49 protein-coding genes, 1 tRNA gene and 1 pseudogene (1 of these 51 cut by a window edge) are annotated in these 57,025 nt (G+C 70.5%); 22 read left to right on the top strand and 29 right to left on the bottom strand.

Features of this window, described 5'->3' with window-relative positions; all coding sequences use genetic code 11:
- Nucleotides 1-355: the start of an alpha/beta hydrolase gene (locus EHO50_RS39890; RefSeq protein WP_128436750.1), read on the bottom strand. Its footprint begins 464 nt before the window's first position; the window shows 355 of its 819 coding nt (coding positions 1-355); it begins with the start codon at nucleotides 353-355; its stop codon lies off the left edge, out of view.
- 137 nt (nucleotides 356-492) lie between these two features.
- On the opposite strand from EHO50_RS39890, the gene EHO50_RS39885 reads away from it, so the two are divergent.
- A complete protein-coding gene (locus EHO50_RS39885) occupies nucleotides 493-1,680 on the top strand; it encodes a thiolase family protein (RefSeq protein WP_128436749.1) in 1,188 nt (395 codons plus the stop codon).
- Between the two features lie 66 nt (nucleotides 1,681-1,746).
- Nucleotides 1,747-2,520 (top strand): sulfite exporter TauE/SafE family protein, encoded by a 774-nt coding sequence (locus EHO50_RS39880; protein WP_128436748.1) that lies wholly within the window; start codon nucleotides 1,747-1,749, stop codon nucleotides 2,518-2,520.
- Nucleotides 2,521-2,657: 137 nt separating this feature from the next.
- On the opposite strand, the gene EHO50_RS39875 is transcribed toward EHO50_RS39880, so the two are convergent.
- Nucleotides 2,658-3,746 carry a beta-propeller fold lactonase family protein gene (locus EHO50_RS39875; protein WP_164905082.1) on the bottom strand — a complete coding sequence of 363 codons (1,089 nt, stop codon included), beginning with the start codon at nucleotides 3,744-3,746 and terminating at the stop codon, nucleotides 2,658-2,660.
- Between the two features lie 603 nt (nucleotides 3,747-4,349).
- Between EHO50_RS39875 and EHO50_RS39870 the strand changes: the two genes are divergently transcribed.
- Nucleotides 4,350-6,086: a purple acid phosphatase family protein gene (locus EHO50_RS39870; RefSeq protein WP_164905081.1), complete on the top strand. Its 1,737-nt coding sequence runs from the start codon at nucleotides 4,350-4,352 to the stop codon at nucleotides 6,084-6,086.
- Between the two features lie 92 nt (nucleotides 6,087-6,178).
- On the opposite strand, the gene EHO50_RS39865 is transcribed toward EHO50_RS39870, so the two are convergent.
- From EHO50_RS39865 to EHO50_RS39845, 5 genes are all read right to left on the bottom strand, one after another.
- Entirely contained in the window at nucleotides 6,179-7,069 is an 891-nt protein-coding gene (locus EHO50_RS39865; RefSeq protein ID WP_128436745.1) for a hypothetical protein, read from the bottom strand.
- A complete protein-coding gene (locus EHO50_RS39860) occupies nucleotides 7,066-9,066 on the bottom strand; it encodes a glycosyltransferase family 39 protein (protein ID WP_164905080.1) in 2,001 nt (666 codons plus the stop codon). The genes EHO50_RS39865 and EHO50_RS39860 overlap by 4 nt, the downstream gene beginning before the upstream one ends.
- 157 nt (nucleotides 9,067-9,223) lie before the next feature.
- Nucleotides 9,224-11,704 (bottom strand): glycosyltransferase, encoded by a 2,481-nt coding sequence (locus tag EHO50_RS39855; RefSeq protein ID WP_128436743.1) that lies wholly within the window; start codon nucleotides 11,702-11,704, stop codon nucleotides 9,224-9,226.
- 169 nt (nucleotides 11,705-11,873) lie between these two features.
- Nucleotides 11,874-12,683, bottom strand: coding sequence for an HAD-IIA family hydrolase (locus EHO50_RS39850; RefSeq protein ID WP_128436742.1), 810 nt, complete (start codon nucleotides 12,681-12,683; stop codon nucleotides 11,874-11,876).
- 53 nt (nucleotides 12,684-12,736) lie between these two features.
- Nucleotides 12,737-14,209, bottom strand: a complete 1,473-nt coding sequence (locus EHO50_RS39845; protein WP_128436741.1) for an alpha/beta hydrolase — start codon at nucleotides 14,207-14,209, stop codon at nucleotides 12,737-12,739.
- A gap of 234 nt (nucleotides 14,210-14,443) precedes the next feature.
- Here EHO50_RS39845 and EHO50_RS39840 point away from each other — a divergent pair, with 234 nt between their 5' ends.
- Nucleotides 14,444-15,190 (top strand): cobalt-precorrin-6A reductase, encoded by a 747-nt coding sequence (locus tag EHO50_RS39840; protein ID WP_128436740.1) that lies wholly within the window; start codon nucleotides 14,444-14,446, stop codon nucleotides 15,188-15,190.
- Nucleotides 15,191-15,396: 206 nt separating this feature from the next.
- On the opposite strand, the gene EHO50_RS39835 is transcribed toward EHO50_RS39840, so the two are convergent.
- The 3 genes from EHO50_RS39835 to EHO50_RS39825 all read right to left on the bottom strand — a co-directional run bounded on the left by EHO50_RS39835 (nucleotide 15,397) and on the right by EHO50_RS39825 (nucleotide 19,096).
- Nucleotides 15,397-17,478 (bottom strand): MDR family MFS transporter, encoded by a 2,082-nt coding sequence (locus tag EHO50_RS39835; protein WP_128436739.1) that lies wholly within the window; start codon nucleotides 17,476-17,478, stop codon nucleotides 15,397-15,399.
- Between the two features lie 157 nt (nucleotides 17,479-17,635).
- Nucleotides 17,636-18,451, bottom strand: a complete 816-nt coding sequence (gene cobF, locus EHO50_RS39830; RefSeq protein ID WP_128436738.1) for a precorrin-6A synthase (deacetylating) — start codon at nucleotides 18,449-18,451, stop codon at nucleotides 17,636-17,638.
- Nucleotides 18,452-18,574: 123 nt separating this feature from the next.
- Nucleotides 18,575-19,096, bottom strand: coding sequence for a DUF309 domain-containing protein (locus EHO50_RS39825; RefSeq protein WP_164905079.1), 522 nt, complete (start codon nucleotides 19,094-19,096; stop codon nucleotides 18,575-18,577).
- A gap of 115 nt (nucleotides 19,097-19,211) precedes the next feature.
- Between EHO50_RS39825 and EHO50_RS39820 the strand changes: the two genes are divergently transcribed.
- The 10 genes from EHO50_RS39820 (at nucleotide 19,212) to hypE (ending at nucleotide 28,431) form a co-directional block, all read left to right on the top strand.
- Nucleotides 19,212-19,285, top strand: a tRNA-Pro gene (locus EHO50_RS39820).
- 274 nt (nucleotides 19,286-19,559) lie between these two features.
- Nucleotides 19,560-19,838 (top strand): hypothetical protein, encoded by a 279-nt coding sequence (locus tag EHO50_RS39815; protein WP_128436736.1) that lies wholly within the window; start codon nucleotides 19,560-19,562, stop codon nucleotides 19,836-19,838.
- 142 nt (nucleotides 19,839-19,980) lie between these two features.
- The gene (locus tag EHO50_RS39810) at nucleotides 19,981-20,349 is read left to right on the top strand and encodes a low affinity iron permease family protein (RefSeq protein WP_128436735.1); all 369 of its coding nucleotides are present in this window, start codon (nucleotides 19,981-19,983) and stop codon (nucleotides 20,347-20,349) included.
- 66 nt (nucleotides 20,350-20,415) lie between these two features.
- Complete coding sequence (locus EHO50_RS39805; protein ID WP_128436734.1) at nucleotides 20,416-22,140, top strand: hydrogenase maturation protein; 1,725 nt, start codon at nucleotides 20,416-20,418, stop codon at nucleotides 22,138-22,140.
- Complete coding sequence (locus EHO50_RS39800) at nucleotides 22,137-22,733, top strand: hydrogenase maturation protease (RefSeq protein ID WP_128436733.1); 597 nt, start codon at nucleotides 22,137-22,139, stop codon at nucleotides 22,731-22,733. Before EHO50_RS39805 ends, EHO50_RS39800 begins: the two co-directional genes overlap by 4 nt.
- A 65-nt stretch (nucleotides 22,734-22,798) precedes the next feature.
- Nucleotides 22,799-23,569, top strand: a complete 771-nt coding sequence (gene hypB, locus EHO50_RS39795) for a hydrogenase nickel incorporation protein HypB (RefSeq protein WP_128436732.1) — start codon at nucleotides 22,799-22,801, stop codon at nucleotides 23,567-23,569.
- Nucleotides 23,566-25,896 (top strand): carbamoyltransferase HypF, encoded by a 2,331-nt coding sequence (gene hypF / locus EHO50_RS39790; RefSeq protein WP_128436731.1) that lies wholly within the window; start codon nucleotides 23,566-23,568, stop codon nucleotides 25,894-25,896. The genes hypB and hypF overlap by 4 nt, the downstream gene beginning before the upstream one ends.
- A gap of 3 nt (nucleotides 25,897-25,899) precedes the next feature.
- Nucleotides 25,900-26,217 carry a HypC/HybG/HupF family hydrogenase formation chaperone gene (locus EHO50_RS39785; protein ID WP_128436730.1) on the top strand — a complete coding sequence of 106 codons (318 nt, stop codon included), beginning with the start codon at nucleotides 25,900-25,902 and terminating at the stop codon, nucleotides 26,215-26,217.
- Nucleotides 26,214-27,356, top strand: a complete 1,143-nt coding sequence (gene hypD, locus EHO50_RS39780; RefSeq protein ID WP_128436729.1) for a hydrogenase formation protein HypD — start codon at nucleotides 26,214-26,216, stop codon at nucleotides 27,354-27,356. The genes EHO50_RS39785 and hypD overlap by 4 nt, the downstream gene beginning before the upstream one ends.
- Complete coding sequence (gene hypE / locus EHO50_RS39775; RefSeq protein ID WP_128436728.1) at nucleotides 27,349-28,431, top strand: hydrogenase expression/formation protein HypE; 1,083 nt, start codon at nucleotides 27,349-27,351, stop codon at nucleotides 28,429-28,431. The genes hypD and hypE overlap by 8 nt, the downstream gene beginning before the upstream one ends.
- A 48-nt stretch (nucleotides 28,432-28,479) precedes the next feature.
- On the opposite strand, the gene hypA is transcribed toward hypE, so the two are convergent.
- The 8 genes from hypA to EHO50_RS39735 form a co-directional block, all read right to left on the bottom strand.
- Entirely contained in the window at nucleotides 28,480-28,836 is a 357-nt protein-coding gene (gene hypA / locus EHO50_RS39770; protein WP_128436727.1) for a hydrogenase maturation nickel metallochaperone HypA, read from the bottom strand.
- A gap of 7 nt (nucleotides 28,837-28,843) precedes the next feature.
- The gene (locus tag EHO50_RS45725; RefSeq protein ID WP_281288305.1) at nucleotides 28,844-28,972 is read right to left on the bottom strand and encodes a hypothetical protein; all 129 of its coding nucleotides are present in this window, start codon (nucleotides 28,970-28,972) and stop codon (nucleotides 28,844-28,846) included.
- An 88-nt stretch (nucleotides 28,973-29,060) separates the two neighbouring features.
- Nucleotides 29,061-29,267, bottom strand: a complete 207-nt coding sequence (locus EHO50_RS39760; protein WP_128436725.1) for a hypothetical protein — start codon at nucleotides 29,265-29,267, stop codon at nucleotides 29,061-29,063.
- Nucleotides 29,268-29,315: 48 nt separating this feature from the next.
- Nucleotides 29,316-29,912: a DUF5947 family protein gene (locus tag EHO50_RS39755; protein WP_128436724.1), complete on the bottom strand. Its 597-nt coding sequence runs from the start codon at nucleotides 29,910-29,912 to the stop codon at nucleotides 29,316-29,318.
- On the bottom strand, nucleotides 29,909-30,472 hold the full coding sequence (locus EHO50_RS39750; RefSeq protein ID WP_128436723.1) for a NifU family protein: 564 nt from the start codon (nucleotides 30,470-30,472) through the stop codon (nucleotides 29,909-29,911). The genes EHO50_RS39755 and EHO50_RS39750 overlap by 4 nt, the downstream gene beginning before the upstream one ends.
- Entirely contained in the window at nucleotides 30,465-32,258 is a 1,794-nt protein-coding gene (locus EHO50_RS39745; protein ID WP_128436722.1) for a nickel-dependent hydrogenase large subunit, read from the bottom strand. Before EHO50_RS39745 ends, EHO50_RS39750 begins: the two co-directional genes overlap by 8 nt.
- Before the next feature lie 67 nt (nucleotides 32,259-32,325).
- Nucleotides 32,326-33,414, bottom strand: a complete 1,089-nt coding sequence (locus EHO50_RS39740; RefSeq protein WP_128436721.1) for an NADH-quinone oxidoreductase subunit B family protein — start codon at nucleotides 33,412-33,414, stop codon at nucleotides 32,326-32,328.
- Nucleotide 33,415: 1 nt separating this feature from the next.
- Nucleotides 33,416-35,020, bottom strand: a complete 1,605-nt coding sequence (locus EHO50_RS39735) for an ATP-binding protein (RefSeq protein WP_181449784.1) — start codon at nucleotides 35,018-35,020, stop codon at nucleotides 33,416-33,418.
- 252 nt (nucleotides 35,021-35,272) lie between these two features.
- On the opposite strand from EHO50_RS39735, the gene EHO50_RS39730 reads away from it, so the two are divergent.
- The 3 genes from EHO50_RS39730 (at nucleotide 35,273) to EHO50_RS39720 (ending at nucleotide 37,262) form a co-directional block, all read left to right on the top strand.
- Nucleotides 35,273-35,704, top strand: coding sequence for an HIT family protein (locus EHO50_RS39730; protein WP_128436720.1), 432 nt, complete (start codon nucleotides 35,273-35,275; stop codon nucleotides 35,702-35,704).
- A gap of 139 nt (nucleotides 35,705-35,843) precedes the next feature.
- The gene (locus tag EHO50_RS39725) at nucleotides 35,844-36,545 is read left to right on the top strand and encodes a hypothetical protein (protein ID WP_128436719.1); all 702 of its coding nucleotides are present in this window, start codon (nucleotides 35,844-35,846) and stop codon (nucleotides 36,543-36,545) included.
- 54 nt (nucleotides 36,546-36,599) lie between these two features.
- Nucleotides 36,600-37,262, top strand: coding sequence for an NUDIX domain-containing protein (locus EHO50_RS39720; RefSeq protein ID WP_128436718.1), 663 nt, complete (start codon nucleotides 36,600-36,602; stop codon nucleotides 37,260-37,262).
- Between the two features lie 7 nt (nucleotides 37,263-37,269).
- Here EHO50_RS39720 and EHO50_RS39715 read toward each other — a convergent pair whose 3' ends face one another.
- Complete coding sequence (locus EHO50_RS39715; RefSeq protein ID WP_128436717.1) at nucleotides 37,270-38,013, bottom strand: TetR/AcrR family transcriptional regulator; 744 nt, start codon at nucleotides 38,011-38,013, stop codon at nucleotides 37,270-37,272.
- A gap of 119 nt (nucleotides 38,014-38,132) precedes the next feature.
- On the opposite strand from EHO50_RS39715, the gene EHO50_RS39710 reads away from it, so the two are divergent.
- Nucleotides 38,133-39,953, top strand: a complete 1,821-nt coding sequence (locus EHO50_RS39710) for a glycoside hydrolase family 15 protein (protein WP_128436716.1) — start codon at nucleotides 38,133-38,135, stop codon at nucleotides 39,951-39,953.
- Here the strand turns inward: EHO50_RS39710 and EHO50_RS39705 are convergent.
- The 4 genes from EHO50_RS39705 to galE form a co-directional block, all read right to left on the bottom strand.
- Complete coding sequence (locus EHO50_RS39705) at nucleotides 39,862-40,638, bottom strand: class I SAM-dependent methyltransferase (RefSeq protein WP_246101820.1); 777 nt, start codon at nucleotides 40,636-40,638, stop codon at nucleotides 39,862-39,864. The genes EHO50_RS39710 and EHO50_RS39705 overlap by 92 nt on opposite strands.
- Before the next feature lie 7 nt (nucleotides 40,639-40,645).
- On the bottom strand, nucleotides 40,646-41,902 hold the full coding sequence (locus EHO50_RS45935; protein ID WP_342787053.1) for an aminotransferase class I/II-fold pyridoxal phosphate-dependent enzyme: 1,257 nt from the start codon (nucleotides 41,900-41,902) through the stop codon (nucleotides 40,646-40,648).
- 18 nt (nucleotides 41,903-41,920) lie between these two features.
- Nucleotides 41,921-45,073, bottom strand: a complete 3,153-nt coding sequence (locus EHO50_RS39700; RefSeq protein ID WP_342787052.1) for a putative bifunctional diguanylate cyclase/phosphodiesterase — start codon at nucleotides 45,071-45,073, stop codon at nucleotides 41,921-41,923.
- Nucleotides 45,074-45,278: 205 nt separating this feature from the next.
- Nucleotides 45,279-46,367 carry a UDP-glucose 4-epimerase GalE gene (galE, locus tag EHO50_RS39695; protein ID WP_128436715.1) on the bottom strand — a complete coding sequence of 363 codons (1,089 nt, stop codon included), beginning with the start codon at nucleotides 46,365-46,367 and terminating at the stop codon, nucleotides 45,279-45,281.
- A 177-nt stretch (nucleotides 46,368-46,544) separates the two neighbouring features.
- On the opposite strand from galE, the gene EHO50_RS39690 reads away from it, so the two are divergent.
- Nucleotides 46,545-47,528 carry an aldo/keto reductase gene (locus EHO50_RS39690; protein WP_128436714.1) on the top strand — a complete coding sequence of 328 codons (984 nt, stop codon included), beginning with the start codon at nucleotides 46,545-46,547 and terminating at the stop codon, nucleotides 47,526-47,528.
- Between the two features lie 62 nt (nucleotides 47,529-47,590).
- Complete coding sequence (locus tag EHO50_RS39685; protein WP_128436713.1) at nucleotides 47,591-48,394, top strand: DUF427 domain-containing protein; 804 nt, start codon at nucleotides 47,591-47,593, stop codon at nucleotides 48,392-48,394.
- Here the strand turns inward: EHO50_RS39685 and EHO50_RS39680 are convergent.
- From EHO50_RS39680 to iolC, 6 genes are read right to left on the bottom strand one after another with little or no spacing between them, the layout of a single operon-like run.
- Complete coding sequence (locus EHO50_RS39680) at nucleotides 48,384-49,169, bottom strand: GntR family transcriptional regulator (protein ID WP_128436712.1); 786 nt, start codon at nucleotides 49,167-49,169, stop codon at nucleotides 48,384-48,386. The genes EHO50_RS39685 and EHO50_RS39680 overlap by 11 nt on opposite strands.
- A 23-nt stretch (nucleotides 49,170-49,192) precedes the next feature.
- Nucleotides 49,193-50,686 (bottom strand): CoA-acylating methylmalonate-semialdehyde dehydrogenase, encoded by a 1,494-nt coding sequence (locus tag EHO50_RS39675; protein ID WP_128436711.1) that lies wholly within the window; start codon nucleotides 50,684-50,686, stop codon nucleotides 49,193-49,195.
- Between the two features lie 30 nt (nucleotides 50,687-50,716).
- Nucleotides 50,717-52,594, bottom strand: coding sequence for a 3D-(3,5/4)-trihydroxycyclohexane-1,2-dione acylhydrolase (decyclizing) (gene iolD, locus EHO50_RS39670; RefSeq protein ID WP_128436710.1), 1,878 nt, complete (start codon nucleotides 52,592-52,594; stop codon nucleotides 50,717-50,719).
- Nucleotides 52,595-52,602: 8 nt separating this feature from the next.
- Nucleotides 52,603-53,490: a 5-deoxy-glucuronate isomerase gene (iolB, locus tag EHO50_RS39665; RefSeq protein ID WP_128436709.1), complete on the bottom strand. Its 888-nt coding sequence runs from the start codon at nucleotides 53,488-53,490 to the stop codon at nucleotides 52,603-52,605.
- 25 nt (nucleotides 53,491-53,515) lie between these two features.
- Nucleotides 53,516-54,403: a Cgl0159 family (beta/alpha)8-fold protein gene (locus tag EHO50_RS39660; RefSeq protein ID WP_164905078.1), complete on the bottom strand. Its 888-nt coding sequence runs from the start codon at nucleotides 54,401-54,403 to the stop codon at nucleotides 53,516-53,518.
- 34 nt (nucleotides 54,404-54,437) lie between these two features.
- Nucleotides 54,438-55,397 carry a 5-dehydro-2-deoxygluconokinase gene (gene iolC / locus EHO50_RS39655; RefSeq protein ID WP_128436707.1) on the bottom strand — a complete coding sequence of 320 codons (960 nt, stop codon included), beginning with the start codon at nucleotides 55,395-55,397 and terminating at the stop codon, nucleotides 54,438-54,440.
- Nucleotides 55,398-55,696: 299 nt separating this feature from the next.
- Between iolC and EHO50_RS39650 the strand changes: the two genes are divergently transcribed.
- Together EHO50_RS39650 and EHO50_RS39645 are read left to right on the top strand one after the other, a co-directional pair.
- Nucleotides 55,697-56,713: a sugar ABC transporter substrate-binding protein gene (locus EHO50_RS39650; RefSeq protein WP_128436706.1), complete on the top strand. Its 1,017-nt coding sequence runs from the start codon at nucleotides 55,697-55,699 to the stop codon at nucleotides 56,711-56,713.
- A 5-nt stretch (nucleotides 56,714-56,718) separates the two neighbouring features.
- Nucleotides 56,719-57,025: pseudogene (locus tag EHO50_RS39645) on the top strand (ABC transporter permease); the annotation flags it as partial.

The raw sequence follows: 57,025 nt of genomic DNA, 5'->3' as shown, positions 1-57,025 counted from the left end.
GCTGCGCGTAGCGGGCGGCGATCAGGCCGCCCATGGAGTGCCCGATCAGGACGACGGGCAGGTCCGGATGCGCGGCCCGGGCCAGGTCGGCGACGGCGTGTACATCGGCGACCACGTCCTCGAAGTCCTCGATCACCACGCGCTCGCCCGCCGACCTCCCGTGACCGACGTGATCCGGTCCGAACACGGCCGCTCCGTGCTCGACGAGGACGTCCGCCACACCGGCGTAACGGCCGACATGCTCTCCGTAGCCGTGGATCACGAGCGCGAGACAGCGGGGCCGAGAGTTCGGCCATTCGCGTACGACGATCGGTCCCCGGCTTGCGGCAAGGACATGCTCGCGGGTGTCGGCCATGTCTCCTCGTCCCCTACGGCTGCGTCGGTGAAGGTGCCCGGGGATCTTCCCAGGGCGCGGCGGGTCGGTCTATAGTCCAAAACTAGCGGTGCTAATTAAATGGGTGTCGATTCATACTGCCCGGTCAGGAGACTGTCGTGCGTCCCGTCCACTTCGCGGCCGCCCGCCGCACCCCCATCGGCAAACTGCGTGGAGCGCTGTCGTCGGTACGCCCCGACGACCTCGCCGCGACCGTGATCCGGGGTCTCGTCGCGGAGGTGCCCGCACTCGACCCGGCGCGCATCGACGACGTCTACTGGGGCGCCGCCAACCAGGCCGGCGAGGACAACCGCAACGTCGCCCGGATGGCCGCGCTGCTGGCCGGCCTGCCGGAGACGGTGCCGGGCGCGACGGTCAACCGGCTGTGCGCCTCCGGCCTCGAAGCGGTCACCACGGCCGCCCGCACCATCGCGGCGGGCGAGGCCGACATCGTGCTGGCCGGCGGTTCCGAGTCCATGAGCCGCGCCCCCTTCGTTCTGCCCCGCCCCGACGAGGCGCTGCCCCACCGCATCGAGACCGCCGACACCCGCCTCGGCTGGCGCCTGGTCAACCCGGCGATGAAGGACCTGCACGGCCTGCTGTCGATGGGCGAGACCGCCGAGGAGGTCGCCGAGCGCTACGGCGTCCCCCGCGAGCGACAGGACGAGTTCGCACTGCGCAGCCACCAACGGGCCGCCGAGGCCCGCAAGAACGGCCACTTCGACGACGAACTCCTGCCGGTCGAGCGCCCGGACGGCGTGCTGATCGACAGTGACGAATGCATCCGCGAGGACACGTCGTACGAGAAGCTCTCCCGGCTGAAGCCGGTCTTCCGGCAGGGCGGCACGGTCACCGCGGGCAACGCCTCACCGATGAACGACGGCGCCGCCGCACTGCTCCTGGTCAGCGAGGAGGCCCTCGACGAACTGGGCCTGGAGTCCCTCGGCCGCTATGTCGCCGGCGCCTCGGCGGGCGTCCACCCCGACGTGATGGGCATCGGCCCCGTCCCCGCCACCCGCAAGGCCCTGGCCCGCGCCGACTGGACGATCGGCGACATCCAGGAGGCCGAGTTCAACGAGGCGTTCGCGGCGCAGGCACTCGCCTGTATGGACCAGCTCGGCATCGATCCCGAGCTGGTCAACCCCAGCGGGGGCGCGATCGCGCTGGGGCACCCGCTGGGCTGCTCGGGCGCACGCATCCTCACGACGCTGCTGCACCGGATGCGGCGGACGGGGGCGGAGCGGGGGCTGGCGACCATGTGTGTGGGCGTGGGGCAGGGGAGCGCGGTGCTGGTGGAGCGGCACTAGCAATCTCCCAACTGACGAGACACTCCTTACGGGCGTCGCTTAGGTGCGCATAGCATCGGTCTCCGCATGGACACGATGACTCTCTGGCACATCACCGGTTGGGAGTTCGCCGCGCTCGCCTTCGCGGCCCTGCTCGTCGGCTTCTCCAAGACGGCCGTGAGCGGAGCCAACACGGTCAGCCTCGCGATCTTCGCCGCCGTGCTGCCCGCCCGCGCCTCCACCGGCGTCCTGTTGCCGATCCTGATCGCCGGGGACGTGCTCGCCGTCCTCACCTATCGGCGCCATGCCCACTGGCCCACGCTGTGGCGGCTGTTCCCCGCGGTCGCGGCCGGCGTCGTCTTCGGCACGGTGTTCCTGATGTGGGCGGACGACGGGATCGTCCGTACGTCGATCGGCGCGATCCTGCTGCTGATGGCGGGCGTGACGGTGTGGCGCCGCCGTACGGCCGACAAGGAGGAGCAACCGGATTCGGTCACCACGCGGGCCGGCCGGGTCAAGGCCCGCTCCTACGGCGTCCTGGGCGGCTTCACCACCATGGTCGCCAACGCGGGCGGCCCGGTGATGTCGATGTACCTGCTGTCGGCCGGCTTCCGAAAGCTCGGCTTCCTCGGGACGTCCGCCTTCTTCTTCCTGATCGTCAACGTCTCCAAGGTGCCCTTCAGCGCCGGACTCGGCCTGATCGACGGTCCCTCGCTGCTGCTCGACGCGGCGCTCGTGGTGTTCGTCGTGCCGGGTGCGTTCATCGGCAAGTGGGCTGTGAACCGGATCAACCAGCGGCTGTTCGAGCAACTCGTGATCGCGGCGACAGTCGTGGGCGGGGTACAGCTACTGCTGCGCTGACCCCCGTAGCTTCCGCAGGCAAAGCCGGTGTCCCCTCTTCCATTGCTTCTGTACGTGGGCGAAGTGGGGGACGGGGGACGGGACGGGAGCGCGGTGAAGGCGCTCCCGATGACTGCTTTCGCGGAGGAGGCCTCGCATCACCCGCGGCGAACGGCCACGGCCACGTTGTAAGGACCGGCGCCGACCGGGATGGTGGCGACGACGCGTCCGGTGCCGGTGTTGACCACCTTGGTCACGCGGGCGTCGGCGCCCGAGGTCACGTAGGCGCGACTCCCGTCGGCACCGAGCGCGATGCCCTCCGCGCCCGCGCCGATGTCCAGGTAGCGGCTCACGGTGCCGGTGTCGGCGTCGATGACCGACACCCCGTCGTGGCCGAAGCCGGAGGTGACGTAGACGCGGCGGCTGTCCGGGGTGACGGCGAGTTGTTCCGCGCCCTCGGGCAGCGTCACGGCGACGGCGTCTTCGGACTCGGGTTCCCTGGGGTCGATCACCGCGACGGCGTCGGTGCCGGGGCCCAGGGTCACGTAGACCCGGCGGCCGTCGGGCGCGATCGCCACGTCGAAGGGGGCGGCGGCCGGGGAGGTGAAGCGGATGGTGTCGACCACTTCCTCCCTGGCCGTGGAGATCACCGACACAGTGCCGGAGCGCAGGTTCGTCACGTAGGCGTGGGAGCCGTCCGGAGTGACGGCGACGTTCTGCGGCCAGCGGCCGACGTCGATGGTCTTCCTGACCCGGTTGGTGGCGGTGTCAATGACCGACACCGTGTTACTGCGGGCGTTCGTCACGTAGACCCGCCTGTTGTTCGGGGACACGGCGACGCCTTCGGGGCGCTGCCCGACGTGGATGGTCCGGATCGCCGCCCTGCGGGTGGTGTCGATCACCGAGACGGTGTCGGTGCCGGCCCCGCCCGTCACGTACACGTGCTCGTCACTGGGGCTGACGGCGACGTCCGACACGCCCGCGGGAACGGAGACGGTCCGAACGACGGAGTTCTCGGCTGTGTCGATGACCGAGACCGTGCGGGAGCCGGAGTTCGCGACATAGGCATGGCGGCCGCAGTGCCGGCTCTGGTCTGCCGCGGCGGTCTGAGGTGCCGTCAGTGTCATGGTGAGCAGGGCGGCCATGGCGCCGCCGCCCGCCGCTCTCCCCAGGGCCCGCGACCGCCGTCCCTGCTCGTGCCGCGCGGAACTGCTCTGGGACTGCTGATTCGGGCGTACGCCGTGCACGGGACCTCCATGGCCAATCACCGGATCCGGAAGGAACCGATCCAGAATCGGGTGCCGTGGCACCCCGCCGTGGCAGGTGATCGTTACGCCGCGTGGAGCGTCACGCGTTTGCCGACCTACAGGCCACCGATCGGGTGAAGGATGGTCGGGCATCCCTGTGGTCCCGCCCCTTCTTCGCGATGGCGGTAACGACTCATCAGATGCGCCCACGCGCTGAAGACCCGCCATACCCGATCACTGCGACCCCAGGCGGAGCCCACCTCACTACTGGGTCGTGCGTGCCGCGAGAGGGGAACAGGCGTTTCTATCCTTGCCGCGCCGCGGAAGCTTCGGTGCACGAGGCGAACAGCATCACCCGGTCGCCGGACTGCCTTCGCCCGACAGAGTGAAGACGGTGTGAGGCTTCCTGTGATCCGCTCGCGCCCCATCCGATTCGGGCGAAAAGCCCGCATACGTTGACCGCGGCGCCTCCGCCCCGCCTCGGCGACCGTGCCGCCATGGTGCGCGGGGGCCGAAAGGACATCCGTCATGCCTGTGTTCGCCCTTCGTCGCGGAGCTCCAATGCGCCCATGTGATACCAGGACCAGACGCCGCTACCGTCTCGTGCGCCGAAGCCTCGCCGCCGCCGTTGCCGCGCTGAGTGCGGCATTCGCACTGACCGGCACCGCGTTCGCGGACCTGCCGGGCGCCAGCCCCCTGCTCACCCGGGCGCCATACCTCTCGGACGCGACCTCGACCTCGATGCGTGTGAACTGGGGGACCAGCACCCAGACCAGGGGCACCGTCAGGTGGGGGCCGCTGGGTAACTGCACGGCCAACACCGCCACCGCGCTCGGGCTGGGGACGCCTATCAGCGTCAACGGGACGACCCAGTACCAGAACAGGGTGCTCGTCTCCGGACTGTCCCCCGGAACGCAGTACTGCTACCGGGTCTTCACCGGCGACGCCACGCCCGTGGACCTCCTCGGTACCAATCCTTCCCCCACGTTCACCACGCTGGAGCCGGCCGGCGGGGCCACGCCGTTCAGCTTCGCCGTCATGGGCGACTGGGGTGACACGACCAACAGCGGAGTCAACGACGGCTCGCTCAACGTCAACCAGGCCAACCTGTGGTCGCAGCTCGGCAACAGCGGGGTCCGGTTCGCCCTGTCCGCCGGCGACGTCGCCTACCCCGCCGGCAGTCAGACCAGCTACGGCGACCTCAACCAGACCGGCGTCAACATCAGCGCGGTCTTCCGTCGCGAGTACTGGGCCTATCCCGGGCAGCACCTCCCGATGTTCATCACCAACGGCAACCACGGCCGGAACATGACGGCGCTGACGAACTGGCCCGAGACCACCACCGCCACCGCCTCCGGCGGAAGGTACGCGATGGAAAACTACCCGTCGTTCTTCGGTACCACTCCGGCCAGCTACCCGAGCACCTATTACGCGTTCGACAGCGGCCCTGTGCGCTTCTACGTGCTCGACGCCTCGTGGAGCGACAGCAATCTGGGCTCCGCGACCGGCGGCACCTGCGGGAGCGGCAGCAGCTGCAAGATGTACCAGATCGACGCAGCCGCCCACTGGTCGACGACGTCCGCCCAATACCAGTGGCTGCAGAACGACCTGACCGCGCACCCGGGCGGTCTCAAGGTCGCCGTGTTCCACTTCCCGCTGCGGTCCGACAACTCCGCCCAAAAGGGAGACACGTTCCTCCAGAACACCCCGGGCAACCCCAACAGCCTGGAGCAGTTGCTGCATGACAACGGCGTGAACCTGGTGTTCAACGGCCACGGCCACCACTACCAGCGCAATGTGGCACCGCCCGGCGGTGTCCCCAGCTATGTGACCGGCGCCGGCGGCGCCAAACTGCACTCGGTCAGCACCTGCTCCGCGACCGACGCGTACGCCATCAGCTGGACCTACACCTCGAACCGGGGCAAGGTCTGCGGCGGCGCGCCGGTGCCGACCGCTGACTCCCAGGTGTTCCACTTCCTGAAGGTTTCGGTGAACGGCACCACGCTGACCGTCACACCGACCAACTCCCTGGGCAACACCTTCGACGAGCAGGTCTACAACTTCGCGAGCGACAGCTCCGCGCCCACGCCGGTCGGTGGCCTCACCGTCGGCCGTTCGGGCTCCACCACCAGCGTGGTGAGCTGGACAGCGGCGAGTGACAACATCGGCGTGGCCGCGTACGACGTGTACCGCAACGGCACCTACCTCGCCACGGTAGCGCCCAACAAGCTGACGTTCAGCGACAAGACAGCCGCCTGCCCGGCAACCTACAGCTATGAAGTGCGGGCTCGCGACCTGGCGGACAACACCAGCGCGGCAACCGCGTCCGTGACCTGCTGAAGGCACCGGGTCACCCATGGCGCCATCGGGCCGCCGGTCATCGGGCTCTCCCATGACCGGCGGCCCCCGACATCAGCGCGGTCTTCGGGCCGTCACCTCCGCGTGACGGTGAGCGGTTTGGCGACGACGACCGATTGCCCGTCCTTGCTGGCGTAGAAATGGACCACGAACGTACCCGGCGCGTGCAGAGCTATGAAGTCCATGCTGGCGGTGCCGAGCGTGTTTGTCGTGGCAGCCTTCCAGCGGACACCTTTGCCCGCAGCATTCGTGATTTCGGCAAACACGCGCACCTCGCTCGCGGCTGTCTTCGCCGCCGCCGACCTTTGTGCTCGCACGACGACCCGGAACTGTTCCCCGATCGCGACGGCTGTCGGCATGTCCACAGCGACGGAAAGCTTGCCGGAGCCTGTCGTCGGCGTCGGCGTCGCCTGTGCGACGGGGATTCCATCGGGCACGATCCGCCAGGCCGGATGCAGTTCGGCGGCACGTCGTTCGTTGCGGTCGAGGACCCACGCGCCGAAGAACGTCGCATGCTTGCCCACCGACGGGATGATCACGTACCGCGCGTCGGGCGGGATCACCTCGACGTTGAGAAGGCCCTGGTTTGCCGAGCGCAGATAGCGCTGAAACTTCTCGTCCACCGCAACCGTCAGGTGCACATTGCCATCATTGGGTCGGTATTGCACCTTCCGTACGACCCCGCTGACGGTCGCGCAGTTGGCGACGACGGTCAGCCGCGTGGGGTTGTGGACGTGCGTGAGTGGTTCGCTCCGGCAAGGAACTCCTTCGCCGCTCCAACTCGGCGCGGTCGGGGTGCCAGTCCGCTGCGGGACGAGCAGAGCGACGAGAACCGCAACGACGGTCGCGAAGACAACGGCAGCGGCGACGGCCAACCGGCGGCGGCTCAACCGGTGGACGGGCGCTTCGACCTTGAGGTCTCCCGCCGGACGGCGGAGTATCGTCGGCGCCTCGTGCTGCCTCATGGCCGTGCCTCCAACCGTGTCACCGTGGAGCAGCTGCCGGCGGTGTCCTGCACCACCAGTGGCCAGGTCGGGTGATCAGGAGCGGGCGGCGGGAAGGCGGGCGAGATCGTGCCTTTGGCGTCGGTGAATCCGTCGCCGCACACACTCACTTGCCCGGCTGTGGCGGTCGTCCGCAGGACCGGCTTCGGTGGGGTCCGCTCGGCATAGTTACCCGTCCGGTCCGACATCGTCGGCTTGGGGAACACCAGAGACGCATACCGGCCCGCTGAGTCCGTCATGACGAGCAGAGATCGTGGACGGGTCCGCTGCGGCGTGGCCAGCGTGACGGACGCCGAGCCATCCTGGTCGGAACGGCCGCGCGCGACAACCTTTCCGTTGTACGTCACCGTAAGCGGCGAGTTCACCATGAAACCACTACCGGTCACGGATACCGTCGGTCCGTTGACCTTGAGGTCAATAACAGGCCGGGGGCGGTGGGTCGTCAGTCGGTAGATCCATGTCCGCGCCTCATGGTGGCGGTATTCGACGTGGACCAACTGGCCGTGATAGCGCTCGACATACATCTGCAGGCGGCGCTGTGAAGCCGTGCGGATCACCTGGTCTTCCGTTGGCGGGTCGTCTCCCCATGGCGTGTAGTAAACGAGGTACGACACCGTCCCGTCCGCAATCAACCGGTTCGGCCAATCCGTCACCCAGTCCCGCGGTGTATGCGCGCCCCCCGTTGGAGCGGATGCTGGGACGATCTCTCCACCCGGCAGGATCGTTGCGAGGTTGAAGCGCCCGAACGGATAGGAATCGCGGTGCGCGTAGTAGGCGAAGACATATTGTGCCGAGCCGTGGGACAGGACCATCACACCTGCGTCCCTCGGAGATTCCGCCGCGATCCACTTGGCCGCCTCGCGCAGACCAGGGTAGGGCCTGTCGTCGAACGACTTTGTGATGTTCGGGACGGCCGCCACGATCACCGCGACCGCGAGAACGGCCGGGGTCCACCGAAGAAGTTGCGGCCGTCGCAGCGCGTAGGAGGCCGAACCGAGCGCACGGCCGGCGAGGATCGACACCGCCGGAATCACCGGGACGATGTAGTTGAACGCTTTCAGCGAGTAGAGCGAATAGAAGCAAGCCATTGCGAAGATCCACAGAAGCAACAGCTTGTCGCCACGAGTCCGGCGGCGGACAGCAAAGGCGATCCCCAGCACCCACAACGCCACCACTATCGCGCCCTCGTAGGAGAGCAACAGCCTTTCGTAGTAGTACCACGGAACGGCGCTGTTCCGCCGCAAGCTCGATCCAAGGAACCCTCTGAAGGTATCCCAGTGCTGAACGATCTGTATGATCGCCGGCACGCAGGCCACCACCGCCGCGAGCGCGGCGAGAGACAGGTGACGGGGAGTCGCGAGCTTGCGTACGTTTCTGGCGAAGGCGACATAGACGATTGCCACCGCCAACGCGAGCCCGCCGGTGACCTTGGCCTGGATGGTCAGGGTGCCCGCGGCGGCCATTGCGTACAGCCACCAGGGGCGCTCGGTGTGCACGAACCTGACCGCGCACAGAATGGTCAAGGTGCCGAAAAATGCGAGCGTGGAGTCCAGCAGAGCAAGTCGGCCCAGCGAGATCGAGTAGCCACTGATCGCGAACATGAGTGCTGCGAACAGCGCGCTGCGCCGGCCGTAGAACGTCAGAGCTATCCAGTAGATCACCGGCACCGTCAGTGTGCTGAATACAGCGGAGACGACACGCCCTGACACGTCCCCGACCCCGAATATCCGGAATACGACCGACAGTATTTCCTGATACAGCAGGAAGTTGGAGTTCCCGCGGCTGATCAGTATGAAGTAGCGGTCGAGCTCGTGGGCGCCGGCCAGCACGCCGGCCTGGCCGACATAGACGGCCTCGTCACCGCGCAGGCCGATTCGCTGCAGTTGTACCAGTCGCAGGACCGCAGCCAGGATGACGATGCCGAGAAGTGGCAGGTTGACTCTGCCGACGAGGCGCAACAACAATTCCCGACGGGGCGGCAGCGCCTGCCGTGGCTCCGATCCAGTCGCAGTTGTGCCCATTACTTCCCCTGAGGTTGTCTCCGGGACAGAAATATGGATCTGAGTACGGACGACACCACGGCGGTGGTGGTGCACGGCGCGCGGGCCTGCCGCATCATGACGGTCCTCCGGCGTGCATCGAGCGAAGGGCGCCCGGCATGGCGAGCGGAGTGTCGAACTGCCAACCCCAGTGCGGCCATTCCGCGCTGTCGACGTGGGTGGCGGCACCCGTCGGCACCCCTTCCCGGGCCAGCAGGCGGGGGATCTCGTCGGCCCAGCCGAAGGAGTCGGAGGCCAGTGCCCTGACCCGGACTCCGGACAGGAATCCGGCGAGGATCTCCCGTTCACGGACGCGCAGTTGGGCGTGGTCGAGGCCGTCGACAGTGAGGGCCGGCGCGAAGTAGCGGAAGGGCGGGAAGCCGTACGCGTCCTCGGTGTTTCCCAGCAGCCGCCGGAGCGCCTCGTCGTAGGGCACGTCGGCCAGTCGGGGGGCGCCCCGCTCGATGACGAACAGGTCCCGTACGGCGGTGGCGGTGCCGATGGCGCAGGGAACGAGCCGGTCGACGGCGTACTTGGGCGGTGGCACGACGATCTGAGTGAGGGCATTGATGGCCATGATGGGCAGGTTGAGGCGGGCGAGGGTGAGAGCGAACGAGCGGCCTTCCTTGGAATGCAGCCGGCTCTGCACCATCAGCTTCATCCATTCCGTTCTGGTCAGGTCTTCGGCGTGGACCGCGCGCAGGGTGTGGGCGCTGATGGTGAGCGGTTTGGGGAAGCACAGCGCGTGTCCGCCGGCGTCGATCAAGGTCATGTCGTCGGAGAGGAAACGTCCGCCGTGCTCGCGCAGGAGTCTGAGGACGGTGGCGGTCTTGCCGGTGTCGGTCAGGGCGGAGAGCATCACGCCCGTTCCGCCCAGCTCGAGGCACGCGGAGTGCAGCAGCATCCAGCCGCGGGGCACGAGGACGAAGCGCAGCAGCGCCTCGATCACATTGGTGTAGACGACGTGCGGTGAATGCGCCAGCAGTGGGCTGACCTCCACGGAGATCGGGTGGCCCAGATCGACCCGGAAGTTGGCGCCCATGCGCCCGAGTTGCTCCTCGTACCGCAGGCTTGCGGGGCAGCCGTCGACCTCGCGGGCGAGTTCGGTCAGGGCGACGCGGTGATGCGGCGTGCGGCGCCCGATGTCGCTGACCCGGACGACGATGTCGCAGCCGGCCGGGGACAGCCATTGGGCGCGGAAGAACTCCAGCTCGGGCAGGGGTACTTGGGATCCGATGGTGACCTGGCCGGCGATGTCGTAGCGGTGGGACAGGTACCGCGTCCGCTTGTGCGCGCCGTGCGCCGTGGACGGAGTGGCGGCCGAAGCCGCGGGATCGACCAGCATGCGCGCCGGGTCACGCTTCCCCGTGGGACGGTCGCCGGCCCCGTAGATGATCCGGTCGCTGAACAGGAAGCGCAGCAGGAACAGCAGCACGAGTGTGATGACGTTGGACGTGAGAACTCCGACCCCGATGCTCACCAGCCAGGCCAGGACCGGCAGGCGGCCGAGCAGCAGCAGGTTGTTCAGCGCGAAGAAGCGGACGCCGCGGCCAGGGCGGGTGCCACGGCCGGTGCCCCGGTAGACCAGGGCTTCGATGAGGGCGAAGTTCCAGGCCGTGGACACCTGGGTCGCCAGGGCCGCGCCCAGCAGGGCCGGCATGTGCAGGAAGCTGTAGAAGAACCACAGTCCGGCCGTGTTCACCCCGATCCCGCTCACTCCGACGAGGCCGAAGCCGAGGAGCCGGCCGAGTTCGGCTGCGCGGCCGCCGCGCTGCCGGCGTCCCGCGCGCAGCCGCGCGAGATGGCGCAGGTAGGTGATTCCCTCGCGGAGCGAGGCCTTGGATCGGCCCGCGGCCCGCGGCGCGAAGGTGTAGGCCACCTCGGCGATCCGCGCCGACGGGTTGCGGACGAGGATCTCAAGGAGGATCTTGAACCCGAGCGGATTGAGCCGGTCCAGGTCGACGGCGTCCTTGCGGAAGGCGAACAGCCCGCTCATCGGGTCGGAGACCGTGGCCAGGCAGCGTGGGAAGAACGCTTTCGCGAGAAGGCCGCTGCCGTTGGAGGCGACAGACCGCCCGGCGCCGCCCAGGCCTGCGCTGGAGCCCGATCCGGCGTGGCGGGTCCCGATCACGATCTCGGCCTCGTGCCCCAGGGCAGTTCGGGCGATTGCCGCCGCCGCTTCCGGAGGATGCTGCAGGTCGGCGTCCATCACCAGTACCCACGCGCCGCGCGCCTCCCGTGCTCCGGCGAGTACCGCGCCGGCCAGCCCCGCCGACCGCGCCCCGGGGGCGCGATGCAGCATCCGAACGCGTTTTGGACACAGTGCGGCGTGAGCCGCGGCGGTGGCGGGGGTGTCGTCGTCGCTGTCATCGACGAACAGGACCTCGACGGGCAGGCGCATGAAGGCGTCACCCAGGGACTGCAGCAGCAGAGGGATCACCTCCTGCTCGTTCCGGGTCGGCACGACGACGGTGAGCCGCGGCGTACTGGCTCCCGGTGGTCCGTTGAGGTCCACGCACGGTGAGGTGGCGAGGGGGCGGGTGTCGGTGCCGGTCATCAGCACGGCCTCCTGACCTGGGAAGATGCCACAATTTCACGTATACGTACGCTGTGCTTTCTCCAGTACGTTTACGTTGTAAATGTACGACCATTCTGCGAGTCGGTATCTGTCAGGTCAAGGGCAAACAAACTAAAAGTGAACAAATGGGTAGCCGGTGGTGTACGGGCTACTGCTCCGCCGGCTCCCGCAGTTCCGCCAGCAGCGCGGGCAGATCGGCGAAGGAGTCGATCACATGGTCGGGCGTGCCGCTCGCGGCCCGATGGGTCTCCGGCAGGTACTTACCGGTCCTGACCAGCACCCCGGTGACACCGGCCCGCTGCGCCGCCAGCACATCGGACTCGATGTCGTCCCCCACCATCACCGCAGCCCCCGCGCCGACCCCCACATGCGCCAGCGCCGCCTCGAAGAACGCGGCCGACGGCTTGCCCGTGATCTCCGCCTCGACCCGCGCGGCCTTCTCCAGACCGACCAGGAACGCGCCGGTGTCGAGCTGCAACCCCTCGTCCGTGCGCCAGTACAGATTCCGGTGCATCGCCACCAGCCGCGCCCCGCGCTGCAGATGCCCGAAGGCCCGGTTGAGCGCCGTGTAGTCGAACTCGGGCCCGGCACCCCCGACGACCACGACCTCCGGAGCGGCGTCGCCCTCGTCTCCGTCGACGACGGTGACGCCGCCCAGGTCCTCCGCGATGTCCCCGCTGTTCAGCAGCGCACACCGGGCACCCGGACAGTGCTCCGTGAGATACGCCGCGGTCACGGCGGGCGCGGTCAGGATGTCCTCCGCGGACACCGGGAACCCCGCCTCCGCCAGCACCTGGGCGATCGACGCCCGCGTCCGCGAGGTCGTGTTCGTGACCAGCACCACGCCAAGCCCGGCCTCACGGATCTCCCGCAGCGCCTCGACCGCGCCGGGCAGCGGCTGCCACGAGACGGTGAGGACGCCGTCGATGTCGATGAGGACGGCACGTACGGATCCCATGCGAGGACGATAGCCATCGAGAGGGCGATGGCCATCGATCGGCGCGGCACCGCTCAATAAGCGATGCCGACCCCCTCGATCCTGCTCCAGGCCCGCTCCTGAGCAGCCGTCATGGCGGGCCACCGCAGCCCGCCCGGCCGCGGCTCGACACGCGAGGCGTACGGCGACGGGACGAACGCCGGGTCGTAGAAGCATCCGGCACCGTAGGTGCGGTCGAACACACCGCAGGACGCCGCGATGGAACCCGGTGTGGGCCGCTCGCCCGTCCGCACCCACCTGTCCAGGGCCGCCATGGAGGTGGCGTACTCGGCGTCGCTCAGCTCACTGTGCTCGTTCTCCCGCGTGAACGTCTGCACCAGTTGCCCGTCCCGACCGGCCCCGCGCAGTGTGTCCCGATACGCCGCCTCGTGCTCCACGAACGCCGTCGGGTCGCCGATCGCACGCAGCGTCAGCACCGGCAGCGCGACCTCGCCCGTGAGATCGCTGTCGTAGGACAGATCCCGTACGGCCGCCGGGTTCGCGGCGAACCGCTCGACACCGGCGTTGAGCGCCTCGTCGTCATGCGACCCGGAGTAGCGAATGCCCTGGTTGCCGAAGGGATTGCGGCCCCCGAGACGGTTGTGCACGATGTCCCGGAACGTGAAGGTCGCGAACCGCAGATGCGACTCCAGCGTGCGCTCCGGGATCCTCGTGACGGCCAGGATGTCGTCGAGATTGCGCTGCTGCAGCGCGGTCCGCTTCTCGGGCGCCGACGCGTAACCGGTGCACTCCTGCAGTCGGGCGCGCAGCCCGTCGGTCGTCATGGCCGAGCCGGCGCGCAGGCCCTGCCACAGCGGGTACTGCGGCTCGGTCGGGCGGGGGTGGTTGCCGCAGTAGTACTGGTAGACGACGCGCAGGTCCACGCGGTAGTCGTAGCCACGCGAGCCACCGGCGAGGACGCCGTTGGTGAGCAGCGCCCCGTCGTACGCGCCCTGGCTCTGGCCGTAGGTCTCCACGACCTTCGCGGCGACGTTGCCGCCCCACGACTGGCCGTGCACATACGTCCGCCGCGGCTTGCCGAACTCCTCGACGAACAGCCTGCGCACGCTCTCGGTGTCGGCTGCGGCCATGCGCGTCCCGTAGCCACCCCGGCGGTACGACGAACCGGCCCAGGCGTAGCCCTCTTTCACCATCACCGACCACCGGCGCAGGTCGTCGCGGCTGCGGTTCGGGTCGGAGTCCGGGGCGAGGTCGGGGCCGCCGTGGGCGTGCACGACGAGCGAGCCGTTCCAGTCGTCGGGCACGGCCATCGTGTAGTACGCGCCGTTGAGGTCGCGGCCGCTGTAGCAGTCGGCCTTGCCGACCAGATCGGCGGGACACTCGGCGGACGCGGGTCCCGCCGCTTCTCCCCGGGCGTTGGAGGCGCCGACGAGGATGCCGACCGTGAGGGACCCGGCCAGCAGGGCGGCCAGCGCCGTACGCCGCCGTGGGGCGAGGGGAACAGGAACAGACCTGCGGATCAGTGCGTGCGCTCTCGTCCAGTCCAAGACGCTGCTCCTCGTCCTCGTCGGCGCGTCGTCGAGCCGTGCGCCGCGATGCTAGGGAGGGACGCGGCGAGGGACCACGATCTGATCGTTGTGTTCATAGTGTTCGCGGAGCCGGTCCGGACCGGCCATCGGAACTCGCCCTTTCGGGCACCGCAGGTCGCGCTTCGGCACGTACCCGCCGCCCGTACGGACCCTCCGCCGCGCTCCCCGCGCAGCACCTCGTACGCTCGCCCCATGTCCCCCCGCCACGTCCTGATCCTCGGCGGCACCACCGAGGCCCGCGAACTCGCCGCAGCGCTCACGACGTACCCCGGCGTCCGCGTCACCACCTCGCTCGCGGGGCGGGTGTCGCGGCCGGGCGCGGTCGAAGGGGAGGTACGCGTCGGGGGCTTCGGCGGAGCGGAGGGCCTGGCCGACTGGCTGCGCGCCGAGCAGGTCGACACCGTCGTCGACGCCACTCATCCCTTCGCGGAGTCGATCACGGCGAACGCGGCCCGCGCCGTGACGGCGACGGGGGTGCCGGCGGTGGTCCTGCGCCGGCCTGGGTGGCGACCTGGCCCCGAGGACCGTTGGCACGAGGTCGCTTCGCTCGACGAGGCCGCGGCCCTGCTGCCGAGCCTGGCCCGCCGCGTCTTCCTGACCACCGGCCGCCTGGGCCTGGCGGCCTTCGCCCACCTGACGGACCTGTACTTCGTCGTACGCTCCGTCGACCCGCCCGAGCCGCCGATGCCCCCACACACCGAAGTCCTGCTGGCCCGCGGCCCGTTCACGACGGCCGACGAGTGCGCTCTGCTGCGGGAGCACCGCATCGACGTCCTGGTGACGAAGGACAGCGGCGGAGCGGCGACCTCGGCCAAACTCACGGCCGCCCGCGAACTCGCTCTCCCGGTCGTGGTCGTACGACGCCCCCCGCTCCCGGACGGCGTGGACGCGGTGCCCGATGTGGCGGGGGTGCTGGAGCGGCTGGGCCTCAGCCCGTGACTGCCCCCGAGCCCCCGAACCCCGGAGCCACGGGCCCCCGAGCCCCCCGAGCCGGTGAGCCCGGCGAGCGGCGGGCCGCAGTTCAGAACCTGTGAACAGACCCCCGTCGTCCGCCCGAAGGGCGTGCACTGCGGCGGCAGGGCCCCCGCGCGAGGCTGTTCGAGCGTCGGGTATCGCAGCGCAGGCGGGGGTTTGTCCCCGGGCTCTCAGCGCGACTTGCTCAGCGCCGGCTCCTTCGCCCGGCCGGGCAACCCGGAGCTCAGGTCCTCCACCAGCAGCCGCTTGGCGATCGTGTGAACCGCGTTGCGCAGGTCCGTGCCCGGTGGGCGGCCGATGTCCTCGTGCACCCGGGCCTCCAGCCATGTGCCCCAGGCCTCGCCGATGACTTGGGCCTCACGGGCGCCAGCCTCGGTGTGGGAGAGGAGGGAGCCGTCGCGGGTGAGGTAGCCCTCGTCGACCATGCGGTCGAAGACCGGCAGCAGCACTTCGGGAGGCATGTGCCGGCGGGCCGCGATCAGGCCGAGGCCGGCGTGGCCCACCAGGCGTGTCAGCAGCTCGACCTGGATCACCGCCCAGGCGCCGGCCACGTCGAGGCGGGTGTCGGAGTCCGCGATGATCCGGCGTGCGGTGTCCGGCCCCAGGCCGCCGATGATCTTCCCGACGGATGCCTCCAGCACCCGCTGGGCGTTGGCGTCGTGCGGTGACGCGAACCCGTCGCCCATGTCGGTGGACCCCATGCGCGCACTGTCGCGCAGCGGCACCTGCTTGAGGAACAGGGCGACCACGAAGCCGACCGCCGCGACCGGCACCGTCCACAGGAAGACGGTCTGGAGCGTGTCGGCGTAGGCGTCGACGATCGGCGCGGCTGCGGCAGACGGCAGCCCGTGCAGGCCCTCGGGGCTGGTCGCGGCCTGGGTGAGAGCGGCTGGATCGATGCCGGTGCCCGTCCGCGCAGCGGCCTCGACGCCCTCCGTGAGGTTGGAGGTGAGCGTGTTCGTGTAGATCGTGCCGAAGACGGCCGTGCCGAACGAACTGCCCAGCGTACGGAAGAAGGTGACGCCCGAGGTCGCGGTGCCGAGGTCGGTGTACCCGACGGTGTTCTGCACGGCGATCGTCAGGACCTGCATGCACAGGCCGATGCCGGTGCCCAGCACGAACATGTACAGCGACTCCAGCCAGGCACCGGACGACGGCCCCATGAGGGACATCAGGAACAGCCCGACCCCCATCACCAAGGAGCCGACGATCGGGAAGATCCGGTACTTCCCCGTCTTGCTGACCACGTTGCCGCTGAACACCGACGCGATGAGCAGCCCGACCACCATCGGCAGCGTCCGTACACCCGAGATCGTGGCCGAGTCGCCGTCGACGTACTGGAGATAGGTCGGCAGATACGTCATCGCGCCGAGCATCGCGAAGCCCACGATGAAGCTGAGGACGGAGCAGACCGTGAAGACCGGGTTGGCGAACAGCCGCATGGGCAGCATCGGTTCCGCTGCCCGGGTCTCCGCCCAGCAGAACAGGCCCAGCGCGACCACGCCACCGACGAACAGGCCGATGATGACGCCGGAGCCCCACGCGTACTCGTTGCCGCCCCAACTCGTCGCCAGAATCAGTGCGCTGGCGCCGACCGCCACGAGCGTGATGCCCAGGTAGTCGATGACGGGCCGCGTCGCCGACTTCACCACCGGGATGGTCCGGGCGGCCGCTACGACGACGAGGATCGCGATCGGCACATTGACGTAGAACGCCCAGCGCCAGGTGAGGTGATCGGTGAACAGGCCGCCGAGCAGCGGTCCGATCACGGTCGCCACACCGAACACGGCACCGATCGCGCCCTGGTACTTGCCGCGCTCCCTCAACGGGATGACATCCGCGATCAACGCCATCGCCGTCACCATCAGACCGCCGGCCCCGACGCCCTGCATCGCCCGCCAGACGATCAGCAGGGTCATGTTGGAGGCCAGCCCGCACAGGAACGAGCCCGTGATGAACACGATCGCGGAGACCTGAAAGACCACCTTGCGCCCGAACTGGTCGCCGAACTTGCCGACCAGCACTGTCGCGACGGTCTCCGCGAGCAGGTACGACGTCACCACCCACGACATGTGCTCGGCGCCGCCCAGATCCGACACGATCGTCGGCAGCGCCGTGCCCACGATCGTCTGGTCGAGGGCCGCGAGCAGCATCCCCAGCATGATCGTCACGAAGACGACATTGCGGCGCCGCGCGTCCAGTACGGGCGGCTGTGAGGCGGCGGGCGGGGCGGTTTCCTCGGCGAGCGTCACGGAGCCACGATCACAGCGGCGGCCCGAGGGCGCATGCGGGGACGGTCCGCTCGGGTGCAGTGCGGATCTCGGCGGCTCCCGAGACGCTCCCGCTGAGCCACCTGCCCCTCCCTACTGATCCTCCCGCCTCTTCGGCGCGCCCCTGCCCCTGCCCCTGCTACTCCTTCTGCTCCCGCGGCACCTTCTGCTCCTTCTGCTCCTCCTGCTCCGCCGGATTCCGGCGAAGCAGATAGGTGTCCATGATCCAGCCCTTGCGCTCCCTGGCCTCGGCGCGCAACTGCTCGATGCGGGGCGCGGCTTCGGCGATCGGGCCGGAGGCGAGGATCTCGTCCGGGGTGCCTATGTACGCGCCCCAGTAGATGTCGATGTCCTGGTCGGCGTACTGCCGGAAGGCCTGGTGGGCGTCGAGCATGACGACCACGTCGTCCACGCCGTCCGGGAAGCCCTCGGCCAGCCGTCGGCCGGTGGTGATCTGCACGGGCCGGGCGACCCGGTTGAGCCCCGTCCGGTGCCGGGCGACGAGAGCGGAGACGCTGCTGATGCCGGGCACGACGTCGTACTCGAAGGCCACCGCGCCCTTGTCCAGGACTTCTTCCAGGATCGCGAGCGTGCTGTCGTACAGCGCGGGATCACCCCACACCAGGAACGCGCCGGTCTCGTCCGCGCCCAGCTCCTCGGCGATCAGCCGCTCGTAGATCCCGGCGCGGGCACTGCGCCAGTCCCCGACGGCCGGGGAGTACGCGGCACCCCCCGCCGACCGGTCCCGGTCCGGGTCCCGCGCCTCGACGACCCGATACGTCCCCTCCGGTATGTGCGCGTCCAGCATGTCCCGGCGCAGCTGCGTGAGGTCGGACTTCACCTCGCCCTTGTCGAGGATGAAGAACACGTCTGTACTCCGCAGGGCCCTGACCGCCTGCAGCGTCAGCTGCTCCGGGTCGCCCGCGCCGATACCGATGACATGAATCTTTCGCACGCCCCGAGTCTGCCGCACGCCACTGACAACGCGGACACCGCGTCCGATCCGTCGGCGCCGAGGGTCCGAGAGCGCGGGGGCCGCGGCGGACGGATCCCTGCCCCGGGTTCCCGCCCCCCCCCGCTACGACTCCCCGCGCAACCTCGGCGCCCGCCCCCGCGCATCCACTGCCTCGTCGCCCGCCTCCACGACCCCCGCCAGCTCCCGCGCCCACGCGACCAGCCCCGGCAGATCCATCCCGTACGGCCGCTGCCCCCCGGCCCCCGACGACCACTCCTCCACGGCACCCGCCCCCCGCCGCAGCAACCTCGCCCCGCCCGTCACGTTCCCCCGGGCCGAGTGGGTGAGGCCCACCGCGAGCTGGGCCAGGCCGCGCCACAGGGCCCGTTCCTCCTGCGGGCCCGTCTTCCAGGCGTCCTCGAAGACCTCGTGCGCATGGAACGGTTTCCCCGCGTCCAGCAGCTGCTGTGCCTCCACGACGCTCTGCTCCGGGGTGCGTACGACGCCCTCGGGCTGGCGGGCGACGCCGTCCGCGCCGTAGGGGAGGGGGCGCCCGAGACCGTCCCGGGGGCGCGCGTTGCGTGCCCGGCCCTCGTTGTCCCGGTCCCGAGCGTCGGTCTGCCGTCCTGACGGTGTGGTGGCCATGCACCGATTGTCCATCGAGGTGCCTGCCCCTCGCCGGGCGCCCTTTTCGGCACGGTCCCCGGCGTGGGGTAAAGTTCTGCTTGCGTGATCACGCGGTTCGCCGCGCGACAGGCACCGGGACGTGGCGCAGCTTGGTAGCGCACTTGACTGGGGGTCAAGGGGTCGCAGGTTCAAATCCTGTCGTCCCGACCGGAGTCCGCTCCGTAGTCGCAGGTCAGGGTCTTGATTCACTTCAGTGGATCAAGACCCTTGATCATTTCTGGGGCCCCTGATGTGCGAGATGGATCCCTCCCTCGACGAACACGGCACGGCCGTGGTGTGGCACCTGAAGATCAAACAGAACTCGATCACCAATCCTCGGCGTGCCGCTGGAACAAATCGGGTTTTTTCATATTAACCTCCGTTAACCGTACGAAGTCGATCCCTCACGGATCGCACCCACGTCATTCCACCGGAGATGAACATGCACAAGCTTCGCAAGGCTGCCGTCCTGGTTGTCGCGCTCGGCAGCGCCGGACTCCTGAGCGCCGGGACCGCCACCGCGCAGGGCCTCGACGGCGACGGCGGGAACAAGATCCTGCAGAGCTCCAACTGCAAGTCGCACGACCTGAACCTCGACGTCCTCGGCCAGGTCGGCATTCTCAACGGCCTGCTGGGCAACGCGCTCAACGGCGAGGGCAACGCCGGTGGGCAGGACACCCACCTGGGCTCGACCATGGGCTGCAACAGCAGCGCCTTCTAGCGCGTGTTCGGGGCGCAGGGGCAAATCCTGTCGTCCTGAGGTTGCGAAGGGTCTTCGCGGGCGAGAGCCTGCGAGGGCCCTTTTCGTGTGGGGTCGGCCGAGGCGCCCGCCGTCCGGGCCGGTGGCGGGGTAAGGCTCGCTCATGACGTTCAAGAGTCCCGTTCAGCGGGGTGGCCCGGGGCGTGGCCGGTTCGACCAGTTCGCCCAGTACGCCTCCAACTTCACCAGCTCGCCGGTGTTCTTCCTGGTCTGCCTGATCCTCGTCGGCTTCTTCATCGCCTCCAGCGCGGCGCACCTGGAGATCGACGTGCTCCTGCTGGCGGGCGGGGCCATGACCGCGGTGACCCTGCTGCTCCTGGCCCTGCTGAAGAATGCCGAGATGCGCGCCGAACACGCGATCCAGCGCAAGCTCGACGCAATCGCCGAGGCCCTGGTGGATGTGTACAAGGGAGAGCAGAGCGAGGCCGTCGACAGGCTGAGGGACGCGATCCGGATGGAGGAAGAGACCTGACCGAGGCGGGCGAAACGCCGCCGTGATCCTTTCCGCGCACCCGGAAACCGGCGAGCATGCCATGTCATGAACATTTTGCTCGTCGCGAGCGCGTTCAACAGCCTGTCCCAGCGTGTGTACGCCGAACTGGCGGACCTCGGGCACCGGGTGGACGTCGTCCTCGCCTCACACGGTCCCGACGCGGTCCGCGCCGCCGTACAGGAGACGCGCCCGGAGCTGATCATCGCTCCGATGCTGAGGACGGCGCTCCCCGAGGACGTATGGCGGGAGCACACCTGCCTCGTCGTGCACCCGGGACCGCCCGGCGATCGCGGTCCCTCCTCCCTGGACTGGGCGATCGCCGAGGCGGCGCCGCGCTGGGGAGTGACGGTGCTCCAGGCCGAGGCGTCGATGGACGCGGGCGACATCTGGGCGTCCGAGCCGTTCCCGGTGCCGTCGGTGGGCAAGAGCGACCTCTACCGAAACGAGGTCTCCGACGCCGCCTCGGCCGCCGTTCTGCTGGCCGTCCGGCGGTACGCCGACGGTTCGTTCAAGCCGCGGCCGCAGAGCGATCCCGAGGTCGGGGTGGTGTGGCGTGACTTCTTCCGGCAGGAGCAGCGGCGGATCGACTGGGGGAGGGACGGTACCGACGTGGTGCTGCGCAAGCTGCGCGGGGGCGACTCGCAGCCCGGTGTGCTGGACGAACTCCTCGGCCGAGAGGTGTTCTTGCACGGCGGGCATCCCGAGGACCGGCTGCGCGGACGGCCCGGTGAGCTGCTGGCCACGAGGGCGGGGGCGGTGTGCCGGGCCACCCGGGACGGCGCGGTGTGGATCCCGGAACTGCGCCCTCGTAAGAGTTCCGGCGACCCCGCGCCGTTCCGCCGCCCGGCGGCCTCCGTGCTCGCGTCCTTCGCGGCCGACGGCGCACGGAGCAGTGACCGTCCGCACGGGTTGCCGGAGGACTCCGCCCCGCTCGAACTGCCCGCCGACCGGCGCACCTGGACCGACATCCGGTACCGGCAGCAGGGCGACATCGGCTTCCTGACGTTCTCCTTCCCCGGCGGGGCGATGAGCACCGACCACTGCCGCAGGCTGCTCGCCGCCTACCGGTACGCCCTCGCCCGCCCCACCTCGGTGCTGGTCCTCGGCGGAGTCCGGGACTTCTTCTCCAACGGCATCCATCTGAACGTCATCGAGGCGGCCGCCGACCCGGCCGGCGAGTCCTGGGCGAACCTCAACGCCATGGACGACCTGGTCGAAGCCGTCCTGCGCACCACCGACCGGCTGGTGGTGGCGGCGCTCTGCGGCAACGCGGCGGCCGGCGGCCTGATGCTCGCCCTGGCCGCCGACGAGGTGTGGTGCCGCGCGGGCGCCGTCCTCAACCCGCACTACCGGCGGATGGGCCTGTACGGCTCGGAGTACTGGACGTACACGCTGCCGCGCCGCGTCGGAACGGAGACGGCCCGGCGGCTGACGAGCGAGGCGCTGCCCGTCAGCGCCGCCACGGCCGCGCGGATCGGACTGGTGAACCGGCTGGTGCCGGTCGCAGTACAGGAGTTCGCCGCCGAGACCGAGCGCAGGGCGGCCGACCTCGCCGCCGCCCCGGATCTCGCGCGGCGGATCGCCGCCAAGGCCTCGGCCCGGCAGGCGGACGAGGAGCAGCGACCGCTCGCGGACCACCGGCGCGCCGAACTCGCCCGTATGCGCGCCATCTTCTTCGACCCGCAAGCTCCCTACCACGCCCTGCGGTCGGCCTTCGTCCGCAAGCAGCCGGGCGGCTCCGACCGGCCGCTGAGCGGGGGCGCGCGATGATCCGCCGCGGTGCGCGTCTGCTGGTGGCGGGCGTCGGCAACATCTTCCTCGCGGACGACGCCTTCGGCCCCGAGGTCGTCCGCGCCCTGGAGCGGCGCCCGCTGCCGACAGAGGTGCGGGTGCGGGACTTCGGTATCCGCGGCCTGGACCTCGCGTACGAACTGCTCGACGGCTACGACGTCGTCGTCCTGGTCGACGCGGCCGAACGGGGCCACTCACCCGGCACGCTGTCCCTGATCGAGCCGGAGCTCCCCGACGGTGCCCGGGGCGCGGCCCCGCCCGAGGCGCACGGCATGGACCCGGCGAGGGTCCTCGCCCTGGCCGCCCACCTGGGCGACGGACCGCTGCCGCGCGTTCTCGTGCTCGCCTGCGAACCCCAGCTACGGCCGCGCGGCGACGAGGACATCGTCCCGGGCCTCAGCGCACCGGTCGTGGACGCGGTCGGCCGGGCCGTCGAGGCCCTGCACGCCATGGTCCCCGTCCTGCTCGCCGAACCCGCGGCCACACCCCCGTTGAGCCGCCCGGAGGAATCCACGGACCCCTCCACGGCCGGGCTCGCCTGCCCGGTGGCCGGAGGCGTCGAGGATCGATAGCCGCAGACCGGTTTGCGCGGTTTGCACCCGATTCACTGTCGAGCCCGCCGCGAGGAGCAGCGCCCATGTGCGATTCCATGGACGTCACCCAGGCCGCCCAGGCCGCCCAGGCCGTCCTGGCGAAGAACGACGGCCTCGCCGCGAGCCTGCGCGCCGAACTGGCCCGGCGCGCGGTGAGCGTGGTCAATCTGCTGTCCAGCCCGGGCAGCGGCAAGACCGAACTGCTCGGACGGGTCCTGGCCCGTGCCGTGGAGCGGGGCGTCCCGGTGGCCGCGCTCACCGCCGACCTGGCGACGGAGAACGACGCCCGCCGGCTCGCCCGCTCCGGAGCACCGGTGAAACAGCTGCTGACCGACGGGCTGTGCCATCTGGAGGCCCGGCAACTGCGCGGCCACGTGGACAACTGGCTGCCCGAGGACACCGCGCTGCTCTTCGTGGAGAACGTCGGCAACCTCGTCTGCCCCGCCTCCTACGACCTCGGCGAAAGCCTGCGGATCGTGCTCATGGCGGTGACCGAGGGCGAGGACAAGCCGCTGAAGTACCCCACCGCCTTCGGCTCCGCCCATCTGGTGGTCCTCACCAAGATGGATCTGGCCGAGCCCGCCGGCTTCGACCCGGCGGCCTTCGACGCCCATGTGCGGCGGGTCAACCCCGGGGTGGAGATCGTACGGTCGTGTGCCCGCACCGGCGACGGTGTCGACACCGTCCTGGAGCGGGTCCTCGCCGCGCGGGACGGAGCCCCCGTCCACCGGCCGCCCCTCGCGCCGCGCCCCCACGGCCACGTCCATGAGCACGCGCAAGCGGACTCCGGCCTCGCGGCCGGCCGCGTCTCGTGACAGCGCCCACCACCACTCGGGCGGTGCGCCGCCGTGTCACGGTGCGCGGCACGGTGCAGGGCGTGGGCTTCCGCCCGTACGTGCACCGCCTGGCCACCGACCTCACGCTGTCCGGGTTCGTCAGCAACACGGCGTACGGCGTGCTCATCGAGGTGGAGGGCACACCGGACGGTGTCGCCCGTTTCTGCGACCGGTTGGCCGCCGAGCCTCCACCGCTCGCCGCCGTCACCGGCATCGGCGTCGAGGACGTGCCCGTCACGGCTGCCGACGCCGCCTTCACGATCCGCTCCACCGAGCAGTCCCCGGGCCGCACCCAGCTCCCACCCGACACCGCGACCTGCGCCGACTGCCTGCGCGAGCTGGCCGCCCCGGCCGACCGCCGACACCGGCACCCCTTCGTCACCTGCACCCACTGCGGGCCCCGCTTCACCATCGCCACCGGGATGCCGTACGACCGGGCGGTCACCACCATGACCGGCTTCCCGATGTGTCCCGCCTGCGCCCGGGAGTACGGCGATCCCGGCGACCGCCGCTTCCACGCCCAGCCCGTGGCGTGCCCCGACTGCGGTCCCCGGCTGCGGCTGGTTCCCGCGGCCGGCACTGACATCCGCCCCGCCCGGGACGGCGACGCGCTGACGGCGGCACGGGCACTGCTGGCCGTCGGACGGATCGTCGCCGTGAAGGGCCTCGGCGGCTACCACCTGGCGTGCGACGCCACCGACGCACGGGCCGTCGACGCACTGCGCACCCGCAAGGCGCGGGGCGGCAAGCCCTTCGCGGTGATGTGCGCCGACCTCGCCGACGCGGAGCGGCTCGCCGAGGTCTCCGCCGCCGAGCGAGCCGCGCTCACCGGTCCCCGGCGCCCCATCGTCCTGCTGCGCCCACGCCCGTCGAACCTCGCACCGGGCGTGTGCCCCGGCAGCCCCCACCTCGGCGTGATGCTGCCCTACACCCCCGTGCACACGCTGCTGTTCGGGCTGCCCGGCGATCCTCCGGGCCCCCGTGTGCTGGTCATGACGAGCGGCAACCGCTCGGGTGAACCGATCGTCACGGACGACGACGAGGCACTGACCCGGCTCGCTGGACTGGCCGACGCCTGGCTCGCCCACGACCGCGCCATCGCCTCGCCGTGCGACGACTCCCTGCTGCGGGTGCGCCCCGACGGCACCGAGCAGGTGCTGCGCCGCTCCCGTGGGTATGTACCCCGGCCGCTGCGTCTGCCGGTTGCGGTGCGCCCCGCCCTCGCGGTCGGCGGCGACCTGAAGAACGCACTCTGTATCGGCGAGGGCGACCAGGCCTGGTTCGGCCCGCACATCGGCGACATGGGCGACCTGACCACCCTGGAGGCCGCCCGGCGCGCGGAGTCGCACCTGCGGCGCCTGACCGGCGTGAGCCCCGAACTCGTCGCCGCCGACCGGCACCCCGGATACCACTCCAGCCGGTGGGCTCGGCAGCGGGCGCTCCAACTCGCCCGGCCCTCGCCCGTGTTCGTCCAGCACCATCACGCGCACCTCGCCTCCACCATGGCCGAGCACGGCCTCGACGGCACCACACCCGTGATCGGCGTCGCCTTCGACGGCACCGGTTACGGCGACGACGGCACCGTCTGGGGCGGCGAGTTCCTGCTCGCCGACTACACCGGCTACCGGCGCTTCGCCCACCTCACCCCCGCCCCGCTCCCCGGCGGTGACGCGGGCGTGGCCAACCCCTGCCGTCTGGCGCTGGCCCGGCTGTGGGCCGCAGGGCTGCCGTGGGACGCGGACCTGCCGAGCGTGGCCGCGTGCGAGGCCGAGGAACTCGCTGTGCTGGAGCGGCAGTTGACGCGCAACGTGGCCTGCGTGCCGACGTCCGGCATGGGCCGCCTCTTCGACGCCGTGTCGTCCCTCGCGGGCGTGTGCCATCGCGCGGGCTACGAGGCCCAGGCCGCCCTGGAGCTGGAGGCGGTGGCCCATTCGGCCTGGGGTGGAGACAGCGCGGCGTACGCCTTCGGCGTCGGCCCCCTGGGGTGCGACCCGGCCCCCGTGCTGAGCGCGCTCCTCGCCGACCTGCGACGCGGCACCCCGGCACCGGTGATCGCCGCGCGCTTCCACCGCGGCGTCGCCCGCGCCGTCCTGGAGATCTGCCGAAAGGCACGCCGGGCCACCGGTCTGACCACCGTCGCCCTCAGCGGCGGAGTCTTCGCCAACGGGCTGCTGGAGCTGGAGTGCACGGCGCTGCTGGCCGGCGACGGCTTCGCGGTACTGCGGCACGGCGAAGTCCCGCCGAACGACGGTGGGTTGGCCCTCGGCCAGCTGGTGGTCGCGGCACACGAACGACAGAAGGAGTGACCCATGTGTCTGGCAGTGCCCGGCAAGGTCGTGTCCATCGACGCCGGCGCCGATCCGCTCACCGGGCTGATCGACTTCGGCGGCGTGCAGAAGGAGGCGTGTCTGGAGTACGTCCCCGAGGTGCGTGTCGGTGAGTACGTCATCGTGCATGTCGGCTTCGCGCTCCAGCGCCTGGACGAGGAGTCGGCGCTGGCCTCCCTGAAGCTCTTCGAGGAACTGGGGCTGCTGGAGGAGGAGTTCGGCGACGCCTGGGAGCAGGCGGCCCGGGACGCGGGAGTCGCAGCCGTGACCGAGGAAGCCCGAGAGAGCGAGGCCCGGTGAAGTACATCGACGAGTTCAACGACCCCGAGCTGGCCCGGCGCCTGCTGGACGAGATCCGCGCCACCGCCACCCGGCCCTGGGCCCTGATGGAGGTGTGCGGTGGGCAGACCCACTCCATCATCCGGCACGGCATCGACCAACTGCTGCCCGAACAGGTAGAGTTGATCCACGGCCCCGGCTGCCCCGTCTGCGTCACCCCGCTGGACGTCATCGACCAGGCACTGGAGATCGCCGCGCGACCCGGGGTGATCTTCTGCTCCTTCGGCGACATGCTCCGCGTCCCGGGCACCGACCGCGACCTGTTCCGGGTCAAGGGCGAGGGCGGCGACGTACGCGTGGTCTATTCGCCGCTCGACGCCCTGGAGCTCGCCCGCCGGAACCCGGACCGTGAGGTGGTCTTCTTCGCCATCGGCTTCGAGACCACCGCCCCCGCCAACGCCATGGCCGTGCACCAGGCCCGCCGTCTGGGGCTGACCAACTTCAGCCTGCTGGTGTCCCATGTGCGGGTGCCCCCGGCCATCGAGGCCATCATGACGGCCCCCGCCTGCCGGGTGCAGGGTTTCCTGGCCGCCGGGCATGTGTGCAGCGTGATGGGCACGGCCGAGTACCCGCAGCTCGCCGAGCGGTTCCGCGTTCCGCTCGTGGTGACCGGCTTCGAACCGCTGGACATCCTGGAGGGCATCCGCCGGGCGGTGCGCCAACTGGAGCGCGGTGAGCACCGGGTGGAGAACGCGTACGCCCGTGCCGTACGCGCGGACGGCAACCCGGCCGCCGTACGCATGATCGAGGAGGTGTTCGAGGTCACCGACCGCAACTGGCGCGGCATCGGGCGCATCCCGCTGAGCGGCTGGCGGCTGACCGAGGCGTTCCGCGCGTACGACGCCGAGCACCGCTTCGACGTCACGGACATCCGGACGGAGGAGCCCGCCGAGTGCCGTAGCGGCGAGGTGCTCCAGGGGCTCATCAAGCCGACCGACTGCGCCGCGTTCGGCACCACCTGCACCCCGCGCACCCCGCTCGGCGCGACCATGGTCTCCAGCGAGGGCGCCTGCGCGGCCTACTACCTGTACCGCCGGATGAACGGCCCGACGCCGCAGGCCGCCCAAGCCGTCCGCGAGGAGATGAACCCCGTTGCCTGAACTCGCCGACACGACCGTCGACCCCGCCGTCGATCCCGCCGACTGGAGCTGCCCCGCCCCGCTTCGCGACCAGCCCGTCGTGGTGATGGGGCACGGCGGAGGCGGCGCCCTGTCCGCCGAGCTGATGGAGCAGGTCTTCGCCCCGGCCTACGGCAACGCCACCCTGGCCGCGCTCGCCGACTCCGCCGTCCTCGAACTGGGCGGCGCCCGGCTGGCCTTCTCCACCGACTCCTACGTGGTCCGGCCGCTGTTCTTCCCCGGGGGCAGCCTCGGCGACCTCGCGGTCAACGGCACCGTCAACGACCTGGCGATGAGCGGCGCCCGGCCCGCCTATCTGTCCGCCGCCTTCGTACTCGAAGAGGGCGTGGAGCTGACCGTCGTCGAACGGATCGCGCGTGCCATGGGCGCGGCGGCCGAGGCGGCGGGGGTCGTCGTGGCCACGGGCGACACCAAGGTGGTGGAGTCCGGGCACGGCGACGGCGTGTACGTCACCACCGCAGGGGTGGGGCTCGTCCCCGAGGGCGTGGACATCCGGCCGCAGCGGGCCCGGCCCGGTGACGCCGTCATCGTCAGCGGTCCGATCGGCCTGCACGGCGTGGCGATCATGAGCGTGCGGGAGGGGCTGGAGTTCGGCGTCGAGATCGCCAGCGACACCGCACCGCTGGCGGACCTGGTGGCGGCCATGCTGGCGGTCACCCCGGACGTCCATGTGCTGCGCGACCCCACCCGCGGCGGTCTGGCCGCGTCCCTCAACGAGATCGCCCGCGCCTCGGGCACCGGCGTCCGGCTGCGGGAACGCGCCATCCCGGTGCCGGACGCCGTCGCCAACGCCTGCGGCTTCCTGGGCCTCGACCCCCTCTACGTCGCCAACGAGGGCCGGCTCGTCGCCTTCGTGCCCCCGTCGGCGGCGGAGGAGGTCCTCGCGGCCATGCGCGCCCACCCGCAGGGCACCGGCGCCACGCTGATCGGGGAGTGCGTCGCCGAGCACCCGGGCATGGTCGTGGTCTCGACCGGCCTCGGCGGCACCCGGGTGGTGGACCTGCCGCTCGGCGAGCAGCTGCCGCGCATCTGCTGACCGGGACACGAGTGGGCCCCGCCGAGGCGTCGGCGGGGCCCACTCCTGTCATGCCGGGGCCGGTAAGGGCTCGATCCCGATGATCTCCAGTTCCCGGCCGCTGCGCAGCTCGGTGGAGGGCTGGTCGCAGCGCGGGCACCAGAAGAACGGCGGCATGCCCACCGGGAACTCTTCGGAGCACGGGCCGCAGTAGGCCTGCGCGGGGACCTCCTCGACCACGAGCCGGGCGGCGGCGAGGGCGGTGCCGTCGCGGGCCACCTCGAAGGCGAAGTCCAGCGCGTCGGGAACGACCCCCGCCAGCTCGCCGACCCGGACGGTCACCGCCGAGACGGCTTCCGTCCCGTCGGCCCGGGCGAGTTCATCGGCCCGCTCGATGATCGCCGTCGCGATCGACAACTCGTGCACGGCGGGCTCACGGGTAGCGGCGGCCCGCGCGCAGGCCGCCGGCCATCCGCCAGATCCGCATCTCGCGCCGCAGGCTGGGGAACTCCCGGACGAACAGTGCCACGGCCACGGCACCCGCCACAGCGGCCTCGGCCATCAGCACCCGTTGCCCCGTCCTCCCGGCTTCCGCGACAGCCGTTCTCCCTGCTGGTTGGACCTTCATTCAGACGACTCCCTGTCGTTCCTCATCCCGGCGGGATGTTCGGCATGACGTCCAGGAGAGCGTCGTGCCGCTTCCAATGGATCCCGGTGGAGCGGCGCGCGTCGGCGGTGCCGTCCTTGTGGTGCCCCTTCTGCTGGTCGTAGGGCCCCGCGTTGCCCTGGTGCATACCGGGCACGTGCCCGGTCGAGTCGGGCTTGGCCTGGGGTCGGCCGACCCTGATCTTGCCCATGGGGTGCTCTCCTTCCTCTGCCTCGCCTCCGCGTCGCGGAGTGCGGGGTCATGGCCGCTCGGTGAGGTCCTCGAAGAACTGCTCGACGGCCGGCCAGACCCGTCCGCCGCCGGACAGGCCCCGCCATTCCCGGCGTACGACGGCGACCATCCGGAAGCAGTCGTCGACGGGCACGATCCAGTGGTGGTCGAGGCCGTGGACGGTGTTCACGAGCAGGGCCTCCACGTCCGGTTCCAGGGAGGCGAGCTGCGGCCACGCCTCGACAAGCCGTTGCCAGGCCGCCGCGTCCACCTCCCAGCGCATGGCCCCGGCCGGGCTCGGGCCCTCGGCGGTGACCGTGCCGTCGGCCCGGGGCACGAAGAAGACCAGGCCCACGGGCACGCCCAGGACCTCAGTGTCCACCCGGGGCAGCCGGATCCGCCTGCGGGGAACGAGCCGGTAGCGCCCCTCGCCCGCGCCTTGGTCGGCGAACAGCACCGAGCAGGGGCCGCAGGCGCAGCGGACCTGCTCTCCTCCCGTGTCGTACAGATGCGCGTGCTCGTCGGGCACCGGCGCGGCGCACAGGTCGCACCGCTCCGCCTCGGCCCTCGCGGTGGCGTCCGCCGAAGAGCGGATGAGGCGGGCCAGGGCTCCGTCCGTGGTCACCGCGCACCTCGGTGCGTGAGCGTGGTCAGGGGTACGAAGGCGGGGGCCGGGGCCTGCGGGGCCTGTAGCGACTCCACGGACGTCAGCTCCGGCGCGACGGCGAGCACCGCCTCCCGGACCACGGTGGTGACGTCGGCCGACCCTCCGCCGCACCCGGAACCGCAACCGCCGCCCGCCGTCAGCCGGACCCGGCCCACTTCTCCCTCCACGCCGGCCCATTCCACGTCGCCGCCGCTCTCCCGCACGGCGGGCCGCAGCCGTTCGACCGCGCGGGCCGCCCGGCGTTCGACGGGCTCGGGGTGGATGGCGTGCAGCACCAGCAGATGCCCCAACAGCTCGTCGTCGGCGAGACGTTCGGCCAGCTGCCCGTCCGCGTGGTCCATGACCCGGGCCAGCGCCTCGCCATAGACCTCGGTGAGCAGCCGTACCGACTCGACCGCGGAGCGGGTGGTGGGGCCGGGGGCGGATTCGAGGCCCTCCAGCAGCTCGTCGAGCCGGGCCAGGCGGGCCTCGACGGCCGGGTCCGCGAGCCGCTCGGCCGGGGCGCCGGCCTCAGCCATGGTTCGCTCCGTACGTCGGCGAGTGCAGGGTGGTCAGCGTCTTGCCCTTGCCGACGTACATGTGCACACCGCACGGCAGACAGGGGTCGAAACTGCGGACGGTGCGCATGATGTCGACGCCCTTGAAGTCGTCCGGGCCGTTCTCCTCGAAGATGGGCTGCCCCTGGACGGCGTCCTCGTACGGGCCGGGGGTGCCGAACTTGTCGCGGGGGCTGGCGTTCCACGGGGTGGGCGGGTACGGGTGGTAGTTGGCGATCTTCTTGTCCTTGATCACCAGGTGGTGGGAGAGGACACCGCGCACCGCCTCGTGGAAACCGCACCCGATCGCCTCGTCCGGCACCTCGAAGTTCTCGAACACCTTGGTGTCGCCGGACCGCACCAGCCCCATGGCCTCTTCCAGGAACTGCAGGGCCATGGCGGCCGCGTAGGCGACGAAGTACGGCCGGGCGCGGTCCCGTTCGATGGTGTTGCTCCACTTGGGGATGCGCCACTCCAGGGTGGTCTCCGGCAGCGTCTCGCCCTTGGGCAGCGAGATGCGCACGCTGTGGCCGGTGGCCTTGATGTACGGGGTTTCGACCAGGCCGCTCAGTGCGGTCGACCACAGCCGGGCGAGCGGGCCGCCGCCGGTGTCCAGGGCGAGGTGGTCCCCGGTGCGCCCGTCGAGCCAGCGCGGGCTCATCACCCAGCTGTACTTGCCGTCGAAGTCGCGCTTCTGCGGCACCGGGACGGTGGTCTGGTTCCACGGGTGGCGCATGTCGACCGGGTTGCCGAGCGGGTCATGGGTCACGAAGGGCTGCTCGTTGACCCAGTCCTCGTAGTAGGAGCTGCCCAGCATGATGCGCAGGCCGAGGTTGATGTCGACCAGGTTGTTGGTGACCAGCTCACCGTCGACGACGACGCCCGGGGTGACGTACATCGCCTTGCCCCACCGGTTCATGTTCTCGTAGCGGTAGTCGACGACGTCGGGGTCCTGGAAGGCGCCCCAGCAGCCCAGCAGGATGCGGCGCCGGCCGACCTCCTCGTAGCCGGGCAGCGCCTCGTAGAAGAAGTCGAAGACGTCGTCGTTCATCGCGACGGCCTTCTTCACGAAGTCGATGACCCGCATGAGCCGGCTGAGGTAGTCGGTGAAGACGGTCGGCTGCGGCAGCGTGCCGACACCGCCGGGGTACAGCGTGGACGGGTGGACGTGCCGCCCCTCCATCAGGCAGAACATCTCGCGGGTGACCCGGCTGACCTTCAGGGCCTCCTTGTAGACCTCGCCCTCGAAGGGGTTGAAGGCCTTCATGATGGCGCCGATCGTGCGGTAGCCGTGGATGTCCCCGCGGGGCGCGTCGGTGCGTTCCGCGCGGGCCAGCAGGCCGGGGTTGGTGGCCTTGACCATCGCCTCGCAGAAGTCCACGAACACCAGGTTGTCCTGGAAGATCGTGTGGTCGAACATGTACTCGGCCGCCTCGCCGAGGTTGACGATGTGCTCGGCGAGCCGGGGCGGTTTGACGCCGTAGGCCATCTGCTGGGCGTAGTCGGAGCACGTGGTGTGGTTGTCGCCGCAGATCCCGCAGATGCGGGAGGTGATGAAGCCCGCGTCGCGCGGGTCCTTGCCCTTCATGAACACCGAGTAGCCGCGGAAGAGCGACGAGGTGCTGTGGCACTCCACGACTTCCCGGTTGGCGAAGTCGATCTTCGTGTAGATGCCCAGGTTGCCGATGATCCGGGTGATCGGATCCCAGGACATGTCCACGATCTGCGCCGGCTTGCGTCCCGTGGGCCGGGCCTCGGTTGTGGTCATCGCTGTTACTGCCCCTCGCTGTCGGTCGGTGTCCGTAGGTCCCTGGTGGGGTGGGTGTCGCGCGGTGTCAGGGCCGCCAGTGCGGGTCGTAACCGCTGGTGAGCTTCCGCTTGTTGTGGCGCCATTTGGGTTCGTGGTTGACCAGCTCGTTCGTGAAGCCGCGCAGGCGGCGGATGACGGCGCCGTACGGCTTGATGGCGATCGACGACAGCGTTCCGCCGGGCGGCTCGTCCATGAACGGCATGAATGCGTCGGGGAAGCCGGGCATGGTGCAGCCGATGCAGATGCCGCCGACGTTCGGGCAGCCGCCGATGCCGGCCATCCAGCCGCGCTTGGGCACGTTGCAGTTGACCACCGGGCCCCAACAGCCCGTCTTGACCAGGCACTTGGGGGAGTTGTAGTCACCGGCGAAGCTGGCCTGCTCGTAGTACGAGCCTCGGTCGCAGCCCTCGTGGACCGTCTTCCCGAACAGCCACTGCGGGCGCAGCATGTGGTCCAGCGGCGGCGGGGGAGCGGAGCCGGCCGCGTGGTAGAGGACCCAGATCAGGGTCTCCATGAAGTTCTCCGGCTGGATCGGACAGCCCGGCACGTTCACCACGGGCAGCCCGCCCTGCGACCTGAAGTCCCAGCCCAGATAGTCGGCGAGGCCCATGCATCCGGTCGGGTTGCCGGCCATCGCGTGGATGCCGCCGAAGGTGGCGCAGGTGCCGGCGGCCACCACCGCCCAGGCCCTCGGGGCCAGTTCGTCGATCCAGTGGTTCAGGGTCTGCGGCTCACCGGTCTCCGGGTCGTTGCCGAAGGACGTCCAGTAGCCGTCGCCCTCGATGACGTTCTGGTTGGGGACCGAACCCTCGATGACGAGGATGAACGGCGCCAGGTCACCGCGGGCCGCCGCCCGGTAGGGGGCGAGGAAGTCCTCGCCGCCCAGGCTCGGGGAGAGCACCTTGTTGACCAGGTTCACCTTCGGCAGGCCCGGGATCAGCCCGAGCACCAGATCCTCGATGGAGGGCTGGTCGGCGGCTGTCAGGGAGACGGTGTCGCCGTCGCAGCTCATGCCCTCGGAGATCCAGAGGATGTGGATCTCGTCGAAGCCCTGCCGGTCCTCGCCGCGGCTGGGTTCGCCGCTGACCTCGGTGGTGGCGCTGTGCGTCGTCATGTCATCGGCCTCCGCTGCGGGGGGTGGGGGAGCCGGTCGGCTCCAGTGGTTCGAGTTCGTCGGGCCGGAAGTAGTGGAAGCGGCCGTACCAGGTGTGCAGTTCGGACGCGGGGTCGTCGTCGAGGGTGACGGCGAGGTGCGTGCTGCCGTCCACGTCGTGGAATACGGCGGCCACCTGGGCGGTCCGGCCGACCAGGAACATGTCCTGGGCGTCGGCGCCCCGGCCGCGCGGGCAGAGCCGCACGCGGCTGCCCGCGCCGAGGGGAACGCCGTCGACGAGCACGGTGTCGGTGGTCGGCGACAGCCCGGCGTCGGCACCCTCCTGCCACCAGGCGGGGCGGTCGGGAGCTTCGGCGACCGGGGTGACCGGCGAGGCGGGACGTTCGGCGGCCGGGGTGACCGGTGAGGCGGGAGGTTCGGCGCCCGGGGTGACCGGTGAGCCCGGAACTTCGGGGGCCGGGGTGACCGGCGTCAGGGAGCGGACGGCGCCGTGCAGGCGCGCGAAGACCTCCGGGGGCATGGTGTCGACCCGGTCGAGGATCGCGGCGGCCCGTGGGTCGGTGGCGCGCGCCTCGCGCTTCTCCTCGTCCGTCAGCAGCATCGTGCGCAGGGTGAGGATCTCGTCGATCTCCGCCGCGTCGTGCAGATCGCCCGGGCTCTCCGGGGCCACCTGCGGATGGTCGGGAAGGATGATCGGCGAGGAGAGCAGAAGGTCTCCGATGACGCCGGTGCCGGTGCCGGCCTCCTCAGCGGGCGGTTCTCCGCCGAGAACGGGAAAGGCGAACTCGTTCCGGCACGCGCGGGCGTGCTCCTCCAACGGTGCGGGCGGATCGATCAGCGAGACGAACTCCACGCCCTGGCCGGCGACGAGCGTGTGCGTGGCGACGAGGGCACCGCGCAGGGCCTCGTCGCGGGGGATGTGCGGCTCGGGCGCGGGCCCGGTGTTCGCGGTGAGCACCCGGAGCCGGTACACGTCCTGCGCGAGCCGCTCGGCCGCGAGCGTGGTGTGCGCCCGGACCTCCTCGCGCCGCCGCACGACCCGTCCGACGCCCCCCGGCAACGGCTCGATGTCCGTGCCGGCTGCCGCTCCCACCGGAGCGGTGTGTTCACCCGTCAGCAGGTCGTCCAGTGGGACGGCGAGGTCGACCTCGCGCGCTACCGCCTCGTCGAAGGTCAGATGCGCCACGCCGTCGTCCGTCCGAAGCGACGCGACCGCACGGTGGCTGCCGTCCCGGCCCGCCTCCTCCATCTGCTTGTGCTGCAGCTGCAGGTACCGCACCCTCACCCGTACGACAGCGCCTGGTCCTCGGACGCGCAGCAGACACTCGGTCTGCTGGTACCAGGAGTCCGCGGAGCCGGACACGCCGGGTACGACGGGGCCGGACGCCTCCACCCAGTCGCGCGGGAACAGCACCCCGAACTGCCACCTGACGCGGTTCTTGGCCGAGGAGCGACGGTAGGGGTACAGGAGGTAGCCCTCGTAGAGGACGGCGTCGGCGACGGCGCTCAGCTGTTCGAAGCCGCTGGGGGACCGGTCCGGTGGCACATCCTCGCCGCCTCCCGGAACAGCACGCGGCGCGCAGCCCTCGATCAGGCCCTCCGACATCCCGCCTCCTCGGATCCGTTTGCGCGCCCATCCCTTCCACCAAGGTCACATCGCTAACAGCCCCCCGCCTCCTCCGGACCAGCAACACTGAGCCGTTCAGGGGAGCAGGTGTGGTCGCGGTCGACGAAAACCACACACGCGGAGTTGAGTCATCCCGCTCCGGTCACTGCCACGACAGCGGCTTCCGGCTCCTCGCGCGCCGGCCGGTACGTAGGCTCGCTCCGAGAGTTCTCCCGCAGCGAAGGGGCAAGCATGACCACCGTCTTCTCCCGCATCATCGACGGCGAGCTTCCCGCCCGGTTCGTCTGGCAGGACCCGCACGCGACGGCGTTCCTGTCCATCGCCCCCCTGACGCCCGGGCACACCCTCGTCGTGCCCCGGCGCGAGGTCGACCAGTGGACGCAGGTCGACGGTGAACTGCTGGCCCACTGCATGCAGGTGGCCCAGGCGGTCGGCCAGGGTGTGCAGCGGGCGTGGAACGCTCCGCGCGCCGGACTGCTCATCGCCGGTTTCGAGGTGCCGCACCTGCACATTCACGTGGCGCCCGTGTGGGGCATGGGGGACCTCGACTTCTCCCACGCGAAGCCGGAAGAGGACATGTCGGCCCTGGACGAGGCGGCGGACAAACTCCGCACCGCCCTGCGCGAACTCGGCTTCGAGCAGGCCGTGCCACCGGGGTCCTGAAGCGGGCTCGTATGGGCGTGGGAGCGTGAGGCGCAGGAGGACGTACGGGCACAGCCCCTCGGATCACCGGCGCTGATAGGCTCCCGTTTCCGATCATGAGCATGGTCATTCGGTGAACGGGGATGGAGCGGGGGGCTCGATGCGGACGATTCCCATGACGACGACGGCACTGGTGTGTTTGCTCACCGCGGCCGCGCTCACCGGGTGCGGGGGCGGCGATGGCGCCGCCGAGAAGTCCGCGGCAGACCTGCTCGACGAGGCCAACGACACGATGCGCGCACTGCGTTCCGTGACGGTCGACATGAGCAACACCCCGGCCAACGACCGCAACGGCACGGTGACGATGCGCCTGAAGACCGATCTGAAGAACCGGTGCACGGCGAAGACCACGTGGGCCGAGAACGGCAGCCTCGAACAGATCAGGATCGGGGAGACGGACTACGTCCGCCCGGACAAGACGTACCTCGAGAACTGGAGCGGCAGGCAGGTCGCCGACGTCCGGCCGAAGCAGTGGGCGAAGGTGCCCGCCGCGGACGCGCAGCCCGGCGACGGACTGGCCGCGTGCACCTGGACGTTCGAGTCGTTCGGCAAGGCGAAGAAGGGTGCGGCCACCCACGTCGGCGACCTGGATGCGATCGCCGTGCACGTCACGGACAAGGCGGACAACGAAGGGACGTACACCTTCTACGTGGCCACCGAGGGAAAGCCGTACCTGCTGAGAACCGTCTACAAGGGCGGCGGCAACGTCACCACCACGTCGTTCAGCGGCTTCGACGAGCCCTTGGAGGTCCGGCCACCCGCGGCGGGGCAGGTGCTGGACAAGGCCGACGTCGGGCAGTGAAGGATGGTAGAAGCGGGCCATGACCAACTCGTTCATCCATCCGGCCGGTGCCCGATGACCGCCGGCATCGACACCCCCGACCGCCGTGGCCGCACCGGACTCGACCAGACCGGCCGGGACCTGACCGGCAACCCCCGGGTCAAGGTGCGGGACGTGCAGCTGCTGTCCAGCCACTGGTACGTCGAGCGCACGACGACCTTCGACTTCCAGCACGCCGACGGCACCTGGAGCACCCAGCAGCGCGAGACGCACGACCGCGGCAACGGGGCGACCATGCTGCTGTACGACGCCGAACGTGAAACCGTCCTGCTCACCCGCCAGTTCCGCTTCCCGGTGTACGTCAACGGCCACCCCGACGGCATGCTCGTCGAGACGCCGGGCGGGCTCCTCGACGACGATGACGAGCACCCGGAGATCGCCGTACGGCGCGAGGTCGTGGAGGAGACCGGGCACACCATCGGCGAGGTCCGGCACGTCTTCGACGTCTACATGAGCCCCGGCTCGGTCACCGAACGCGTCAGCTTCTACGCCGCCGCCTACGGCCCCTCGACCCGCACCCACGAGGGCGGTGGCCTGGACGAGGAGGGCGAGGACATCGAGATCGTCGAACTGCCCTTCCGCCGGGCCCTGGAGATGATCCGCACCGGGGAGATCGCCGACGCCAAGACCATCATGCTGCTCCAGTGGGCGGCGCTGGAGGGGCCGTTCGCCCGCTGAGCGCCTCTCAGGGTGCGCCGACGAAACGGTCGATCACCGCGTCCACCCCGGCGGCCAGGCCCTCCGGTCCGCCCCGCTCGGCGAGCGCCGGGGCGATCGCGCGCAGCGTGGGCAGCTCATGGGGCGGCATGCGGTGCAGGCCGAGACGGAAGGCGGGGTCCGGCTCGTCGGGGTTGTCGACCATGGCCCTCAGCTCCACGGACACGTATCCGAGGACCCAGGCGGTGAAGGCGTGGAAGACGGCGCAGGTGCGCTCCTCGTCGAGCCCTGCCCCCCGGAGCAGAGCGAGCACCCGCTCATGGTCTCTGAGGACCGCCGACGGCCTCCGGGCCAGTGGAACCGCCATCATGCGCGTGGCGATCAGCGGCACCACCCGAGGGTGGGCGAGGCAGACCTCATAAGTGATCAGGGCGATGCGGTGCAGGTCGGCCCGCCACTCGGGCCGCCCGGCACCGGTGCCTTCGGCCGGTGCCGCCCCCGCGCCGGACGCCTCGCCGAGTCGGTCCTCCAGCTCCAGGTAGAGGGCCTCGACCAGCCCGTCCAGAAGCGCGTCCTTGCCGGCCGCGTAGCGGTACAGGGCCATGGCCTCGACGCCGAGTTCGGAGCCGAGGCGACGCATGCTCAGGGCGGAGAGACCCTCGCGATCAACCAGTTCCAGTGCGGCGGCCAGCACCCGCTCCCGACTGAGCCTGCCGTGCCGCCCGCGGTCACTCGCACGCCGGGCCGGACCTGCCTCCGGGTCGTTCTTCATTCGCCCTCTCCTTACCGCTCGACCGCTGCGACGTGGCATCCGGCCATGCCCGGATGACCGTCAGCCGTGACCGTCGTATCCTGGAACTGCGGCAAAGTGCACAACGGCGTACTCCGATCATGAGTTCCCCCATCGAGGATTACGCCCTCATCAGCGACCTGGAAACCGCCGCGATGGTCGGCATGGACGGGTCCCTCGACTGGTTGTGCTTGCCGCGATTCGACTCTCCCGCCTGTCTGGCCGCGCTGCTGGGCACGCGGGCCAATGGTTTCTGGCGGGTGGCTCCGCGTGTGGGTGGGCGCTGTACGCGTCGGCACTACCGGCAGGGCACGCTGGTCCTCGAAACCGAGTGGCGGGGCGCAAGCGGCACGGTTCGGGTCACGGACTTCATGCCGCCGCGTGCGCCGTGCGTGGTCCGCGTAGTCGAGGGCGTGTCGGGTTCCGTGCCCATGCGCAGCGAGCTGCGGCTGCGATTCCACCAGGGCCGTGTCGTGCCGTGGGTCCGGGACGCCGAGGCCGGCACGGTGGCGGTGGCCGGGCCTGACGCCGTCTGGCTGCACGCCGACGGGCCGGTACGCGTGCCGGACCAGCAGGACTCCACCGTGCTCGACTTCACGGTCCCGGCCGGTCACCGGCTGGCCCTGACCCTCGTATGGTCACCGTCGCACCTTCCCGGGGCGCCCGCTGCGCTCTCCGTCCCGGCGGAAACGGCACTGAAGGAGACCTGTGACTTCTGGCGGCGCTGGACCGCCCAGTGCCGCTACGAGGGACCCTGGCGGGACGCGGTGGTACGGTCCCTCATCACCCTCAAGGCGCTCACCTACGCCCCCACGGGCGGCATTGTCGCGGCGCCGACCACCTCGCTTCCCGGATGCATCGGGGGCGAACGCAACTGGGATCACCGGTTCTGCTGGCTGCGCGACTCCACCCTGACCCTGTCCTGCCTGCTGCGCAGCGGTTACCGGGACGAGGCCACGGCATGGCTGAACTGGCTGATGCGAGCCATCGCGGGTGACCCCGCCGAGCTGCAGACCGTGTACGGCGTCGCGGGACAGCGGCTCCTGCACGAGACCGAGGCGCCTTGGCTGCAGGGTTACGAGCAATCGCGGCCGGTCCGGTTCGGGAACTCGGCGGAGGGCCAGTTCCAGCTGGATGTGTACGGCGAGGTCATGGACGCCCTCTGCCTGTCGCTGCAGGCAGGGATCACCATGCCGGCCCGCGTCTGGAGCCTGGTGGAGGCGCTGATGAGCCACCTCGTGCGGCACTGGCGCGAACCCGATCAAGGGCTGTGGCAGGTACGCGGTCCGGGGCGGCAGTTCGTCCATTCCAAGGTCATGGTCTGGGTGGCCGCCGACCGGGCGCTGCGCATGGGGGAGATGCTCGGCCGCGACGGCCCTTCGGCCCAGTGGCGGGCTCTGCGGGACGAGGTGCACCGGGAGGTCTGCCGGGAGGGGTGGGACGCACGGCAGGGCTCCTTCGTGCAGTTCTACGGCTCCTCGGCCCTGGACGCCTCGGCCCTGCTGATCCCCCGGCTCGGCTTCCTGCCGGCGCGGGACGAGCGGGTGCGCGGCACGGTTCGGGCCGCACAGCGGCTGAACCACGGTGGGTTCGTCCGGCGGTACGACCCCGCAGAGCATGGCGTGCACGACGTGGACGGCATGCGCGGCCCCGAGGGCACCTTCGTGGCGTGCACCCTGTGGTACGCCGATGCACTCGCCGCCACCGGGCATCCCGGGCAGGCCCGGGAGGTCTTCGAACGGGCCCTCGCCATCCGCAACGACGTCGGTCTGCTCGCCGAGCAGTGGGACCCGGACGCGGGTCGTCAACTGGGCAACGCGCCGCAGGCGTTCAGCCACATCGCCCTGGTGGAGACGGCGTTCGCCCTGTCATCAGCACCATCCCCGAGTCGCCGTAGTCCGGGAGCGTCGGGTCGGCGTTGATCCGGGTCACCGAGAGCCGCTCGGTCAGCGGCGCGAACACCTCCCGGACGGCGTCCGGGTCCACGGGGCAGCCCGGCCAGCGTGAGGCACGGCCGATGCGGTACGTGGGCATGTTCTCCATGAACGCGGCCACCAGATACCCGCCCGGGACCACGCAGTGGGCGAAGAGGCGGCAGAACTCGGTGAACTCCGTGAAGTCCTCGGTCGCGCCCTCGGCCACGAAGTGCATCGAGGCGAGACTGTACATGCCGGGCGGCAGGGCCCGGACGTCGCCGTGCACGACCCGTACCCGCGACAGTGCCTCCGGAAGGGAGGCCGGAAGGCTCGGGACATTCCGCCTGCACAGCGCGTAGAAGGGCTGCCAGCTGGCGTCGGGGCCGAGGTGGAGCTGCCCGGTCAGATAGGCGACGTTGGCCGCACCCGCCTCCACGGCGTCGACGCGGCGGCCGGCGGAGGCGGCCAGCATGAGCGGGTACAGGTTGGGTCCGGCACCGAACTCCACGGACCGTGCGATGCTCCCGGGTGCCAGCTCCCGGTACAGCCCCGCGTGGTGGGCGATGACCGCCGCGTCGGACGGGTGCAGTTCGCGGTAGTTCTCGGCGAGGTAGTCCTGGACGGGCCAGCTGTCCCAGTCCACGTCGTCGTTGCGGATCGGCACGGCACCTGGGGCCTTGGACGTGGGCATTCCCGGCTCACCTCTTGCGCCTCAGGACGCGGTGCTCGGCCAGCAGACTCAGCGTGTCGTTGAGCCGGTCGATGTCCTCGTCGGAGTTGAGTGCCGTGACCTGGATCCGGAAGCCGACCCGGTCCCGGGGGACGAGGGGGTAGGCCGCGAGCGTCACGTAGATGCCGCGCTCCCACAGGAACCGGGCGACCGCTTCCAGATCGGCGGCGTCGGCGAGCGGGATCTCCACGATCGGGAACTCGCGGATGCTCGGGGTGGCCAGGCCGAGGCCGCGGACGTGTCGGAGCACCCGCACGGTCTTGCGGTGGAGATCGGCACGGATGGCGTCCCCCCGGCGGTCGTTGACCCCCAGACCGGCGAGCGCCGTGGCCAGCGACGCCGTCGGCGAGGGGCCGGAGTAGAGATACGGGCCGGCGGCGGTCTTCAGGTGGTCCTTGAGCCGGGAGGGCAGGGCGAGGAAGGCCAGCAGCGAGGAGTACGCCTTGGAGAAGCCGCCGACGAGCACGATGCCGTCGTAGGTCTCACCCGTGTGCCGGACGACGCTGTTGCCGCGCGATCCGTAGGGGCAGGACTCCGCTGCGGTCCGCTCCCCGATGACACCGAAACCGTGGGTGTCGTCCACGTACAGTGTCGCGCCCCGGTCCCGGCAGATCCGGGCGAGCACCGGCAGGTCGGGGCTGTTCCCGCTCATGCTGTCGACACCGTCCAGGCAGACCAGCCGGGGGCCGTCGGACGGCAGGGCCCGCAGCAGGGCGTCCAGCTCGTCGGGCCGGTCGGCGTGGAAGCGCTGCAGCCGGGCGCCGTGGCCCCGGGCCGACACGCAGCCGTCGTACACGGTCTTGTGCGCTCTGGCCTCGACGAAGACATGGCCCGCTTCGGCGAGGACCGGGATCACCGAGGCGTGGATCAGGGTGGCCGTGGGCAGCAGCAGTGTGTCCGGCGCTCCGAGCAGCGCGGCGAGCCGCTCCTCGATCTCCGGGTAGAGCCGCGGGCTGCCCAGCAGCCGCGACCAGCTGGGGTGCGTCCCCCACCGCCGTACGACCGGTTCGATCTCGTCGATGATCTCGGGGTCCCAGTCGAAGCCCAGGTAGTTGCAGGAAGCGAAGTCGATCAGCCAGTGGTCACCGCTGCGGATGTGCCGGCCGCGCACCTCGTCCAGCACGGCGTCGCTCATGGGGCTCGTCCGCCGCAGGTCGTCGAGGTCCTCCCACCGTGGGTCACGCCTACTTCCCGGGATCCCGACGTCGAGGTCGATGGCTCGCATGGTGCTGCTCCCTTGTGTTCAGGCCCGAGGAGACGGCCGGACGCCGCCGTGCTGTTGGAGCACGGCCTCTCCCTGCTCCACCGTCATCGGCCGGGCGAACAGGTAGCCCTGCCCGTACCCACAGCCGATGTCCGCCAGCAGCTCCCACTGCTGCTGGTTCTCGATGCCCTCGGCGATCACCTGAAGCCCGAGCGTGTCGGCCAGGTGGATGATGCCCTCGACCAGGGCGACCTGTCGGGGATCCTGGGGGACCTCGTCGATGAACGACTTGTCGATCTTGAGTACGTCGATGGGGAAGTCCCGGAGATAGCGCAATGAGGAGTACCCGGTGCCGAAGTCGTCGACCGCGATGCGCACGCCGAGGTCCTTCAACGTCCCGATGAGCGTGTCGATCTGCTCGGTCCGCTGCATGAGCACCGACTCGGTGAGCTCCAGCTGCAGCGTGCCGGGTGCCAGACCGGCGGTGTCCAGGGCCCTGCACACCTCGTCCAGGAAGCCCGTGTCCCGCCACTGCCGGGCGGACACATTGACGCTGAGATACGGCGGTCCGGTCCGCCGGGCGTGGTGCTGCAGCCGGGCGATGTCGGCCGTGGCGTGATGCAGCACCCAGGTGCCCAGCGCCGAGATGTGGCCCGTCTCCTCGGCGAGCGGGATGAACTGCCCCGGTGGGACGGGCTCGCTTCCCAGGCGCGGCCAGCGGGCCAGCGCCTCGAAGCCCACGACCTCGCCCGCGGGGATGTCCACGACCGGCTGGTAGCGCAGGGTGAACTCCTGCTGAGCGATCGCACTGTTGAGGCGCGCCTGCAGGTCGTGGCGTGCCAGCACGCGGGCGCGCTGCTGGGGCTGGTAGCGGCGCCACTGGCGCTTCCCGGACGCCTTGGCCGCGTACAGGGCCAGATCGGCGAGGGCCAGCAGTTCCTCGGCGTTCGGGCTGTCCCTGGCCGTGGCCACACCCACGCTGGCGGAGATGCTCACCGACTCGTCCGCCAGTTGGAACGGCCGGTTGAGCGCCTGGATCACCTGCGCGGCCAGGAGTTCGGCGTCGAGGGGCTGCTTCGCGTCCTCCATCAGTACGGCGAACTCGTCGCCGCCGAGCCGGGCCGCCGTGTCCGTACGGCGCAGCGTCCACGACAGGCGCTGTCCCACGGCGCACAGCAGCCGGTCGCCGACCGAGTGGCCCAGCGTGTCATTGACGATCTTGAAGTCGTCCAGGTCGATGAAGAGCAGACAGGTGATCGTCGATTCACGGCGGCTGCGCAGCAGCGCACGCTCCGTCCGCTCCAGCAGCAGTGTCCGGTTGGGCAGACCGGTCAGCGAGTCGTGGAAGGCCCGCTGGGTGAGTTCGTGCTCCAGCTGACGCTGCTCGGTGACGTCCCGCAACGTCACGACCAGACCGCCCACGGTCCGGTCCTGTCGCAGGTCGCGGCAGCGTACCTCCACCTCGATGCGCGCTCCCTCCCGCACCACCCACCAGTGGTCGTGCGCCTCCTGCCGCCCGCTGTTGCGCAGGGTCGTCAGAGTGCGGATCACCCGGTCCCGATCCTGCGGATCGAGCAGTTCCGGCAGGTGCCTCCCGGTCAGCTCGACGCTGCTGCCGAACACGGCCTGCGCGGACGGAGTGGCGTAGCGGACGGTTGCGTCGTCGTTGACGATGAGAATGACGTCCGTGGCGTTCCGCACCAGGGTGCGGAAGTACGCCTCGCTCTCCGTGCGGATGATCTCCCGCCGCAGCGCGATCCGCTCCGTCGCCAGCCCCGCCTCCGAGGCCAGGATCTCCAGCGAGCCGCGCATCTCGGCGAGCTGCCGCTGTGGGCCGGCCGCCATCAGCGCGCCCGGAAGCTCGCCACCGGCCGGGCGGTCGGGCTGGACCATGGGGCAGACCAGGGTGGTCGGCAGGCCCCCGAGCCGGGCGGCGATCTCCGGCCCCAACACGGTGATGGGGAGCAGGAGGGTGCGGTGGAGGGCGGGATCGGGCGATTTGTTCGAGGACGGCTCGGCACGATCCGTGACCGGTCGGCCGTCGATCCAGATGGGGGACCGCGCGAGTCGCTCGTACAGGTCCTGGGCGTCCCGGGCCGACAGGAGCATGGCCACATGCGGGGTCTTCGGGCCGAACAGCGTGGCGATCGCCGTGTCGCAGGTCCGGGCGATCTCCTCCGGCCAGAACGCGGCCACCAGTGAGGCGGCCGCGGTGCGCAGCGCCTGCTCCCGCGCCACGGCCTTGCGGTGCGCCGCGACCATCACCGCGAGCCGCAGGATCACCAGCAGGAACAGCACAGCTGAGAACGGGCCCAATACCGCCGCGTCGCGCACGTGACCCGCGCGCTCCTCGTACACCAGGATGGCGGGTGGGATCAACGTGGCCGCCGTGAGCAGCAGAAGTCGGCGCCAGGGCGGCAGCAGAGACTGCGGCTGGGAATCCGACGCGGTCAGCTCCGCCATCGAGGGGTGCAGCGCGGCCAGCCCCCAAGCTGTGTAGAAGACGATCCAGCCGGAGTCCAGCAGTGTGCCGGTCTGCCATGTGTCGTTCAGCTGGAGGATCCCGTAGGCGATGTCGAAGCAGAGCAGGGTGAGCGTGCCCAGCACGAGCAGCTGGACGGCACGGTTGGGACCGGATCCGGGGCTGGGGGCCAGCAGCCGTACGAGGAGCGCCAGCACCAGGATGTCCCCGAGCGGGTAGGCGATGCTGATCGCACGCTGCTGCCAGGTGAGGCCCTCCAGGCGGGCGAGCGGCTGCACCAGATACACCCAGACCGGCAGGGCGAGCCCCGCGGTGATGATCAGCGCGTCCAGCAGGCTCGGCAGATCATGGCCCACCCAGCGGTACCGCACCAGACCGAACAGACCCGCGGCGAACAAGGGATACACGGCGAGGTAGCAGGCGTCCGCCGGGGACGGGAACGGATTGGACGCGGCGAAATAGGCCTCCTGCACGTTGTAGTAGGTGTCGCCCGCGGCGAAGGCGAGCAGCCCGGCGGCGAGCACCCACCACGGCCATCGGTGCGCGGGCCGGTGGAGGTGCACACCCGTGAGGACGGCGGCAGCCCCCGCCAGCCCGATGACGGCCCACAGCGGCGTGAGCAGGTCCGGGACGGTCATGTACAGGCCGGTGATGGCCCCGACCAGCGCGACGTGGGCGGCCATCAGCCGGTGGGCCGGCAGCAAGGTCAAGCGCCTCCCCGAATCGGAGGACACCGGGCCGCGCGGAATGTGCCAAATTGCGCTTCCAGTAACGATCATAGGCCCGGTCGGCGACCTGCTGCACCTCCTCCCCCCACCCTCGGCGAGGGTCATGAGGCGTCCCGGCGACAGCCGTGCCAGGCTCCGCTGTCGGCCCGCCCCACGGGCCGTGCGGACAGTCGAAAGCCACACGGCGCTACTCCTTCGCGTCCGGTCGCCAGGAGGAGTCGGCGTAGCCGTGCGGGTTGAGCCGCTGGAAGCGCCAGGCGTCCCGGCACAGGCCTGCGAGATCCCGGGTGGGACGCCAGCCCCAGGCCCGCTTCACCGCGGTCGGGTCGACGACGAGTTCGGCGACGTCTCCCGGGCGGCGGGGCCCGACCTCATGAGGGATGGGCCGGCCGCACTCCCTGGAGAACGCGGCGGCGACATCGAGGACGGAACTGCCTTCTCCGACGCCCAGGTTGTACACGCGCATGCCCGACCTGTCGCCGAGGTGGTCGAGCGCGACGCGGTGCGCCTCGACGGCGTCCATGACATGGAGATAGTCGCGGACCGCGGTTCCGTCATGGGTCGGGTAGTCGTCGCCGAAGACCTCGAGACGCTCCCGCAGGCCGTCGGCCACCTGGGCGAGATACGGCAGCAGGTGGCCGGGCGTGGCGCGGGGATCCTGGCCGAGCAGTCCGCTGGGGTGGGCCCCGGCCGGGGTGGAGTACCGCAGGCACAACACGCTGTACTCGGGGCGGCGGCGGCAGACATCGGCGAGGATCTGCTCGCAGATCCACTTCGAGGCCGCGTACGGGCTGGTGGGCCGGGCCGGCGTGGTCTCTTCCAGCGGCCCGTGTCCGGCGTCGCCGTAGACAGCACAGGACGACGGGTACACGAGCCGGTGCACCCCGTGCTCGTGCATGGCCCCCAGCAGGGCGGTCGTGCCACCCACATTGGTGTCGTAGTACTCGACGGGCATCCGCGTCGACCTGCCCCCGGCCTTGTGCGCGGCAAAGTGCACAACGGCGTCCACGGAGTGTCGGTCGAAGACGGCCGACAGGGCGTGTCGATCACGGATGTCCAGCTCGTAGACCGCACCGACGAAGCGGCCGGCGATCCGTTCCATACGGGCGAAGACCTGCGGAGTGCTGTTGGAGTAGTCATCGACCACGATCACCTCGTAGCCGTGGTCGAGGAGTTCCACGCAGGCGTGGCTGCCCATGAAGCCGGCCCCGCCGGTGACCAGAACGGTCGACGGCGTCCACGGAGCTTCACTTCCCTCGGCTGGTCTGCTCGCCATGGCAGGACACTCCTGCTGGTGTGCACCGTATGTTTACGGCGTATATGTACAACTTTGCACCATTGGTCCCTTGATGGCAAGGCCGCGGTCGCACGGGAGCGCTTGACTTGAAGCGCGCTCCAGCCTGAAGACTCCATTCACGTGCCCCGACCGCGGGCACGAACGGGAGGGAACGACATGAGGTACCGCACCATCGGCACCACCCCGGACACCCGCCGAGAGGTCAGCGTCCTCGCGCTCGGCGCGATGCTGTTCGGCTCGCAGACCGACGAGGAGACCTCCTTCGCCGTGCTCGACCGCTATGTCGAGGCCGGCGGGACCTTCATCGACACGTCCGACAACTACGCCTTCTGGGCCGACGGCGGCCAGGGCGGGCAGAGCGAGGAACTGCTCGGCCGGTGGCGCCGCAGTCGTGGCATCGGCGAGGAGATCGTCATCGCCACCAAGCTCGGCGCCCGCCCGCTCGCCCCCGGCACCAGCTACGTCGACAACGCCGAGGGCCTGTCGGCGAAGGTGATCCGCGAGTCCGCCGAGCGCAGCCGCGACCGGCTCGGCGTGGCGAAGCTGGACCTCCTCTACGCCCACATCGAGGACCAGCGGGTCCCCCTCCAGGAGACCGTCGAGGGATTCGCCGAGCTGGTGAGCGAGGGCTCGGTCGGTCTCCTCGGCGTCAGCAACCACGCGATCTGGCGGGTGGAGCGGGCCCGCGCCCTCGCCGCCGCGGCCGGACTGCCCGGCTACGAGGTGCTCCAGTACGCCCACAGCCACCTGCGGCCCCGCTTCGACGTACCCGAGGGACTCTTCCCCGACGGCAGCCTCGGCCACGCCGGCCCCGACCTGCTCAGCTATCTGCGGGCCGAGCCCGGCCTCACCCTGGTCGCCTACTCGCCGCTGCTGAAGGGCGCCTACACCCACCCGGACCGGCTCCCCGCCGACTTCGACCACCCGGGCACCCCGGCCCGCCTGACCGTACTGCGCGAGGTCGCCCAGGAGACCGGGGCCACCGTCAACCAGGTCGTCCTGGCCTGGCAGATCGGCGCCGAGCTGCCGATCGTCCCGCTGGTCGGCGCGTCGTCCGTGGCCCAGCTGGAGGAGAGCCTGGCCGCCGTGGACCTGGAGCTGACCCCGGAGCAGCGGGCACGGCTCGACGCGGCCCACTGACCACCCGGCCCTCCGAACGCTGCGGGAGTACGCTCCGAAACGGAGCCGAAGGAGAGTGGGCCATGCCTCTGTTCCCCAACGAGCGGAACGTCCGTACGACCCCCGAAGGCCTCCTGTGGGAGCCCAGCGAGCGCTGGGTGCGTGGCCGCAAGGGTGACGTCACCGTCGTCGACAGCCGGCACCCCGTACTCGTGTGGGAGCCCGACCTGCCCGTGCCCTGCTACACGTTCCCGCGTGACGACGTCCGCACGGACCTCCTCCGCCCGGCCAAGAACCCACCGACGGGCAAACACACCGGTTCACACACCTTCTACGACCTCGAAGTCGACGGAGAGCTGGTGGAGAACGCGGCATGGACCTTCCCGGCCGCCGACCTCGCCGGACACATCTCCTTCGAGTGGTTCCGGCGCTGGGGGAGCGGCCTCGACCACTGGTACGAGGAGGAGGAAGAGATCTTCGTCCACCCGCGCGACCCGCACAAACGGGTGGACGCCATGCCCAGCAGCCGCCATGTCCAGATCGAGATCGACGGCACCCTCGTAGCCGACACCCACCGCCCGGTGCTGCTGTTCGAGACCGGGCTGCCGACGCGGTACTACATGCCCCGCGAGGACGTCCGGCTCGACCTGTTCGAGCCCACCGACCACCGCACCGGGTGCCCGTACAAGGGCACGGCCCAGTACTGGACCTGGAGCGGTGAGGGTGAGGTCCCTCGGAACATCGTCTGGAGTTACGCCGAGCCGCTGGCCGCGGTGGGCCCCGTCAAAGGGCTCGTGGCCTTCTACAACGAGGCCGTCGACATCACCGTGGACGGCGAACGACTGGACCGGCCGGTCACCCCGTTCACCGCGAGCCTCAAACCCTGACCAGCAACTGAAAGTCGAACGCGTACCGGGACGCCCGGTAGATGTGCGTCCCGTACTCGACCGGCCGACCCGTGTCGTCGTACGCCGTGCGCTGCATGGTCAGCAGCGCGGCGCCCTCCTTCTCGTCGAGGCGCTCGGCCTCCTCGGCGGTCGCGCAGCGGGCGCCGACGGTCTGGCGGGCGCTGTGCAGGGTGATGCCGACGGCCCGCATCATCCGGTACAGGCCGGTCGACTCCAGGCGGGCCGTGTCGAGGTCGAGCAGGCTCGCGGGGAGGTAGTTGCAGAGAATGGCCACGGGCTGACCGTGGGTGCTGCGCAGCCGCTCCAGGACCGTGACCTCCGCGCCCTCCGCGATGCCGAGCGCGGCCGCGACGTCGGCGGTCGCCGGGACGCGCTCGTTGCGGACGACCTGAGTGGTCGGACCCTGGCCGGCCGCTTCCAGGTCGTCGTAGAGACTGCTGAGCTCCAGCGGGCGCTTGACCTGGCTGTGCACCACCTGGGTGCCCACCCCGCGCCGCCGGACCAGCAGCCCCTTGTCGACGAGCGACTGGATGGCCTGCCGGACGGTGGGCCGGGACAGGCCCAGCCGCACCGACAGGTCGACCTCGTTGCCCAGGAGGTTGCCCGGGGCGAGGGCCCCGTGCTCGATCGCCGCCTCCAGCTGCTGGGCGAGCTGGTAGTACAGCGGCACCGGACTGCCCCGGTCCAGGGCGAAGTCCAGCGAGTCCAGCGCGGAGGCGGACACGGCACGTGCTGAGCCGCGGGTCTTCGCCATGGGACGACCTCCCTGTCAGGGTGTCAGGAGTTGCTGGGGAAACCGAGGTTGATGCCACCGTCGGACGGGTCCGGCCAGCGCGTGGTGATCACCTTGCCCTGGGTGTAGAAGGCGATGCCGTCGTTGCCGTAGATGTGCAGGTCACCGAAGAGCGAGTCCTTCCAGCCACCGAAGGAGTGGTAGCCGACCGGCACCGGGATCGGCACGTTCACGCCGACCATGCCCGCCTTGACCTCCAGCTGGAAGCGTCGGGCGGCGCCGCCGTCGCGGGTGAAGATCGCGGTGCCGTTGCCCCAACGGGAGTCGTTGATGAGCTTGATGGCCTCTTCGTACGTCTCCGCGCGCACCACGGCCAGCACGGGGCCGAAGATCTCGTCCCGGTACGCGTCGGCCGTCAGCGGCACCCGGTCGAGCAGCGAGACACCCAGGAAGAAGCCGTCCTCGTGGCCCTCGACCGAGTAGCCGGTGCCGTCCACGACGACCTCGGCGCCCTGCTCGGCCGCGCTCGCCACGTACGACGCCACCTTGTCGCGGTGCTCGCGCGTGATCAGCGGGCCCATCTCGGACGCGGGGTCGTTGCCGGGGCCGATGCGCAGGTTCTTCGCGCGCTCGGCGATCTTGCCGACCAGCTCGTCGCCGGTGTCGCCGACCGCGACCACGACCGACACGGCCATGCAGCGCTCGCCCGCCGAGCCGTAGGCGGCGTTGATGGCCTGGTCGGCGGCGAAGTCGAGGTCGGCGTCGGGCAGGACCAGCATGTGGTTCTTGGCGCCGCCCAGGGCCTGCACGCGCTTGCCGTGCTCAACTGCCTTGAGCTGGATGTACTTCGCGATGGGCGTCGAGCCGACGAAGGAGACCGCCTCGATGTCCGGGTGCTCCAGGAGCCGGTCCACGGCCACCTTGTCGCCCTGCACGACGTTCAGCACACCGTCCGGCAGTCCGGCCTCGGAGGCCAGTTCGGCCAGCCGGAAGGACGCCGACGGGTCCTTCTCGCTCGGCTTCAGCACAAAGGTGTTGCCGCACGCGATGGCCAGCGGGAACATCCACATCGGCACCATGGCCGGGAAGTTGAACGGCGTGATGCCGGCGACCACACCCAGCGGCTGGCGGATCGAGGCCACGTCCACCCGGGTGGACACCTGCGTCGACAGCTCGCCCTTCAGCTGCACGGAGATCCCGCATGCCAGCTCCACGATCTCCAGACCGCGCGCCACCTCGCCGAGCGCGTCGGAGTGCACCTTGCCGTGCTCGGCGGTGATCAGCTCGGCGATCTCGTCGCGGTGCGCGTCGAGCAGCTCGCGGTACTTGAAGAGGATCGCGGTGCGCTTGGCCAGGGAGGACTGGCCCCAGCTCTCGAAGGCGGCCTTGGCGGAGGCGACGGCGGCGTCCACCTCGTCGACGGTCGCGAAGGCGACCTGCTTCTCCTGGGCGCCGGTGGCCGGGTTGTAGACGGGGGCGAAGCGGCCGGAGCCGCCCTCCACGGGCTTGCCGTCGATCCAGTGGGTGATGGTCTTCATGGTGCGAAAGGGCCTTTCGTAAGGGGGAGTTCAGAGGTGGTGACGGCGTTCGGCGACGTTCCGGTCGTAGCGTTCGCGGGCCTCGACGGCGGCCTCGCGGGAGGCGACCTCGGCCACGGGCACGTCCCACCAGGCCTCGGCGCCCGGCGAGGTCGGGTTCAGGATGTCGGTCTCGACGTACACGCAGGTCGGCCGGTCGGAGGCACGGGCCGTGGCCAGCGCCTCGCGCAGCTCGCGCACCGTCTTGGCGCGCAGCACGTCCATGCCGAGGCTGGCCGCGTTGGCGGCGAGGTCGACGGGGAGCGGGGCGCCGGTGAAGGTGCCGTCGGCGGCGCGGTAGCGGTAGTCGGTGGCGAAGCGCTCGGCGCCGATCTCGGCCGACAGGCCGCCGATGGAGGCGTAGCCGTGGTTCTGGATCAGGACGATGTTGACCGGCAGCCCTTCCTGGACCGCGGTGACGATCTCCGTCGGCATCATCAGGTAGGTGCCGTCGCCGACCAGCGACCACACGGCCGTGTCCGGGGCGGCCTGCTGGATGCCGATCCCGGCCGGGATCTCGTAGCCCATGCAGGAGTAGCCGTACTCCAGGTGGTACTGGCGCGGTGAGCGGGACCGCCACAGCTTGTGCAGGTCGCCCGGGAGCGAACCGGCCGCGTTGATCACCACGTCGTCGTCGCCGACGACCGCGTCCAGCGCGCCCAGCACCTGGGTCTGCGTCGGTACGGCGCTCTCGTCGTCGGCACGGTAGGCGGCCTCGACCACTGCGTCCCAACGCTCCTTGCCGGCGCCGTACTCGGCCTCGTACGCCGCGTCCACCCGGTGGCCGGAAAGCGCCTCCGTGAGGGCCGTGAGCCCGGCCCGCGCGTCGCAGACCAGCGTGCGCGCGGCCAGCTTGTGCGCGTCGAAGCCGGTGATGTTGAGGTTCAGGAAGCGTACGTCCGGGTTCTGGAAGAGCGTGCCCGAGGCGGTCGTGAAGTCCGTGTATCTCGTCCCCACGCCGATCACCAGGTCGGCCGCGCGGGCGATGTCGTCGCTGACCGAGGTGCCGGTGTGGCCGATGCCGCCGAGGTCGGCGGGGTGGTCGTAACGCAGCGAGCCCTTGCCGGCCTGGGTGGAGGAGACCGGGATGCCGGTGGCCTCGACGAAGGCCTTCAGCGCCGCCTCGGCCTCGCTGTGGTGGACGCCGCCGCCCGCCACGATCAGCGGGCGCTCGGCGGCCCGGATCGCCTCGACGGCCTCCGCCAGCTCGACCGGGTCGGGCGCGGGGCGCCGTACGTACCAGACGCGCTCGGCGAAGAACTCCTGAGGCCAGTCGTACGCCTCCGCCTGGACGTCCTGGGGAAGCGCCAGCGTCACCGCGCCGGTCTCGGCCGGGTCGGCGAGCACGCGCATGGCGTTCAGCGCGGACGGGATCAGGGCCTCGGGGCGGGTGATCCGGTCGAAGTAGCGGGAGACCGGGCGCAGGGTGTCGTTGACCGACACGTCCGCCTCCGTCGGGTGCTCCAGCTGCTGGAGCAGCGGGTCGGGGGCGTGCGAGGCGAAGTAGTCGCCGGGGAGGAGGAGGACGGGCAGACGGTTGATGGTGGCGAGGGCGGCACCGGTGACGAGGTTCGTCGCGCCGGGGCCGATGGACGTCGTCACCGCCTGCGCCGAGAGGCGGTTGAGCTGACGGGCGTAGCCGACGGCCGCGTGCACCATGGACTGCTCGTTGCGGCCCTGGTGGTACGGCATGACGTCCTCGCCCGCCTGGACCAGGGCCTGGCCGATGCCGGCCACATTGCCGTGGCCGAAGATGCCCCAGGTGCCGGCGATCAGCCGGTGCCGTACACCGTCGCGCTCGGTGTACTGGACGGACAGGAACCGCACCAGCGCCTGGGCGACGGTCAGGCGGACGGTGGATTGGCTCATCGAGGACCTCACTGGGATGGAGCGGTGTAGAGGGGCAGACGGGGGTCGACGGGCTGGTCCGGCCAGGTGCCGCGGATCCAGGCGTGGTCGGGGTGGTCGCAGATCAGCCAGGCGCGCTCGGCCTCGGGGCCCGCCATGACGTTGAGGTAGTACATGTGGTGGCCGGGCACTGCCATGGAGGGCCCGTGCCAGCCGTCGGGGATCAGCACGACGTCGCCACCGCGCACCTCCGCCAGGACGTCGGTGTTACGGCCGTGTCCGGACGGGGAGACGCGCTGGTAGCCGAGGCCGGGGGTGCCGTCGTGGTCGGCGAACTCGAAGTAGTAGACCTCTTCCAGCACCGACTCCTCGCCGGGGCGGTGCTCGTCGTGCTTGTGCGGCGGGAAGGACGACCAGTTGCCGCCCGGCGTGATCACCTCGACCGCGATCAGCTTGTCGCACTCGAAGACCCCGGCCGCGCCGAAGTTGTTCACCTGACGGCTGCTGTTGCCGGTGCCGCGCAGCTCCACCGGCACCGACGACGCCGGGCCGTACCGGGCGGGCAGCCGCCGTGTGCAGCGCGCGCCGGTCAGCGCGAACCGTCCGCCGCCGGTCGACGAGACGGTCGTACGGGCATCGCGCGGCACGTAGGCGAAGTCGCTCACGCCGCTGAACACGCTGTCACGGCCGGTGAGTCGGAAGGTGTCATGGCCGAAATCGTCCGTATTCTCGACCGTGCAGCCTCCGCTCAGCGACAGGACGATCCACTCGCTGTCACCGGTGTCGAAGCTGTGCGAGCCGCCGGGCGGCAGCTCCAGGATCCGCAGGCTGGAGTAGCCCCAGCCGGCCTTCTCGGGCGTGACGTCCACGACGTACGGGCCGCCGAGCGCCTTTCCCGCGGGAAGGTGATAGGTCATCGTGTTCTCCGCCTCACAATCCGGGTCACAACAGGCCGACGGCCGTGTCCACCGCCGTCTCCACGCTGCCCTCGGCCGGGTAGAGCAGCGAGCGTCCGACGACCATCCCCTGCACGGTGGGGAGCCGGAGCGCCTTGCGCCAGCGCTCGTACGCCCCGGCTTGTTCTTCGGCGGAGCCCCCGACCTCACCGCCGAGCAGGACGACGGGGAGCGTGGACGTCTCAAGAACTTCGGCCATGTCGTCGGGGTCATGGGTGACGGGCAGTTTCAGCCAGGTGTACGCCGAAGTGCCGCCCAGACCCGACGCGATGGCGATCGACTTCGTGACGGCCTCGGCGGACAGGTCGTTACGCACCTGGCCGTCGATCCGCCGGGAGATGAACGGCTCGACGAACAGCGGGAGTTGCCGGGCGGCCATGTCGTCGATGGCGCGGGCCGTGGTCTCCAGGGTGGTCAGCGAGCCCGCGTCCTCGTAGTCGATGCGCACCAGCAGCTTGCCCGCGTCGAAGCGCAGCCGGGCGATGTCCTCGGCGCGGTGACCGGTGAAGCGGTCGTCCATCTCGAAGGACGCCCCGGCCAGGCCGCCGCGGTTCATGGAGCCCATGACAACCTTGTCGTCGAGGACGCCGAGGAGCAGCAGGTCCTCCAGGATGTCGGCGGTGGCCAGCACCCCGTCGACGCCGGGCCGCGACAGCGCGATGCAGAGACGTTCCAGCAGATCGGCCCGGTTGGCCATGGCCAACCTCCGGTCGCCGACGCCGAGCGCGCCGCGCGCCGGGTGGTCGGCGGCCACGATCATCAGGCGGCCGCTGTCGCCGATCAGCGGTCGGCGCACCCGGCGTGCTGCGGCCTCGGCGATCGCCTCGGGGTGCCGGGCTCTGACCGCGGTGAGGTCGGGGATGGTCATGCTCAAAGGAAAGCTCCGTTCAGGGATGCTCGGTCGGCCGTCACGACGCCTGCGCGAGGAGGTCCTCGACCTCGGACTCGGTGGGCATCGCGGAGGAGCAGGCGAGGCGGGAGGCGACGAGGGCGCCGGCGGCGTTGGCGTACCGCATGGTTGTGGCCAGTTCCCAGCCGGACAGCAGCCCGTGGACCAGCGAGCCGCCGAAGGCGTCGCCCGCGCCGAGCCCGTTGGCCACCTCGACCGGCACCGGCGGCACCTCGGCCTCCGTGCCGTCGCGGTGCACCGCCAGCACGCCCTTGGGGCCCTGCTTGACCACCGCCAGCTCGACGCCGGCCGCCAGCAGCGCCTCGGCGCAGGCGCGCGGCTCGCGGACGCCGGTGGCGACCTCGCACTCGTCGAGGTTGCCGACCGCGACCGTGGCGTGCCGCAGCGCCTCGGCGTAGTACGGGCGGGCCTCCTCCGGGTCCCGCCAGAACATGGGGCGCCAGTCGAGGTCGAAGACCGTGGTGCCCGCCTTGTCGCGCGCCTTGAGGGCGGCGAGGGTGGCGGAGCGGCTCGGCTCCTCGCTCAGGCCGGTGCCGGTGATCCAGAAGACCCGGGTCGAGCGGATGGCCCAGTAGTCAAGCTCGTCGGAATGTATCTCCAGGTCAGGCGCCTTAGGCTGCCGGTAGAAGTACAGCGGGAAGTCGTCCGGCGGGAAGATCTCGCAGAACGTCACCGGCGTCGGGTACGCCGCGACCGGCGTCACCCAGCGGTCGTCGACGCCGAAGTCCTTCAGGGCCTCGTGCAGGTAGGCGCCGAACGGGTCGTCGCCGGTGCGGGTGATCACCGCGGTGGTACGGCCCAGCCGGGCGGCGGCGACGGCGACGTTCGCGGCCGAGCCACCGAGGAATTTGCCGAACGTCTCCACCTGCGTCAGAGGTAGGCCAGACTGCAGGGGGTAGAGATCAACTCCTATCCTTCCCATCGTGATCAAGTCGAAGGACTTGGCTGACTCGGCCATGCGCGACGCTCCTACAGCTGGACAGGGGGTGCGGGTCCCAGCGGGCCTGCCGCCTCCCAGGTGTAGGGCGTGGAGGCCGACGCTGTCAATACTTTGTACTTACATTCGGACCTGAGTGTGAAATGATGTCTTAACAAAGTATTGACAGCGGGCGCATCCAGGGATTGGATCCCTTCCCAGCGAACCCGCCGTGTTCTACGGCACACGACCCGGACTTCCCAGGGGTCCGGGCCATGGATCCAGTGATCATCCCTTTCCCCCCGTCGCACACCCCCGTCGCACAGTGAGGTGCTGGAAAGATGGACCGCTACTACCCCCGCTCCCGCAAGCTGGCCCCTATGGTGGCCATGGCTGCCGCGGCTGCGCTGACCCTCGCAGGATGCTCCAGCAGCTCCGGTGGCAAGCAGGCCGAGGAGGGTGGGGAGAACGCTTCCGCGGGCAAGGCCAACACCCCCCGGATGACCGTCGCTCTGGTCACGCACCAGTCGGCCGGTGACACCTTCTGGGACATCGTCCGCAAGGGCGCCGAGGCCGCCGCCGCGAAGGACAACGTCAAGCTGATCTACTCCAACGACCCGAACGCCGGCAACCAGGCCAACCTGGTCCAGAACGCGATCGACCAGAAGGTCGACGGCATCGCGATCACCCTCGCCAAGCCCGACGCCATGAAGGACGTCGTCAGCAAGGCGAAGGCCAAGGGCATACCGGTGGTCGGCCTCAACTCCGGTGTGAGCGAGTGGCAGAAGCTCGGTCTGATGGAGTTCTTCGGACAGGACGAGACCGTCGCGGGCGAGGCGCTCGGCAAGCGGCTGAACGAGGCCGGCGCCAAGAAGGCCGTCTGTGTCATCCAGGAACAGGGCAACATCGGCCTGGAGCAGCGCTGCGCGGGTGTGAAGAAGACCTTCGAGGGTGACGTCGAGAACCTCAACGTCAACGGCACCGACATGCCGTCCGTGAAGTCGACGATCACCGCGAAGCTCAAGACGGACAGCGACATCGACTACGTCGTCGCCCTCGGCGCCCCGTACGCGCTGACGGCCGCGCAGTCCGTGGACGAGGCGGGCAGCAAGGCGAAGGTCGCCACCTTCGACCTCAACAACCAGCTGACCGGAGCGATCAAGAAGGGCGACATCGAGTTCGCCGTCGACCAGCAGCCCTACCTGCAGGGCTACCTGGCGATCGACTCCCTGTGGCTCTACAAGAACAACGGCAACTACATGGGCGGCGGCGAGGCACCGGTGCTGACCGGACCTGCCTTCGTCGACAAGACGAATGTCGAGACGATCGACAAGTTCGCCGCGAAGGGCACTCGGTGACGAACATGACCCAACAGGCTGAGCCGGCGGTGACCTCACCGCCGGCCCCCGGCCCCGGCAAGGAATCCGACGGGCGTACCCAGCAGCGGCCAGTGGCGCTGCGTCTTCTCGCCCGTCCCGAGGTGGGCGTCTTTCTCGGCGCCGTCGCGGTGCTGATCTTCTTCCTCATCACGGCTCCGGCCGTGCGTGACGGCAGCTCGATGGCGAACATCCTGTACCAGTCGTCGACCATCGGGATCATGGCTCTGCCGGTCGCGCTGCTGATGATCGGCGGCGAGTTCGACCTGTCCTCCGGTGTCGCCGTGATCACCT

The sequence above is a fragment of the Streptomyces cyaneus genome, assembly GCF_004028635.1.
Lineage (GTDB): Bacteria > Actinomycetota > Actinomycetes > Streptomycetales > Streptomycetaceae > Streptomyces > Streptomyces cyaneus.
Note: the sequence above shows the minus strand (reverse complement) of the source record. Positions and strands in the feature narration are given on the sequence as shown.

Excerpts from the sequence above, each read along its gene's own strand:
- galE (WP_128436715.1), bottom strand. The coding sequence starts at position 46,367 with ATGGCGAGCAGACCAGCCGAGGGAAGTGAAGCTCCGTGGACGCCGTCG.
- EHO50_RS39720 (WP_128436718.1), top strand. The coding sequence starts at position 36,600 with ATGACCGCCGGCATCGACACCCCCGACCGCCGTGGCCGCACCGGACTC.
- EHO50_RS39725 (WP_128436719.1), top strand. The coding sequence starts at position 35,844 with ATGCGGACGATTCCCATGACGACGACGGCACTGGTGTGTTTGCTCACC.
- EHO50_RS39735 (WP_181449784.1), bottom strand. The coding sequence starts at position 35,020 with ATGTCGGAGGGCCTGATCGAGGGCTGCGCGCCGCGTGCTGTTCCGGGA.
- EHO50_RS39715 (WP_128436717.1), bottom strand. The coding sequence starts at position 38,013 with ATGAAGAACGACCCGGAGGCAGGTCCGGCCCGGCGTGCGAGTGACCGC.
- iolC (WP_128436707.1), bottom strand. The coding sequence starts at position 55,397 with ATGGCCGAGTCAGCCAAGTCCTTCGACTTGATCACGATGGGAAGGATA.
- EHO50_RS39840 (WP_128436740.1), top strand. The coding sequence starts at position 14,444 with ATGTCCCCCCGCCACGTCCTGATCCTCGGCGGCACCACCGAGGCCCGC.
- EHO50_RS39705 (WP_246101820.1), bottom strand. The coding sequence starts at position 40,638 with ATGCCCACGTCCAAGGCCCCAGGTGCCGTGCCGATCCGCAACGACGAC.
- EHO50_RS39825 (WP_164905079.1), bottom strand. The coding sequence starts at position 19,096 with ATGGCCACCACACCGTCAGGACGGCAGACCGACGCTCGGGACCGGGAC.
- EHO50_RS39680 (WP_128436712.1), bottom strand. The coding sequence starts at position 49,169 with ATGGCGAAGACCCGCGGCTCAGCACGTGCCGTGTCCGCCTCCGCGCTG.
- EHO50_RS39730 (WP_128436720.1), top strand. The coding sequence starts at position 35,273 with ATGACCACCGTCTTCTCCCGCATCATCGACGGCGAGCTTCCCGCCCGG.
- EHO50_RS39760 (WP_128436725.1), bottom strand. The coding sequence starts at position 29,267 with ATGGGCAAGATCAGGGTCGGCCGACCCCAGGCCAAGCCCGACTCGACC.
- EHO50_RS39865 (WP_128436745.1), bottom strand. The coding sequence starts at position 7,069 with ATGAGGCAGCACGAGGCGCCGACGATACTCCGCCGTCCGGCGGGAGAC.
- EHO50_RS45725 (WP_281288305.1), bottom strand. The coding sequence starts at position 28,972 with ATGGCCGAGGCCGCTGTGGCGGGTGCCGTGGCCGTGGCACTGTTCGTC.
- EHO50_RS39850 (WP_128436742.1), bottom strand. The coding sequence starts at position 12,683 with ATGGGATCCGTACGTGCCGTCCTCATCGACATCGACGGCGTCCTCACC.
- EHO50_RS39855 (WP_128436743.1), bottom strand. The coding sequence starts at position 11,704 with ATGACCGGCACCGACACCCGCCCCCTCGCCACCTCACCGTGCGTGGAC.
- hypB (WP_128436732.1), top strand. The coding sequence starts at position 22,799 with ATGTGCGATTCCATGGACGTCACCCAGGCCGCCCAGGCCGCCCAGGCC.
- iolB (WP_128436709.1), bottom strand. The coding sequence starts at position 53,490 with ATGACCTATCACCTTCCCGCGGGAAAGGCGCTCGGCGGCCCGTACGTC.
- EHO50_RS39740 (WP_128436721.1), bottom strand. The coding sequence starts at position 33,414 with ATGACGACGCACAGCGCCACCACCGAGGTCAGCGGCGAACCCAGCCGC.
- EHO50_RS45935 (WP_342787053.1), bottom strand. The coding sequence starts at position 41,902 with ATGCGAGCCATCGACCTCGACGTCGGGATCCCGGGAAGTAGGCGTGAC.
- iolD (WP_128436710.1), bottom strand. The coding sequence starts at position 52,594 with ATGAGCCAATCCACCGTCCGCCTGACCGTCGCCCAGGCGCTGGTGCGG.
- EHO50_RS39745 (WP_128436722.1), bottom strand. The coding sequence starts at position 32,258 with ATGACCACAACCGAGGCCCGGCCCACGGGACGCAAGCCGGCGCAGATC.
- EHO50_RS39710 (WP_128436716.1), top strand. The coding sequence starts at position 38,133 with ATGAGTTCCCCCATCGAGGATTACGCCCTCATCAGCGACCTGGAAACC.
- EHO50_RS39805 (WP_128436734.1), top strand. The coding sequence starts at position 20,416 with ATGAACATTTTGCTCGTCGCGAGCGCGTTCAACAGCCTGTCCCAGCGT.
- EHO50_RS39815 (WP_128436736.1), top strand. The coding sequence starts at position 19,560 with ATGCACAAGCTTCGCAAGGCTGCCGTCCTGGTTGTCGCGCTCGGCAGC.
- EHO50_RS39650 (WP_128436706.1), top strand. The coding sequence starts at position 55,697 with ATGGACCGCTACTACCCCCGCTCCCGCAAGCTGGCCCCTATGGTGGCC.
- EHO50_RS39750 (WP_128436723.1), bottom strand. The coding sequence starts at position 30,472 with ATGGCTGAGGCCGGCGCCCCGGCCGAGCGGCTCGCGGACCCGGCCGTC.
- EHO50_RS39810 (WP_128436735.1), top strand. The coding sequence starts at position 19,981 with ATGACGTTCAAGAGTCCCGTTCAGCGGGGTGGCCCGGGGCGTGGCCGG.
- EHO50_RS39675 (WP_128436711.1), bottom strand. The coding sequence starts at position 50,686 with ATGAAGACCATCACCCACTGGATCGACGGCAAGCCCGTGGAGGGCGGC.
- EHO50_RS39685 (WP_128436713.1), top strand. The coding sequence starts at position 47,591 with ATGCCTCTGTTCCCCAACGAGCGGAACGTCCGTACGACCCCCGAAGGC.
- EHO50_RS39785 (WP_128436730.1), top strand. The coding sequence starts at position 25,900 with ATGTGTCTGGCAGTGCCCGGCAAGGTCGTGTCCATCGACGCCGGCGCC.
- EHO50_RS39690 (WP_128436714.1), top strand. The coding sequence starts at position 46,545 with ATGAGGTACCGCACCATCGGCACCACCCCGGACACCCGCCGAGAGGTC.
- EHO50_RS39880 (WP_128436748.1), top strand. The coding sequence starts at position 1,747 with ATGGACACGATGACTCTCTGGCACATCACCGGTTGGGAGTTCGCCGCG.
- EHO50_RS39800 (WP_128436733.1), top strand. The coding sequence starts at position 22,137 with ATGATCCGCCGCGGTGCGCGTCTGCTGGTGGCGGGCGTCGGCAACATC.